The sequence below is a fragment of the Flavobacterium sp. UW10123 genome, from assembly GCF_040538975.1.
Lineage (GTDB): Bacteria > Bacteroidota > Bacteroidia > Flavobacteriales > Flavobacteriaceae > Flavobacterium.
In genome coordinates this window covers 173,014-230,684 of the sequence record NZ_JBEWQE010000008.1, presented here as the reverse complement: position 1 = coordinate 230,684, position 57,671 = coordinate 173,014, and the positions used below count along the sequence as shown (strand labels likewise).

Annotated in this window: 45 protein-coding genes and 2 riboswitches (2 of these 47 only partly in view); of the genes, 35 read left to right on the top strand and 10 right to left on the bottom strand. The window is 33.9% G+C overall.

Going from position 1 to position 57,671, the window contains the following annotated elements; all coding sequences use genetic code 11:
* A protein-coding gene (locus ABXT06_RS11255) for a deoxynucleoside kinase (RefSeq protein ID WP_129746158.1) crosses the window boundary here: on the bottom strand, positions 1 to 612 show its 5' portion. The gene continues 3 nt to the left of window position 1, outside the view; only the first 612 of its 615 coding nucleotides appear in the window; the start codon lies at positions 610 to 612; its stop codon lies off the left edge, out of view.
* Positions 612 to 1,427 (bottom strand): hypothetical protein, encoded by an 816-nt coding sequence (locus tag ABXT06_RS11250; RefSeq protein ID WP_354590847.1) that lies wholly within the window; start codon positions 1,425 to 1,427, stop codon positions 612 to 614. Before ABXT06_RS11250 ends, ABXT06_RS11255 begins: the two co-directional genes overlap by 1 nt.
* 212 nt (positions 1,428 to 1,639) lie before the next feature.
* On the opposite strand from ABXT06_RS11250, the gene ABXT06_RS11245 reads away from it, so the two are divergent.
* The 3 genes from ABXT06_RS11245 (at position 1,640) to ABXT06_RS11235 (ending at position 7,621) form a co-directional block, all read left to right on the top strand.
* Positions 1,640 to 2,527 carry a GLPGLI family protein gene (locus ABXT06_RS11245; protein WP_354590846.1) on the top strand — a complete coding sequence of 296 codons (888 nt, stop codon included), beginning with the start codon at positions 1,640 to 1,642 and terminating at the stop codon, positions 2,525 to 2,527.
* Positions 2,528 to 2,576: 49 nt separating this feature from the next.
* On the top strand, positions 2,577 to 5,264 hold the full coding sequence (locus ABXT06_RS11240; protein ID WP_354590845.1) for a carboxypeptidase-like regulatory domain-containing protein: 2,688 nt from the start codon (positions 2,577 to 2,579) through the stop codon (positions 5,262 to 5,264).
* A gap of 92 nt (positions 5,265 to 5,356) precedes the next feature.
* On the top strand, positions 5,357 to 7,621 hold the full coding sequence (locus tag ABXT06_RS11235) for a hypothetical protein (RefSeq protein ID WP_354590844.1): 2,265 nt from the start codon (positions 5,357 to 5,359) through the stop codon (positions 7,619 to 7,621).
* A gap of 116 nt (positions 7,622 to 7,737) precedes the next feature.
* Here ABXT06_RS11235 and metK read toward each other — a convergent pair whose 3' ends face one another.
* Positions 7,738 to 8,988, bottom strand: coding sequence for a methionine adenosyltransferase (gene metK, locus ABXT06_RS11230; protein ID WP_111367782.1), 1,251 nt, complete (start codon positions 8,986 to 8,988; stop codon positions 7,738 to 7,740).
* Between the two features lie 548 nt (positions 8,989 to 9,536).
* Between metK and ABXT06_RS11225 the strand changes: the two genes are divergently transcribed.
* The 13 genes from ABXT06_RS11225 (at position 9,537) to ABXT06_RS11165 (ending at position 24,318) form a co-directional block, all read left to right on the top strand.
* Positions 9,537 to 12,383, top strand: a complete 2,847-nt coding sequence (locus tag ABXT06_RS11225; RefSeq protein ID WP_354590843.1) for a TonB-dependent receptor plug domain-containing protein — start codon at positions 9,537 to 9,539, stop codon at positions 12,381 to 12,383.
* 333 nt (positions 12,384 to 12,716) lie between these two features.
* Complete coding sequence (locus ABXT06_RS11220; RefSeq protein ID WP_354590842.1) at positions 12,717 to 12,893, top strand: hypothetical protein; 177 nt, start codon at positions 12,717 to 12,719, stop codon at positions 12,891 to 12,893.
* An 81-nt stretch (positions 12,894 to 12,974) separates the two neighbouring features.
* Positions 12,975 to 14,279 carry an O-acetylhomoserine aminocarboxypropyltransferase/cysteine synthase family protein gene (locus tag ABXT06_RS11215; protein WP_354590841.1) on the top strand — a complete coding sequence of 435 codons (1,305 nt, stop codon included), beginning with the start codon at positions 12,975 to 12,977 and terminating at the stop codon, positions 14,277 to 14,279.
* Positions 14,280 to 14,471: 192 nt separating this feature from the next.
* Positions 14,472 to 15,560, top strand: coding sequence for a homoserine dehydrogenase family protein (locus tag ABXT06_RS11210; protein ID WP_354590840.1), 1,089 nt, complete (start codon positions 14,472 to 14,474; stop codon positions 15,558 to 15,560).
* Between the two features lie 639 nt (positions 15,561 to 16,199).
* Positions 16,200 to 16,418, top strand: coding sequence for a hypothetical protein (locus ABXT06_RS11205; RefSeq protein ID WP_281634717.1), 219 nt, complete (start codon positions 16,200 to 16,202; stop codon positions 16,416 to 16,418).
* A 190-nt stretch (positions 16,419 to 16,608) separates the two neighbouring features.
* Positions 16,609 to 16,716: riboswitch (SAM riboswitch) on the top strand.
* A gap of 77 nt (positions 16,717 to 16,793) precedes the next feature.
* Entirely contained in the window at positions 16,794 to 17,777 is a 984-nt protein-coding gene (locus ABXT06_RS11200; RefSeq protein ID WP_354590839.1) for an alpha/beta fold hydrolase, read from the top strand.
* 1 nt (position 17,778) lies between these two features.
* Positions 17,779 to 20,193 carry a bifunctional aspartate kinase/homoserine dehydrogenase I gene (gene thrA, locus ABXT06_RS11195; protein WP_354590838.1) on the top strand — a complete coding sequence of 805 codons (2,415 nt, stop codon included), beginning with the start codon at positions 17,779 to 17,781 and terminating at the stop codon, positions 20,191 to 20,193.
* Positions 20,194 to 20,221: 28 nt separating this feature from the next.
* Entirely contained in the window at positions 20,222 to 20,869 is a 648-nt protein-coding gene (locus tag ABXT06_RS11190) for a DUF3592 domain-containing protein (protein WP_354590837.1), read from the top strand.
* 23 nt (positions 20,870 to 20,892) lie between these two features.
* Positions 20,893 to 21,318, top strand: coding sequence for an OsmC family protein (locus tag ABXT06_RS11185; protein ID WP_354590836.1), 426 nt, complete (start codon positions 20,893 to 20,895; stop codon positions 21,316 to 21,318).
* A gap of 119 nt (positions 21,319 to 21,437) precedes the next feature.
* Positions 21,438 to 22,610: a trans-sulfuration enzyme family protein gene (locus ABXT06_RS11180; RefSeq protein WP_354590835.1), complete on the top strand. Its 1,173-nt coding sequence runs from the start codon at positions 21,438 to 21,440 to the stop codon at positions 22,608 to 22,610.
* Positions 22,611 to 22,704: 94 nt separating this feature from the next.
* A complete protein-coding gene (locus tag ABXT06_RS11175) occupies positions 22,705 to 23,217 on the top strand; it encodes an alpha/beta hydrolase (RefSeq protein WP_354590834.1) in 513 nt (170 codons plus the stop codon).
* Between the two features lie 60 nt (positions 23,218 to 23,277).
* Positions 23,278 to 23,784 (top strand): RDD family protein, encoded by a 507-nt coding sequence (locus ABXT06_RS11170; RefSeq protein ID WP_354590833.1) that lies wholly within the window; start codon positions 23,278 to 23,280, stop codon positions 23,782 to 23,784.
* A gap of 123 nt (positions 23,785 to 23,907) precedes the next feature.
* A complete protein-coding gene (locus ABXT06_RS11165; RefSeq protein ID WP_008466594.1) occupies positions 23,908 to 24,318 on the top strand; it encodes an RrF2 family transcriptional regulator in 411 nt (136 codons plus the stop codon).
* Positions 24,319 to 24,394: 76 nt separating this feature from the next.
* Here ABXT06_RS11165 and ABXT06_RS11160 read toward each other — a convergent pair whose 3' ends face one another.
* Positions 24,395 to 25,177, bottom strand: coding sequence for a sulfite exporter TauE/SafE family protein (locus ABXT06_RS11160; protein ID WP_354590832.1), 783 nt, complete (start codon positions 25,175 to 25,177; stop codon positions 24,395 to 24,397).
* 312 nt (positions 25,178 to 25,489) lie between these two features.
* Between ABXT06_RS11160 and ABXT06_RS11155 the strand changes: the two genes are divergently transcribed.
* The 15 genes from ABXT06_RS11155 (at position 25,490) to ABXT06_RS11085 (ending at position 45,287) form a co-directional block, all read left to right on the top strand.
* Positions 25,490 to 26,392, top strand: coding sequence for a TSUP family transporter (locus ABXT06_RS11155; protein WP_109191654.1), 903 nt, complete (start codon positions 25,490 to 25,492; stop codon positions 26,390 to 26,392).
* Between the two features lie 26 nt (positions 26,393 to 26,418).
* Complete coding sequence (locus ABXT06_RS11150; RefSeq protein ID WP_354590831.1) at positions 26,419 to 27,129, top strand: phosphoadenylyl-sulfate reductase; 711 nt, start codon at positions 26,419 to 26,421, stop codon at positions 27,127 to 27,129.
* A 134-nt stretch (positions 27,130 to 27,263) separates the two neighbouring features.
* Positions 27,264 to 28,181 carry a sulfate adenylyltransferase subunit CysD gene (cysD, locus tag ABXT06_RS11145; RefSeq protein ID WP_262489180.1) on the top strand — a complete coding sequence of 306 codons (918 nt, stop codon included), beginning with the start codon at positions 27,264 to 27,266 and terminating at the stop codon, positions 28,179 to 28,181.
* A 147-nt stretch (positions 28,182 to 28,328) separates the two neighbouring features.
* Positions 28,329 to 29,573 (top strand): sulfate adenylyltransferase subunit 1, encoded by a 1,245-nt coding sequence (locus ABXT06_RS11140; protein WP_354590830.1) that lies wholly within the window; start codon positions 28,329 to 28,331, stop codon positions 29,571 to 29,573.
* An 82-nt stretch (positions 29,574 to 29,655) separates the two neighbouring features.
* On the top strand, positions 29,656 to 31,746 hold the full coding sequence (locus ABXT06_RS11135; protein ID WP_354590829.1) for a ferredoxin-like domain-containing protein: 2,091 nt from the start codon (positions 29,656 to 29,658) through the stop codon (positions 31,744 to 31,746).
* Entirely contained in the window at positions 31,739 to 32,512 is a 774-nt protein-coding gene (gene cobA / locus ABXT06_RS11130) for a uroporphyrinogen-III C-methyltransferase (protein ID WP_354590828.1), read from the top strand. The genes ABXT06_RS11135 and cobA overlap by 8 nt, the downstream gene beginning before the upstream one ends.
* 163 nt (positions 32,513 to 32,675) lie before the next feature.
* On the top strand, positions 32,676 to 33,257 hold the full coding sequence (locus ABXT06_RS11125) for a precorrin-2 dehydrogenase/sirohydrochlorin ferrochelatase family protein (RefSeq protein WP_354590827.1): 582 nt from the start codon (positions 32,676 to 32,678) through the stop codon (positions 33,255 to 33,257).
* A 97-nt stretch (positions 33,258 to 33,354) separates the two neighbouring features.
* The gene (locus ABXT06_RS11120) at positions 33,355 to 34,407 is read left to right on the top strand and encodes an NAD(P)/FAD-dependent oxidoreductase (protein WP_201998789.1); all 1,053 of its coding nucleotides are present in this window, start codon (positions 33,355 to 33,357) and stop codon (positions 34,405 to 34,407) included.
* Between the two features lie 327 nt (positions 34,408 to 34,734).
* Positions 34,735 to 34,850, top strand: a riboswitch (SAM riboswitch).
* Between the two features lie 330 nt (positions 34,851 to 35,180).
* Positions 35,181 to 36,185 carry a homocysteine S-methyltransferase family protein gene (locus ABXT06_RS11115; protein ID WP_354590826.1) on the top strand — a complete coding sequence of 335 codons (1,005 nt, stop codon included), beginning with the start codon at positions 35,181 to 35,183 and terminating at the stop codon, positions 36,183 to 36,185.
* A gap of 105 nt (positions 36,186 to 36,290) precedes the next feature.
* A complete protein-coding gene (locus tag ABXT06_RS11110) occupies positions 36,291 to 37,451 on the top strand; it encodes a leucine-rich repeat domain-containing protein (protein WP_354590825.1) in 1,161 nt (386 codons plus the stop codon).
* Between the two features lie 331 nt (positions 37,452 to 37,782).
* On the top strand, positions 37,783 to 40,458 hold the full coding sequence (gene metH, locus ABXT06_RS11105) for a methionine synthase (protein WP_354590824.1): 2,676 nt from the start codon (positions 37,783 to 37,785) through the stop codon (positions 40,456 to 40,458).
* Between the two features lie 159 nt (positions 40,459 to 40,617).
* On the top strand, positions 40,618 to 41,574 hold the full coding sequence (gene metF, locus ABXT06_RS11100; RefSeq protein ID WP_129746183.1) for a methylenetetrahydrofolate reductase [NAD(P)H]: 957 nt from the start codon (positions 40,618 to 40,620) through the stop codon (positions 41,572 to 41,574).
* Between the two features lie 208 nt (positions 41,575 to 41,782).
* Positions 41,783 to 42,436, top strand: coding sequence for a class I SAM-dependent methyltransferase (locus tag ABXT06_RS11095; RefSeq protein WP_354590823.1), 654 nt, complete (start codon positions 41,783 to 41,785; stop codon positions 42,434 to 42,436).
* Between the two features lie 146 nt (positions 42,437 to 42,582).
* Positions 42,583 to 43,806 (top strand): dicarboxylate/amino acid:cation symporter, encoded by a 1,224-nt coding sequence (locus ABXT06_RS11090; protein ID WP_354590822.1) that lies wholly within the window; start codon positions 42,583 to 42,585, stop codon positions 43,804 to 43,806.
* 80 nt (positions 43,807 to 43,886) lie between these two features.
* Complete coding sequence (locus ABXT06_RS11085; protein ID WP_354590821.1) at positions 43,887 to 45,287, top strand: pyridoxal phosphate-dependent decarboxylase family protein; 1,401 nt, start codon at positions 43,887 to 43,889, stop codon at positions 45,285 to 45,287.
* Between the two features lie 93 nt (positions 45,288 to 45,380).
* On the opposite strand, the gene ABXT06_RS11080 is transcribed toward ABXT06_RS11085, so the two are convergent.
* Together ABXT06_RS11080 and gldA are read right to left on the bottom strand one after the other, a co-directional pair.
* Positions 45,381 to 47,501 carry a TonB-dependent receptor domain-containing protein gene (locus tag ABXT06_RS11080; protein ID WP_354590820.1) on the bottom strand — a complete coding sequence of 707 codons (2,121 nt, stop codon included), beginning with the start codon at positions 47,499 to 47,501 and terminating at the stop codon, positions 45,381 to 45,383.
* 369 nt (positions 47,502 to 47,870) lie between these two features.
* The gene (gldA, locus tag ABXT06_RS11075; RefSeq protein WP_354590819.1) at positions 47,871 to 48,767 is read right to left on the bottom strand and encodes a gliding motility-associated ABC transporter ATP-binding subunit GldA; all 897 of its coding nucleotides are present in this window, start codon (positions 48,765 to 48,767) and stop codon (positions 47,871 to 47,873) included.
* A gap of 148 nt (positions 48,768 to 48,915) precedes the next feature.
* On the opposite strand from gldA, the gene ABXT06_RS11070 reads away from it, so the two are divergent.
* Positions 48,916 to 49,494 (top strand): outer membrane beta-barrel protein, encoded by a 579-nt coding sequence (locus tag ABXT06_RS11070; protein WP_354590818.1) that lies wholly within the window; start codon positions 48,916 to 48,918, stop codon positions 49,492 to 49,494.
* A gap of 192 nt (positions 49,495 to 49,686) precedes the next feature.
* A complete protein-coding gene (locus ABXT06_RS11065; RefSeq protein ID WP_354590817.1) occupies positions 49,687 to 50,268 on the top strand; it encodes an outer membrane beta-barrel protein in 582 nt (193 codons plus the stop codon).
* A gap of 89 nt (positions 50,269 to 50,357) precedes the next feature.
* Here ABXT06_RS11065 and ABXT06_RS11060 read toward each other — a convergent pair whose 3' ends face one another.
* Together ABXT06_RS11060 and metE are read right to left on the bottom strand one after the other, a co-directional pair.
* Entirely contained in the window at positions 50,358 to 51,332 is a 975-nt protein-coding gene (locus ABXT06_RS11060) for a polyprenyl synthetase family protein (protein WP_354590816.1), read from the bottom strand.
* Between the two features lie 223 nt (positions 51,333 to 51,555).
* Positions 51,556 to 53,877, bottom strand: coding sequence for a 5-methyltetrahydropteroyltriglutamate--homocysteine S-methyltransferase (gene metE / locus ABXT06_RS11055; protein WP_354590815.1), 2,322 nt, complete (start codon positions 53,875 to 53,877; stop codon positions 51,556 to 51,558).
* 157 nt (positions 53,878 to 54,034) lie between these two features.
* On the opposite strand from metE, the gene ABXT06_RS11050 reads away from it, so the two are divergent.
* A complete protein-coding gene (locus ABXT06_RS11050; RefSeq protein ID WP_201998764.1) occupies positions 54,035 to 54,496 on the top strand; it encodes an Lrp/AsnC family transcriptional regulator in 462 nt (153 codons plus the stop codon).
* A gap of 98 nt (positions 54,497 to 54,594) precedes the next feature.
* Positions 54,595 to 55,941 (top strand): deoxyguanosinetriphosphate triphosphohydrolase, encoded by a 1,347-nt coding sequence (locus ABXT06_RS11045; protein WP_354590870.1) that lies wholly within the window; start codon positions 54,595 to 54,597, stop codon positions 55,939 to 55,941.
* Positions 55,942 to 56,013: 72 nt separating this feature from the next.
* Here the strand turns inward: ABXT06_RS11045 and ABXT06_RS11040 are convergent, their stop codons facing one another.
* Positions 56,014 to 57,015 (bottom strand): DUF3078 domain-containing protein, encoded by a 1,002-nt coding sequence (locus ABXT06_RS11040; protein WP_354590814.1) that lies wholly within the window; start codon positions 57,013 to 57,015, stop codon positions 56,014 to 56,016.
* Between the two features lie 30 nt (positions 57,016 to 57,045).
* Positions 57,046 to 57,671, bottom strand: partial view of a 1-deoxy-D-xylulose-5-phosphate synthase gene (locus ABXT06_RS11035; protein WP_354590813.1) — the final stretch only. The gene runs 1,162 nt beyond the window's last position; 626 of the gene's 1,788 nt are visible here — the last part of the coding sequence; its start codon lies off the right edge, out of view; it ends in the stop codon at positions 57,046 to 57,048.

The following is a 57,671-nucleotide window of genomic DNA, read 5'->3' as shown; positions in this document are numbered from 1 at the left end:
GAATAATCCGTTTAATTCAGCATCAATTCTATTAATGATATCTCCCAAGTCTTCTGGATTGTCAACAAAATTGATATTGTCAACATCAATAATTAAAAGCTTTCCTTTAGTATAAGTCTGAATCCAAGCTTCATATCTTTCGTTCAAACGGCTTAAATAATCGATCGAAATAGAGTTTTCATATTCGCGTCCGCGTTTATGAATCTGTCCTACTAAGTTTGGAATCGAACTTCTTAAATAAATCAATAAATCTGGAGCTTTAACCAATGATTCCATCAATTCGAACAAAGACGTGTAATTTTCAAAATCACGACTTGTCATTAGTCCCATTGCATATAAATTGGGAGCGAAAATATGCGCATCTTCGTAAATCGTTCTGTCTTGAATGATTTTTTTTCCGCTTTCGCGAATTTGCTGCACTTGACGGAAACGGCTGTTAAGGAAATAAATCTGAAGATTAAACGACCAACGTTCCATTTGATGGTAAAAATCATCCAAATACGGATTATCAACTACATCTTCATAATGAGGCTCCCATTTGAAATGTTTCGCCAATAATTTGGTCAATGTAGTTTTTCCTGCGCCTATATTTCCTGCTATTGCTATGTGCATTACGGTGTTACGATTTTATAATTTGATATATCTGTAGTTGTAAAAATAGATAAAATTTGGTCTTTGTAATAAAAATTGTCAAAGGTTTTTTCTAAAACTTTAATTTCGGAAATTACCTCAGGATTTGATTTATCAAACCCTTTAAAATACAATAAATTATCCTTAGCGAAAAGATATTGAGAAGAGTTAACGATAGAAATTTTATCAAAATCAGCAATTTTTCCTAACGAAGTTATCTTTCCAAAAATGTCGCAAGAGTACCAATTATTTTTCTCGTCAATCCAATAGAAAGTATTAAAATCGGTTTGATAATATTGGATAGATTCTGTCAGCGGAATTGAAACGGTTTTGTACTCATTTTTTAAATAATCAAAAAGACCAATTTGTTGGTTTAGAGTATTGTAAATCCATAACTGATTTTGTGTGGACATTCCAATGGCGCTCACCACAATTGGAGTAGCGTTTTGAGAAAAGTTAATTTCGGTCATTTTATTTAATTGATTATCTAATAAAACAACACTATTGAAATCTTCATAAAACAAAACAATCTTTAGCGGATTCTGGAGGTCAACTTTCGTGATTTTTCCCAAAGAAACATTCTTGTATTCAAAGATTTCTTTTCCTTTAATTTTACTGAAAACATTATTGGTTATCTGATACGAATATCCAAAAGCATCATATCCTAAAAACGTATCAGAAGTATTTTTATATTGCGAAATCAAAGTTGGATTGATACTCAAATCCTGAGCTGAAAGCGCATGAAAAGTGCAGAAAAGAAATACGGAGAATAAAATTTTTTGCACAATTTTACGCATTAGAAATTATTTTACAAGAGTACCAAATTACAAAAAACTCTCCTTAAAATTTCAATTTTGAGTCTTAAACCTTTTTTAAATCTAATAGTCTAAAAAATAAGCGGTTCTGTCTATACCTTGTTGCCGTTAATATATTTAGTTTTTTGAATTTTAAAATTAATAATACATTTGAATGTAAGTTTTGTCGGATTTACTCACTTAAAGGAAATAAAATGAAAAAGATATTTTTTTATATGACTATACTGCTTGTTTCTCTACAGATTCAAGCGCAAAAAGATTTTCAAGGAATGGCCGTTTACGAATCAAAAACACAAGCGCCAAAATTTGAGGGAATGCGCGGAAATAGAGATATTACGCCAGAAATGCAGAAAAACATGGAAGAGCGCATGAAAAAAATGCTCGAAAAAACATTCATTTTAAATTTCGATAAAGCTGCATCAATTTATAAAGAAGAGGAAAAGCTAGAAGCGCCTGGTCAACAGCAAGGAGGTTTTAGAGTTATGTTTGGCTCACTTACTGGCGGTGGCGGTACTTTTTATAAAGATGTAAAGGCAAAAACGTATACGGTCGATAAAGAATTTATGGGCAAGGAATTTCTTGTTGTAGATTCTCTTCCAAAATTAGAATGGAAATTAGAACAGGAAACCAAACAAATAGGTGGTTACAATTGCTTCAAAGCGACAGCAGTAAAACAGGCTAGCAAAACTGATTTCAGAAACTTTAGACCTAAAAACAATGACGACAAAAAAGACGAAGTTAAAAAGACCTCAGGCGAGACAAAAACCAATTTCGCAGACAATTTTGAAATTCCAAAAGAGATAGTTGTAACAGTTTGGTATACACCAGAAATTCCGATTAATCAAGGACCAGAAAATTACTGGGGACTTCCAGGATTAATTTTAGAAATTAACGATGGAACAACTACAATCTTGTGTTCGAAAATTGTTTTGAATGCCAAAGATAAAGTGGAAATAAAACCTTCTAAGAAAGGAAAAGTAATTTCTCAGAAAGAATACGATGAAACGGTAATTAAAAAAATGGAAGAATTCAGGGAGATGAATCGCGGCCGTGCAGGCGGGCCTCCTCCAATGGGAAGATAATGTCTTTAAAATTCCAATTTTCAAAATCCAAAATTTCAATATTCTTATAATGAATAAGATACTTTTTTTATTTGCCATACTTTTTACTTCTATTTCCTTTTCGCAAAGTGTCCGTTTTGACGGTTTGATTCAGGACGAACAGAAAAATCCGTTAGAAATGGCCAATATTATGGCTATTAATAATGGCACAAAAGCAATGGATTCTTATGGAATTACGAATGACAAAGGAAAATTTCAGCTGACTTTAAAACCTAATACTGCTTATACTATTAAAGTGAGTTATTTGGGAATGAAGTCTAAAGAAATTGCAGTGTCAACAAAGTCTGAAAATATGACTCAGAATATTGTTTTGGATGGTGCAGGAATCGAATTGGAAGGTGTTGAAATTGTTCGCGAAATGCCTGTTTCTATAAAAGGCGACACGATTGTTTACAATGCGGATTCTTTTAAATCGGGAACCGAAAAAAAGCTTGAAGATGTCTTGAAGAAACTTCCTGGAGTTGAGGTAAATGCCGATGGAGAAATTGAAGTTGAAGGAAAAAAAGTCAGTAAATTGATGGTTGAAGGAAAAGATTTTTTTGATGGAGATACCAAATTAGGCGTCAAAAATATTCCAGCCGATGCAATTGATAAAGTTCAAGTTTTAAGAAATTATAACGAAATAAGCCAATTAAAAGGTTTAGAAAACGATCAGGAAAATGTGGCAATGAATATTAAACTGAAAGAAGGCAAAAAGAACTTTTGGTTTGGAGATGTAACAGCAGGAATTGGTGTTGCAGAATTGGACAGCCGATATATCATTAATCCGAAACTGTTCTATTACAGTCCGAAATACAGTATTAATTTAATTACCAATTTTAATAATATTGGCGAATTGCCTCTTACAGCTCAGGATTATTTTAAGTTCACAGGAGGATTTAAAAACGTGATGAAAAAAGGCGGAAGTAGTTTTAATGTTTCTTCTAATGATTTAGGAATTTCATTGCTTCGAAACAATCGAGCTAAAGAAATTGAAACCAAATTTGGAGCAACAAACTTTGCTTATTCAGTTAATAAAGCTTGGAATTTAAGTGGTTTTGGGATTCTCTCGACTTCAAAAACGCAATTAGAAACAAAATCTCAGACAACAATTTTAGATTCTGGAGATCAGCAGAGACGTGATGAAAATACAAGTCAAAAGAATAATTTGGGTCTTTTTAAATTAAGTTCAACATACAAGCCAAGCGACAAATTTCAGTTTGATTATGACATCTTAACAAAGCTGACAAAACAAGAAGAATATTCAGATTTGTTTAGAGAGCAGATTGTTCAGAATGTCGCGACTTCAGAAGATATTTTTACAACCAAAAAGCAAGATCCTACTTCTGTTAACCAAAATTTGAGTTTGTATTATACACAAAGTGCTAAAAATATTTTTGCTTTTGAAATGCAACATTTATATCAGGACGAAAATCCATTTTATAATGCCAATTTACAAACGCTTCCTTTTGCTTTGTCAGGATATGATGCTACACAATCTAGAAACGATTACAATCAGAATCGTTTTGTAAAAACTAATAAGCTAGATGCCAAACTGGATTACTACTATATGGTAACGCCAAAAAGTAACATCAATATTACATTGGGAAATACCTATTCTTATCAGAACTTCAATTCACATATTTTTCAAATGTTAGATAATGGAGACAGAAATGATTTAAATAATTCAGAGAATAATAACGATGTAGATTACAGATTTAATGATGCTTTTGTAGGCTTTCATTATAAAATCTTGACCGGAAAATTTACTTTGACGCCTGGAGTAAGTCTGCATACATACCAAATGAGAAATGGACAATTGGGAACCGATTATTCTCAGAATTTTGTGAAAGTGCTTCCAGATTTCTTTGCTTTATATCAAATCAAAAAGTCTGAAACACTTACTTATAATTTCTCTCTAACAAACGATTTTACAGATATAAATCAGTTGGCTTCGGGCTATGTTTTGTCTAATTATAGCAGTTTGTTTCGCGGAAATCGTTTCTTAGAAAATGCTACTTCACAAGTACATTCACTTCGTTATTTCAAGTATAACATGTTCAATTTTGAAAATATTTTTGCGAATGCGACTTATACCAGAAAAGTAGATGCTATTAAAACAAAAGCCAATTTTGACGGAATTAACCAATCATCAGTTCCTTATAATTCCAATTTAGCCGATGAAACTTTTACGGGAATGGGAAATTATGGGCGTTCGTTTTTAAAGAATTATAAAGCTTCTGCAAATGCAACTTTCAATTGGTCAAAATTCAACAACATTCAGAACAATCAATTGTCAACAACAGAGAGTTTCAGTCAGAGTTATACTTTACGAGCTTCAACAAATTATAAAAATCTTCCAAATATCGAATTTGGATATAACCTTTTGGTTAATAAATACAGCGGTTCAACTTTTTACACTGATAAACCATTTGCAAGGTTAGATTATTATTTCTTGGATAGTTTTTCTTTTGTTTCAGAATACGAATTCTACCATTATTATAATGGAGATAAAACCGTTGATAACGAATATGATTTTTTAAGCGCCAGTTTAATTTATCAAAAAAAGAATAGCAAATGGGAATATAAAATCTCGGCAACCAATCTGCTGAACACCACTTATCTTAATGATGACAGCTTTTCGCAGTTCTCAACACGAGTTTCTCAATATACGGTTCAACCACGTTACATCATATTTTCGATGAAATATAATTTGTAGTATTTTTGTTGCTAATATTGCGGTTTTTGTGATTTGTTTAATGAAGAATCAAATATCTTTGCGCTATATTATTAACGACTAAAAACGTAATCATGCGCAATTTTACATGGAGTTTTTTACTCTTGTTTGCCGGAATGTTTGTTTCTTTCTCTCAGACAAATGGCATTGAAAAAGGAACCTATTTATCTACAAACAAAGGTGGAAAGATTAAGTTAAATTTATTAGAGAATAATAAATACGAATTGGTTTTTTATTCGGGAGGTTATGAGATTAAAGGCGATTCGCTAGTTTTCTTAAAAAGCACTAATAATAAAGTAAACATATTTGATCTTTCTTTTGTTAAAGATAAAAAGGCAAAAAAAGTTAAGATTAAATTCTTGAATCCGTCTTATTACTCATTTTATATAGGAACTCAAAAAGGTTCAGAATCTGTTCAATACCAGAAACTTTCAGACATAAAATCGAAAGTTGATCCTGAATGGACAAATACCGATTTAGAGTTTGAAATAGATAAAACCGATTTTCTTTATTTGGTTTATGAAGATTATGACGGTAAAAGCGATGTGAATAAATATGCATTGCCAAAAGATGTTTCAGAAGTAACAATCAATTATGATTTGGCAGTTTTAAATGATTTAAATCTTATTGGATCTTTTGATCAAAAAACAAAAGAATTGAAAATTTCTGATCAGCACGGAAAAGATCCTTTGGTATTTATCAACGAAAAAGAGGAAAAACCAATTAAAGTTGCTACAATAGTTCCAGTAGAAACACAAATTATCCCAAAGTGGACTTATCCAGGAAAAGAAAATACTTTAATCAATGATGATTTTGGTTCTGAAGTTGTAATAGATAGTGCTGCTGCAGTAGTGGAAGCTGCGCCACTTGATGCTACAATTGCACCACCAGCGTATACGACTTATGATTTTAAATTGAAAATCGAAAACAGTTTAAAAAAAGCAATAGAATCTACTAAAACTGCGAGTAATAAGTTTCTGGTTGTTGTAGTTGACAGCAAGAATAAAACGGCAAAAGAAACTTTTGATGCTTTTATAAAAGAACAAGAAACGCAGACAGGCTATAATATGTATGATTCGTATAATGCACTATACGATACCTACAATTATTATTTGGCTGGAGCCGATGATAAAAAATGGCTGAAAAACAATAAAATAACCAATGATCCAAGCGTATTGGTTTTAAACGGAAACGGTGATGTACTTGCTATTGCAAAATCAGATTTAACAACACAGCAATATCAGTTTAGTTATTATGGTGATTTTTATAAGAGGCTTCAAAAAGCGAACGCTTTCCTTTCTATAGATAAAGTTTTAAAGAACAAAAAAGCTTCAGATTCAGATTTAATAAGTGCTTTTAATAAAGCGGCTTTATTAGAAGCATCTTATGATTATGATTCAGATTATTCAGTAAGCGATCCTAATTCTACTGATTTTGTAATTACAAAAACGACTTTAGACCAAAAAGAAGTAGCTCAAACTTGGAAAAAATTGATTGAGGCACATCAAAAAGATAAAGCCGTAAACATGTATTTGGCTGAAACAATTATTAAAGAAATCAAAAATCAAGGATTTACAAAACAGCTTTTCAGTACAGACAGAATTCTAAATGATACAGATTTCTTAGCTATCGATTATTTGCTAAATCACTCAGAAGATATTGAAAATAATCGTGCTGATTTTAATAGTAAACAAGGAGAACTTCATACCGTTGGAAATGTAGTTTCTGAAATTTCAGATGCATTGCAGCAAAATCTGTATCTTTCTCAAGATGGAGTTTCTGGAGAAATGAATAAAGAAAAAATCAATTCAATTTATAAGAAAATCATTGCTTCTGGAAAAGGGAATTTTGATGTTTATAGAAATTACTTCTACTATTTAAGCCAGATTCAAGAAAAAGATGATTCTAACATAACTTACTTAAAAGAGTTCAGTACGTATTTTGATAATACATTAGCTGGACCAAGTCCAATAGAAAAACTAGATGCAATTTTTGGAGGTTTAGATTCTAGCTCAAGTTATTCTTATGATGGATGGAATTCATTTAAACTTTACCATTCAGATGTTTGTAACAATGCGGCTTGGACAGTGGTACTAAAACCACAGAATTCAAACTTTTTAAAAGAGGCAATTAAATGGTCTGAATATAGCTTGGTGATATCTAAAAACAATCCGTACTACTTAGACACTTTAGCGCAATTGTATTATAAAGATGGACAGACACAAAAAGCTATCGAAACACAGGTTTTAGCAGTAAAATATATTACTAGTGATGTTGATGAAGAAACTGCAAATCAAATGAAAGAAGTTTTAACTAAAATGAGTAACGGAACATATTAAGCGTATCACGAAACCCGACAGGTTTTTGAAACTTGTCGGTTTGATTATAGTTGAAAACAAAAACGGCTGTCTAAATTTTAGACAGCCGTTTTTTCATATTTAAAATTTAGATTGAATTACAATCCAAATGCAGCTTTTACTTGGTCAACAAAATCAAGTTTTTCCCATGTAAACAACTCAACAGTAACTGTTTTTTCGTTTCCGCCTGGAGCAGAGAAAGTTTTAGTTACAGTTTCTGGTTTACGTCCCATGTGTCCGTAAGCAGCAGTTTCGCTGTAAATTGGGTTTCTTAATTTTAATCTTTGCTCAATAAAGTAAGGACGCATATCAAAGATAGCTTCTACTTTTTTAGCGATTTCACCGTTAGTTAAGTTTACTTTAGAAGTTCCGTAAGTTTCAATGAAAATACCCATTGGCTCAGCAACTCCGATTGCGTAAGAAACCTGAACTAAGATTTCGTCAGCAACACCAGCAGCAACTAAGTTTTTAGCGATATGACGAGTTGCATAAGCAGCACTTCTATCTACTTTACTTGGATCTTTTCCAGAGAATGCACCACCACCGTGAGCACCTTTTCCACCGTAAGTATCAACAATGATTTTTCTTCCTGTTAAACCAGTATCTCCGTGAGGTCCTCCAATAACGAATTTTCCTGTTGGGTTAATGTGGTAGTTGATTTTATCGTTGAATAAATGAGCGTGCTCTGGGTTTTTAGCGATAATTCTAGGAATCAAGATTTCGATAATGTCTTTTTTGATTTTAGCCAACATTGCAGCCTCTTCATCAAAATCATCGTGTTGAGTTGAGATAACAATTGCATCAATACGAGTTGGTTTGTTATCGTCGCTATATTCTAAAGTTACTTGAGATTTAGCATCTGGACGTAAATACGTGATTTCTTTGTTTTCACGTCTTAAAATTGCTAACTCTTGTAATAATTTATGAGATAAATCTAATGCCAAAGGCATGTAGTTTTCAGTTTCGTTTGTAGCGTAACCAAACATCATTCCTTGGTCACCAGCACCTTGTTCTTCTGGCTTAGCTCTGTCAACACCTTGGTTAATATCTGCAGACTGCTCGTGAATAGCTGAAAGAATTCCACAAGAATTCGCTTCAAACATATATTCACTTTTAGTATATCCAATTTTACGGATTACCTCACGTGCAATTTGCTGAACATCAAGATAAGTATTTGATTTTACTTCACCTGCTAAAATAACCTGACCAGTTGTAACTAATGTTTCACAAGCAACTTTTGAGTCAGCATCAAATGCCAAAAAGTTGTCAATTAAAGCGTCCGAAATTTGATCTGCAACTTTGTCTGGATGCCCTTCACTAACAGATTCTGACGTAAATAAATAAGCCATAATAATGTAATAAAAATGTATTAATTTTAAATTTAAGCGAGGAAATGATTGCTAAAAAGGGCTAAAGGAGAGTATCTGCTTTAGCATTTTTTACTGCTGAAATTAATTTCTCAGCATTCATAACGAAATCATTTCATTATGAAGAGGTTGCAATCAGTTCAAATTTTTCCTCTATTTCGGGTGCAAAGGTATGAAACCATTTTGATTTGCAAATTAAAGTTCAACTTTTTTTATTTTTTATGACAGAAATTTAACAGTAGCATACTATTTTGATAGGGTAATGGAAAATATTTTGCTTTTTGTTTGGCTGATTAAAAAATAGTTCGCAACTTTGCCCCGTTAAAACAAAAGAAACAAATGAAATTTACAGTTTGCAATATGATGTCTTGTAAGATGCCGGAGCTATCCGCAGAGACGCTATTGTAGTTATTTTTCAATAAAATATAAATAGAACCTCTGCCGAACCGCAGAGGTTTTTTTTATTGCAAAAATGAAACCTGTAAGATTTTTTTTAAGCCAAAAAAAACTAATTAATCAGTAAAGAAGAAATGAAGAAAAATGTACTAATCGTTTTGGGTCTTGTGACATTTTCAGGACTTTATGCTCAAGACAATAAAAAAGAGCAGGATAGTTTAAAAAACAACGAACTGTCTGAAGTTACTATTATTGGATCAAGAAGTAAAAACAGAGTTAAAACAGATGTGCCAGTTCCGGTAGATGTTTTTAACGTATCAGAAATAACAAAAGGAGCACCGCAAACCAGCGTAACTCAAATTTTAAATTATGTTGCTCCGTCATTTACGAGTAACCCAACATCTACAGCAGATGCAACAGACCACGTAGATCCTGCACAATTAAGAGGATTAGGGCCAGATCAGGTTTTAATTCTCGTAAATGGAAAAAGAAGACATACAAGTGCTTTAGTAAACATAAACGGATCGCCAGGAAGAGGATCTGTGGGAACAGACTTAAATGCGATTCCGTCTTTTGCTATAGAAAGAATTGAAGTTTTAAGAGATGGAGCTGCCGCACAATATGGTTCTGATGCGATTGCTGGAGTTATCAATATTGTTTTAAAGAAAAACGCCAATTATCTGACAGGAGGAATTCAATATGGAGCGAATCTATCTTCGGGATCAAACAATTTTGAAGGAGGGGCAGACGGACAAACTGCTCAAATCGATTTAAACTACGGAACTTCATTAGGCAAACCAGGAAGTTTCTTAAATATTACAGGAACTGCCGTAACGAGACAGGCAACGAGTAGAGCAGGAATTAGAAGCAATGCTATTTTTAATGCCTACAATGCAGTCGAAAATAGAGCTGCGCAAGATGGAGTAGAAATCAACTCTTTATTTAGCAATATTAATACGACTACAAATTCAGCTCAGATTTTGTCTTCTTTAAAACAATATGCACCACAAGTAAGTTATTTTACAACGGCACAGCAAAACGCTATTGCATCAGCATCGACAATTGCACAAATGCAAACTGCTTTAAATTTTGATGTGACTAATAATGAGTTAGCTTACAGAAATCAGCAGAGAAGTGATTACAATATGAGTGTTGGACAGTCTGAATTGGCTGCAGGACAATTGTATTTTAATGCAAAATACCCTTTGAGCGAAACGACTTCGTTGTATTCTTTTGGAGGTGTTTCTTATAGAGGCGGTAAATCGTATGCGTTTAACAGACTGCCAAACGGTTCTGGAACTTTCACGCAAGTGTACCAAAACGGATTCTTGCCAGAAATTGAATCAAAAATTTTAGATGCTTCTGGAGCAGTTGGAATAAACACACAATTATTTGGTTTTGATACTGATTTAAGCACGAACTTAGGAACAAACTCATTTAATTATGATGTGAACAATACCATCAATGCAACTTTAGGGACAAACTCTCCATTTAGTTTTGATGCCGGAAAAGTTTCGTTTTTACAAAGTACAACCAACTTAGATTTTAGTAGAAAACTAGATGTTCTTTCTGGACTGAATGTTGCTTTTGGAGGTGAATTCAGATATGAAAACTACCAAATTAAAGCAGGAGAAGAAGCTTCTTACGGATTGTATGATGTAAACGGAAATTTAGTTTCTGGAATTCTACCAAGCAATTCTCCATTAATTGTGACTGACTTCTTTGGAAACAAACGTGGAGCAGGAGCGCAAGGATTTTCGGGATTCCAGCCTTCTGATGCTAAAGAAAAAGACAGACAGAGTGGAGCTGCGTATGTTGATTTAGAATTGAATGCCACTGAAAAATGGCTTATAAATGGAGCGGCACGTTATGAAAACTATTCAGATTTTGGAAATACAGTAACTTTCAAATTGGCTTCTCTTTTAAAATTAAATGATAATATCAATTGGAGAATTTCTGGACAAACTGGTTTTAGAGCGCCTTCTTTACAGCAAAGATATTTTGAGTCAAGTTCAACACAGTTTATAAACGGTGCTCCATATCAAGTAGGCTATTTTACGAATGATTCGCAAGCGGCAAAAAGTATTGGAATTGAAAGTTTAAAACCAGAAAAATCAAAAAGCATCAGTACAGGATTTACATTCAAAATTCCTGAAGCTAACATAACCATTGCAACTGATGCTTATTTTACAAGAATCAACGACAGAATTGTATTGTCTGGACAATATTCTAGACCAACAGACGCACAGATTGCAGCGGCAACTTCGCCAGAACAGGCTGAGGCGTTGACTTTATTTCAGCAAGCATTTGATTTGAAAGGTGTAGAAAGAGCTTCGTTCTGGACAAACGGAATCGATTCTGAAACAAAAGGAATTGATTTGGTAATTTCTCAGAAATACGATGTAATTCAGGATTTCACAATTAGAAACGATTTTGCATTAAGTTTTAATGAAACCAAAAGAGTAGGAGATTTACATATTCCGCAATCAATCGTTAATGCTGGAGGAGAACCTTATATTTATTCATTCTTCCCAGAATCAAGCCGAGTATATTTAGAAGAAGCGATTCCGAAATTGAAAGCCAATTTGATGACAACCTTCAATATTAAGAAACTAGATATTTATTTAAGAAACAGCTATTTCGGAAAAGTTACAGATCCAGGAGCAACAGATGTTAACCTAGACGGATTTTCTTCTGTGTACGAACATCCAGAATACAGCGCAAAATTGGTTACAGATTTATCTTTAGGATATCAAATCAACGAGCATTTGAGAGCTACAATTGGAGTTAATAATATAGGAGATGTTTATCCAGACAGAAATAATCCTGCAACTCCAGCTTTTACAAATACAACTCCAACTTTGTCGCCAGCGCCAAGTACAGATTTGACAAATGCGAATCAGTTTGCCTATTCAAGAGCAGTTTCTCAATTTGGATTAAACGGAAGATTTGGTTTTGCTCGTTTAAGCTTTAAATTTTAATTCAAATAATTTCTTTCAAGCCTTTTAAATAAGGGTTTGAAAGAAATTTCAAAAAAAAGAAAACACAAAAATTTAATTTTAATTTGGTGGTTTAAAAATATTTACTACTTTTACTCTATAGAAATAGTCGAATTTAAAAAATAAGATTAATTAATATAAAAATGAAAGCAATAGCAAGAAGAAATATGATGTGTTGTAAGATGATGCAAATGTGCATCCCACATTGCTGTTGCCAAAAGTGAAAGAGTAGAATCTTTGTTATAGTTAAACTATAGCCCTTTTGGTCGCCATCTGAAAGGGCTTTTTTATTTCCAACATTTTAAATTTTAAATCATGAATACACTAGATATAAATACAATCGCATTTCAATACCTATTAAGAAATAATAATTCGGAAGATTTATCGACTGAAACTCCAAAATATGATCCTGCACAGCAGAGAAAAACAGAGAAATCATTACTGTTTCATCTATATGATCTTGAAGAAGAAGCCGAAGATCTTTTAGCTTAAATCAATTTCAATTTCAAAACTCAATTACAATATCAATTACAATATATAAACGTATTAACAATACTTAAAAACTAAGAAATCATGAGTACACAAAAATTTGCAACAAACGCATTACATGCAGGACACGACGTAACTAAAAACGCAGGAACTAGAGCCGTGCCAATTTATCAGACATCTTCATACGTATTTAATAATGCAGATCATGCGGCCAATCTGTTCGGTCTTGCCGAAGCTGGATTTATCTACACGAGACTTAACAATCCAACAAACGATATTTTGGAACAGCGACTTGCGGCACTTGAAGGCGGAATTGGAGCAGTAGTAACTGCTTCTGGAGCATCAGCAATTTCAACAACTTTATTGACATTGCTAAAAGCGGGAGATCATATTGTTGCATCAAATAGTTTATATGGAGGAACTTATAATCTATTAAAAGTTACCTTGCCAAGATTAGGAATTACAACCACATTTGTAGATCCTTCAAAACCTGAAAACTTTACCAAAGCGGCAAAAGAAAACACAAGAGCGTTCTTTGTTGAGTCTCTTGGAAACCCAAAATTAGACGTACTAGACTTAAAAGCAATTTCGGCAGAAGCCAAAGCATTCAAAGTACCATTTATAGTAGACAATACAGTTGCGACACCTTATTTATTGAACCCAATTAAATATGGTGCCGATATTGTAATTCACTCCTTAACAAAATATATCGCAGGAAACGGAACTTCATTAGGAGGCGTTATCATTGATGCTGGAAACTTTGATTGGGCAAACGGAAAATTCCCAGAATTTACCGAACCATCTGCAGGATACCACGGATTAGTATATCATGAAGCTTTAGGAAATGAGGCTTTTATAGCAAAAGCTCGAATTGAAGGTCTGCGTGATTTTGGTGCCGCTTTGAGTCCATTTAATGCTTTTCAGATTATTCAGGGATTAGAAACGCTTCCAATTCGAATCAGGAAACACAGTGAAAATGCTTTGGCTCTAGCTGAATGGTTAGAAAAACAAGATGAGGTAGTTTGGGTAAATTATCCAGGTTTAAAATCGAATAAATATAATGCTTTGGCTAAAGAATATCTTCCAGAAGGCCAAAGCGGAATTATCACTTTTGGATTAAAAGGAGGTTTTGATGCGGCTAAAAAAGTGGTAGATGACACAAAATTATTCTCTTTACTTGCAAATATTGGTGACACAAAATCATTAATTATTCACCCTGCAAGTACAACACATCAGCAATTAACAGAAGCGGAACAAATAGAAACAGGAGTTTCTAAAGATTTGATTCGTCTTTCTGTTGGAATTGAAGATATCGAAGATTTAATTGCAGATCTGCAAACTGTTTTTGAGAGCGTTTCGCTTTCTCAATTCAGCATCAATAAAAATTAGGTTTTTTTGTTTTTTGTTTGAAAAATTGCCTTTAGCGAGTGGTTTCGCTAAAGGTGATTTTTTATGAAAAGCATCTTTATAAAATTTAAACCATATGTAGAGACGCACTGCAGTGCGTCTAACTGATAAACGTTGGAATATTAAATGAACTTACATCACTTATATGGTTACAAAAATTAAAAAATAGAAATTATGTCAAAGCTTAAAATAAACATTATCCTTTTCGGGATTGGAAATATCGGAAGCACTTTGATTAATCAGATTATTGAAAGTCAGGATTTTTTTCTCGAAAGCAAAAATGTCGATTTTCATTTTCCTATTATAACCAATTCGACGGTTGCTTTTTTTGAGAAAGAAGGCGTAGGCTATTCTTGGGAAACAAATTTCAGACAATTGGCAGTTCCTTTTAAAGTAGAAGATATTGTCGAATTTGCACAAGAAAATGAATTTGAAAACTTGATTGCCGTAGATGCAACAGCTAGTGAAGAACTGGTAAAGCATTACAATACATTAATCAAAAACGGATTTAATATTGTAGCAGTAAACAAAAAAGCCAACACGCTTCCGATAGACTTATATAAAGAACTACGAGCAGATCTTAAAAAGTATGACAAGGAGTTTTTGTATGAAACATCGGTTGAAACTGGAATTCCTGTTTTGCAGACCTTAAGAGATTTGTATTATTCGGGAGAAAAAATCGCAAAGATTCGAGGAGTTTTTTCAGATAATCTGAGTTACGTCTTTAATAGATTTTCATCCGAAGACGTTTCGTTTTCATCTGTTTTAAAAGATGCCAGTCTTTTAGGTTTAATGAAATCAAATTTTAAAGAAGATTTATCAGGAAACGATACAGCAAGAAAGCTTCTGATATTAGCCAGAGAAATCGGAAAAGATTTTGAGTTTTCAGACATTAAAATCAAATCCTTTATAACTGAAGAGCATCTGGAAAAAAATGGAGTACTGAATAAAGACGCAGTTGATAAATCTTTTAAGATTGCCAAAATTACTCAGGCCGAAAATCATGTGCTTCGATATGTGGGAGAGTTTGATGTGGAAAAAGGCACCTTAGAAGCTAAATTGATTTCGGAGCCAGTCGATTCTCCAATTGGACAATTAAAAGGTTCTGATGCCATTTTTGAAATTTATACCAAATCTTACGCCGATATTCCGATTGTAATTCAGAGTGCTCCGCCATGCAAACAGGCAATTTCGAGAGGAATTATAACCGATATCCTAAAAATTGTGGAGCGAATTAGGACTAAAGAAGCGGTCTGGCTGTAATTTTTTAGAAAAAAAAGAAAGAAGGTTCTTTGATAAACTGATTTGTCAGATGGAATTATTAAGAAAAAGAGTCTATTTTGTAGGGTTTTTACCTTTAATATTTCGTTTTCGTTTTTGTAAGATGTTTTTTGTCGTTAAAAAACACATTTTCAACGAATTTTGTAATTAAATTCTTGATTTTAATTTGTGTAATAAAAAAAATATTTGCATATTTGTTATACCCAAAAACTACTAGAAATCAAATGAACTTAAAAGTCAACAAAATGTTTTGTGCCATTTCGGTTAAGACCGAAGGTGGGGTGTCTATTGCTTAAAAAAATTGTAAGAATACAATAATAATATAGTAAGAGCCTCCCAAGAAATTTTGGGAGGCTTTTTAATTTAATACAAATGCAGAATTTAAATAAAATACAATATAAATCACAGATGAATAAATCCTTACAGATGAACAAGATGTTTACTGTCGCGCTTATTTGCGCATACGTCTGTTGATACTAAAAGTATACGTGAGTGTAAAAACTTAAACCCTTTTGGTATCTGAAAAATCCAAAAGGGTTTTTTTATTCCAGAAAACGATTTAACAAAAAGATAAGCGAGAAATAAAGATTATAAAACACAACTTAACTAAAACTTAATATCATGAGCACATTGAACTACTTAGCAGAAAAAATTTCAGATTTGAAAAACAGAAGGACTAGAAAAAACAATCCGCCGCCACCAATAAACGAATTGGCTCACCCAAGATTCGGAATAACTGAGGCTGAAATCACAGAAGGAGGTAAAGCAGCTGAGAAAAAAGCACCTAACTCTTTATTGTTTTTGATGTATTCAAAAGAAAATGAAACGCTTTTTATCTAAACGGAAAAAGCATCATAAACTAGGGTAAAACCTGCTTAATTTTACTGGGCATTTTTGTTCGGTAAATTTTTGCGTATAATAGTTTTTGCTAAAATAAGTCTCAGAAATTTAACAAACACTTTTAGATAAAATTTGTTTGTTAGAGAAATTAGTAGTTAATTTGCACCGTTAAGTTCAAACACGTATTGAAATGTTATAAAGAAAGGACGAGGGATTAGACCCGATGAAGCCTTAGCAACCCTTCGGTAAAACGAAGAAGGTGCTACATTCTACCACGCCAAACGTGGAAAGATAACAACAAGATTTTTTCTAGTTAAACCTAGTTTTTCTTTTTAATATTTCCATATACAAATCAATAATACAACAGATTTGAAATTGGAAAATATACCAAATCCCATTATAATTCAAGATTTCATCACAGAAAGTGGTGCAACTTATCATTCTATACCATTAAGTTTTACGCTGGCAGGACAACCTTTGCATAGCGCGCCTATTGTTTTGGTTAACCATGCTTTAACTGGAAATTCGCAAGTTACTGGCGAAAACGGCTGGTGGAATGACTTGATTGGCGAAGGCAAAACCATTGATACTGCTGTTTATACCATTTTGGCTTTCGATATTCCAGGAAACGGAAGCAATTCTTTCTTAATTGACAACTATTTAGATTTTACAGCTAGAGACATTGCAAGAATCTTTATTGAAGGGCTAAAAACTTTAAATATCGAAAACCTTTTTGCGGTTATTGGAGGTTCTGTTGGAGGTGGAATTGCTTGGGAAATACTAGCTTTAGAACCAAACATTGCAGAAAATCTTATTCCGATTGCAAGTGACTGGAAATCGACAGATTGGCTTATTGCAAATTGCTTTTTACAAGAGCAAATTCTAAACAATTCTTCAAAACCAATTGAAGACGCCAGAATACATGCAATGCTTTGTTACCGTTCGCCAGAATCTTTCAAAGAGAAATTCCAAAGAACAATCAATCAAGATCTTTTGATTTTTAATATCGAAAGCTGGTTGGCGCATCACGGAAAAAAATTGCAGAAAAGATTTCAGTTGTCTTCTTATAAATTAATGAATCAGTTGCTTAAAACAATTGATATTACTAGAAATAGTGAAAGTTTTGAAAACTTATTGTCTCAAACAAAAGCTTCAATCCATATCGTAGGAATCAATTCCGACTTATTTTTTACGGCCAAAGAAAATGTCGAAACCTACGAAGAATTAAAGAAATTTAAAGACAATGTTTTCTATAGCGAAATTGATTCGGTTCACGGACATGACGCTTTTTTAATCGAGTACAAACAATTAGATCATTTACTTGCCGACATTTTTAAGGCAGAAACAATAAAGAAATAAAATGAAAGTATTAAAATTTGGAGGTAAATCATTAGCAAACGGAGAAGGACTTAACAAAGTTGTTTCAATCATTTTTGATAAAGTAAATCAAGGTGAAAAAATTGCCGTTGTAGTATCTGCACGCGGAAATGCGACAGACGAGCTTGAATTTATCTTAAGCATTGCTGCTAAAAATGGTAGTTATAAAGAATTATTAGAGAATTTTAAAAAATATCAAATATCAGATTACCCGCAAGTTGATTTGTCTGAAGAGTTTAATGTCTTAGACAAACTTTTTGAAGGCGTAAGCTTAATTGGCGATTACAGCAAAAAAATCAAAGATCAGATTTTGTCAAAAGGTGAATTGCTTTCGGCTAAATTATTGACGGCTATTTTAGTAGAAAAAGGAATTCCAGCTAATTTTGTGGATACAAGAGATTTGCTGAAAACAGATTCTAAATTTGGTGATGCACAGCCTTTAGAACAGCTTTCAAAGAAAAACGTAGTAAATTATTTTAAAGAACATAACGGAGAAACGGTTAATATAGTTACAGGTTTCATTGGATCTAATAACAACAACGACACAACTACTTTAGGTAGAAATGGCAGTAACTATACCGCTTCGTTAATTGCAAATTATTTAAATGCTGAAGAATTACAAAACTTCACGCACGTAGACGGAATCTATACAGCAAACCCTGATTTGGTTGCCGATGCTAAGAAAATTGAATATTTATCTTTCAACGAAGCAAACGAGCTGGCAAATTTTGGAGCAACAATTTTGCATGCCAAAACGATTATTCCATTATTAGAAAAAAATATTCCGCTTCGTATTTTAAATACATTCAACCATGAAAATCGTGGAACATTAATCACTTCAGATTCTTCTAAAGAAGGAATTAAAACACTTTCTGTTTTAGAAAATGTATCTCTTGTAAATCTTGAAGGACGTGGGTTACTAGGAAAAGCAGGAGTCGATGCCCGAATTTTTAAAGTAATGGGAGATCACAATATCAGTGTGAGTATTATTTCTCAAGGTTCTTCAGAAAGGGGAATCGGTCTTGTTGTGGCAACTGATAAAGCAACAACAGCGGTAGTAGAATTAGAAAAAGAATTCGAAAATGATTTTTATTCTAAAGATGTAAATCAGATTACAGTTACAGATAACGTATCGGTAATTTCAATTATCGGACAGGATTTGAGTACTTTCCATAAACCATATACAGCTTTAATCAAAAATAAAATTGTTCCGATTTTGTTCAACAACACGGTAACGGGTAAAAACGTGAGTTTAGTTGTTAAGAAAGAGGAATTAAATAAAGCTTTAAACGTAATTCACGGAGAAATTTTTGGAGTTTCTAAAAAGATCAACATTGCGATTTTCGGTCACGGATTAGTAGGTGGAACTTTAATTAACCAGATTTTAGAATCAGCTTCAGCAATTGAAAAACGTAAAGACATTAAGTTGAATGTTTTCGCTATAGCGAATTCTAAAAAACTGCTTTTAAACAAATATGGCGTTAATGGAAATTGGAAAAGCGAAATTGAAACCAAAGGTGAAGCTTATACCATAAAAGATATTATTGCTTACGCGAATGAACATCATTTAGAAAACTTAATTGCGATTGATAATACAGCAAGTGCGACTTTCGTTGAAAATTATATTCCGCTAGTAGAAAGCAGTTTCGATTTGATTTCTTCTAATAAAGTGGCTAATACATTGAGCTATGGTTTCTACAAAGAATTGAGAAAAGCTTTGGCAGAAAATCAAAAGAATTATTTGTATGAAACCAATGTTGGTGCAGGTTTACCGTTAATTGATACCATTAAATTATTACACCTTTCAGGAGAAAATATTACAAAAATAAAAGGAGTTTTCTCAGGAACATTAAGTTACTTATTCAATAATTTCTCTGCAAAAGATGCGCCTTTCAGCGAAATCTTGCAAGAAGCAATTGATAACGGGTATACAGAACCAGATCCGCGTGAAGATTTATGCGGAAATGACGTTGGTAGAAAATTATTAATTTTAGCTAGAGAATTAGACTTGCAAAATGAATTTGAAGAAATATCAATTCAGAATTTAATTCCAGAGCATTTACGTGAAGGAAGCGCTGCCGATTTCTTGACGAAATTGAAAGAATTCGATCCAATTTATGCTAAAATAAAAGCAGAGCAACAGCCAAATCACGTATTAAGATACATTGGTGAATTGTCTGGAGATTTGCAAAACGACAAAGGAAATTTGGAAGTAAAATTAGTTTCGGTACCAAAAGATACTGCATTAGGAGGATTAAAAGGTTCTGATTCTTTCTTCGAAATTTACACAGAATCTTACGGAGATCGTCCAATCGTTATTCAGGGAGCTGGTGCAGGTTCTGCGGTAACGGCAAGAGGAGTTTTCGGAGATATTTTGAGATTATCTGACAAAGGATAATTGATTTTAAACTAGAAAAAGGGAACTGTTGAAAATTGAAAGATTCTTAAAAAGAGGAGGTTGTATCAGCTTATTTATGCTTCCATTTTTAATAGTTGGTTTGGGAGTTTTTGCATATACATTATATTGTTTTGCTAAGAATGAGCAGGCAAAAAAATGGGCTAAAATTTCTGCACATATTGAACAAGCAGATTTTGATATTCACTCACGCAAAGGAACAGATGTCTATGAAATTCTCATTAGATATTCTTATGAAATTGAGGGAAGGAAATATTTAAGCAATAGGATCTATTTTGGATATGGAGGTAGTAATCTTGAAGGTCAGGAAGAATTGTTTTTTAAGTTAAAAAGTAGCAGAATAATTAATATTTATGTAAATCCTGACAAAAAGAATGAAGCTATTATTATTCCTGGATGGAATGATTCAATTACTTTTATGTTGATTTTTTCTTTAATGTGGAATTCATTCTTTGGAGTCTTTTGTTTTGCTCCTTTTTTTAAAGATTTAGACGAAAATTCTAATTCAAAATTTTCATATAAGAAGATGGCTTTAGGAGTAGCAATTATATGGATTTTAGGGTTTGTCATTTTATTAAGTGACTGCTTGCATACTAATATAGAAAGCAGAATTGATGTTATTGAGAGAGCAAAAAGCATCGATTCAAATACAGAATAAAAAACAAAAAAAATAACAACACAATGAAAGTAAGTTTAAACAGAGTAAATGACGCATTTCATTTTAAAGTAAAAAATGAACGCGGACACGTAGTTGACGTTGATAGCAGAGCCGAATTTGGCGGAAGTGATTTAGGCGCAAGCCCAATGGAATTAGTATTAATGGGAGTTGCGGGATGCAGCGCTATTGATATGATTTCGATCTTAAAAAAACAACGTCAGGAAATAACTTCTTTTAATGCTGAGGTTGAAGGAACACGCGTTCAGATTGAAGAAGCAAAACCTTTTAAGGAAATTGATGTGGTTTTTTACTTAGAAGGAGAAATCAATCCAGAAAAAGCAAAAAAAGCAGCACAACTTTCTTTTGAGAAATACTGTTCGGTTGCCAAAACAGTTGAACCAACAGCAACAATTAGCTACAAAGTTGTCTTGAATAACGAAGCTTTGTAAAATTAGAAAATGAGTTAATTAGAGAATTAGATAATTCCTCTAAATGGTTTGAATTTTAAGTTCAATAACAACTTGAAACATTAAACCTGAAACTTCAAATAAAAAACAAAAACAACACAATGAATACAGAAGAATTTGGTTTTGAAACACAAGCCATCAGAACACAATTAGAAAGATCGCAATATTTAGAACATTCGGTGCCTTTGTACCTTTCATCAAGCTTCGTTTTTGAAGATGCTGAAGATATGAGAGCTTCTTTTACAGAAGAAAAAGAGAGAAATATTTACAGCCGTTTCAGCAATCCAAACACAACCGAATTTGTGGAGAAAATCTGCAAAATGGAAGGAGCCGATTCTGGTTATGCTTTTGCAACAGGAATGGCAGCGGTATATTCTACTTTCGCAGCGTTATTAAACTCTGGAGATCATATTGTTTCTGCAAGCAGTGTTTTTGGTTCTACTCACGCCTTGTTTATGACTTATTTTCCAAAATGGAATATCGAAACTTCGTATTTCGAAATTAATAAGCCAGAAACAATCGAGAGTTTCATCAAACCAAACACCAAAATATTATACGCCGAATCACCAACAAATCCTGGAGTTGATGTAATCGATTTAGAGTTGTTAGGAAATATTGCTAAAAAACACAACTTGATTTTAATAATCGACAACTGTTTTGCAACGCCATATTTACAGCAGCCAATTAAATTTGGAGCACATTTGGTTATCCATTCTGCGACAAAATTAATTGACGGACAAGGACGTGTTTTAGGAGGAGTAACAGTTGGAGATGCAGAATTAATCAGACAGATTTATTTATTTTCAAGAAATACAGGGCCAGCTTTATCACCGTTTAATGCGTGGGTTCTTTCAAAAAGTTTAGAAACATTGGCAGTTCGTGTGGACAGACATTGCGAAAATGCTTTAAAAGTGGCTGAATTTTTAGAAAGCCATCCAAACGTAAACAGCGTAAAATATCCGTTTTTGAAATCGCATCCGCAATACGAAATTGCTAAAAAGCAAATGAAAGCGGGTGGAAACATCATCGCATTTGAAATTAAAGGAGGAATTGAAGCAGGAAGAAAATTCTTGAACTCAATTCAACTTTGCTCTTTATCTGCAAATATTGGAGATACAAGAACTATTGTTACGCATCCAGCTTCTACAACACACAGCAAATTATCTGAAGAAGATCAATTGGCAGTTGGAATCACACAAGGTTTGGTTCGTGTTTCTGTTGGTTTAGAAACTGTAGAAGATGTAATTGCAGATTTAAAACAAGCGTTGGCTTAAACCTAAAATATAATACTTTTGAAGGGCTATTTTTTCTAAAATAGCCCTTTCTTTGTTATTGAAAGAACCATTTTCTTAATTAGTTTTACAACATATGAAAAAACCAAGATTGCTTTTGCTGTCAGATTTGTTTGGTGGCAATCCTGAATGGATTCAGAATTATATCGAAATTTTAGAGCCTAAATTTGATGTTCAATATTATGATGTTTTAAAATTAGCTCAGATTGATTCTTCAAGTGATGAAAAGGAAATCCATAATCAATTTTTGAATGGTGGAATTGAAAAAGCAGTAAGCAATTTACTAGATTTTGAAAAAGAAAAAATAGCTATTTTAGGTTTTAGCATTGGCGGAACTATTGCGTGGAAAGCGTCTCTGAGAGGCTTAAAAACAACACAATTTGTGGCTGTCTCTTCTACAAGATTACGATTTGAAACTAAAATGCCTAATTGTAAAGTCAAACTTTATTATGGTGATAAAGATTTGAAAAAGCCTAATTTGCAGTGGTTTTTGGACTTGAAAATTTCAAATCAGATTATTGAAAATCAGGATCATCTTCTGTATCGGGAAAAAGAGAATGCTTTTCTTATTTGTAGTAATTTTTTGTAATTAATGCTGCAAAAGATATATTTTTGTGAATCTGGAATATTAAAATAATTAAAGCGAAAAATGGCTAATTCTACATATTTGCTGGAAAAGAAATTGTTAACGTCTGATCGTGATCGTTTTTTTAACGGCATTATTGATTTTGTGTTTATTTCAGTTTTCATATTTGTTTTTTCATTTTTTGTTGTAATTATTGGAAATGTTTTCCAGTGGAATACTTATGGTGCCTGGGTAGAAATTATGATAAGCCTTGGAGTAGTAGGAACTTACCTTTCTTTCGCAATAATTTATTATTTGTTTTTTGAAGGCCTTTTTGGAAGAACAATTGGAAAAATTGTTACAGGAAGTGTTGTAGTAGATGAAAATGGACTAAAACCAAGTTTTAAGATTATTTTCATTAGAAATTTATGTCGTTTAATTCCTTTTGAGGCATTATCTTTTTTAAGTAAATCGGCAAGATTTTGGCATGATTCTTTTTCTAAAACCTACGTGGTCGAGAAAAAAGATTTAGAACAAGATATGGAAAATTTTTATTCTTTAGATTTAATTGGAAAAAAGGAAGTAATCTGATAGATTTAGTAGAATTTAACTTTATTCTTTATGATAGTTCAAACAAAAAGCATACTTTTGTTATTCAATAATTTGCAAGAGTTTGATTTGAAAATTAAATTCTGCAATCAAAATTTTACATTAGTGCTTTCAAAGAAAACAAAATACGGAATTAAAGCTTTAACTTATTTAGCCAGACGTGAGAATAATGAGCCGGTACAAATAGCTGAAATTGCGAAAAGCGAACATATTTCGATAAAATTTTTAGAAAGTATTTTACTACTCTTAAGAAATTCAGGTTTTCTTGGTGCTAAAAAAGGAAAAGGTGGCGGTTATTATTTAATCAAAGATCCAAAAGATATTAGTATGGCCAAAGTCTACCGAATTCTAGAAGGTCCAATCGCATTGTTGCCTTGTGCCAGTCATAATTTCTACGAAAGATGCGATGATTGCGATGATGAATCAACCTGTGCTGCAAGACGTTTAATGACAGAAGTTCGTGATAATACGTTAAAAATATTAGAAAGTAATTCTTTGGCAGATATTGCTTTTTAGAAATGCTTTAAACCAAATAAAAAAGACCAATTCATTATTTTTGAATTGGTCTTTTTGTTTATATATGTTTTGAATGCTAAAATATCAATTTATATCCAGCCATAAAAAGCATTACTGCAATAGCATTTCTAAGAAATTGATCGGGCACTTTTCCGCTTAGCATACTTCCCATATAGATTCCAGGAAGTGATCCCATTAATAATTGACCTAATAATCCTAAATCTAAATTTCCCATAGAAGCATGACCGATTCCAGCAACTAAAGTTAAAGGAACAGCATGTGCGATTTCAGTTCCAACCAAACGTGGTGTTGGCAAAAGTGGATAAAGGAAAAATAAAGTTACAGTTCCTAAAGCTCCGGCTCCAATAGAAGTTAAAGTTACGGTTGCACCAAGTAATATTCCAATTCCAATGGTTAAAGCATTTTGAGTGGTGCTTTCGCTATGAAATTTATCACCAGCGTGTTTTTGTGAAAACTTCATTAATTTCTGTTTGAAGATAATAGCGACAGAAGTAAATAATAAAGCCCAGCCTAAGCTTTGTTTGATAACACGATTTATAGTTTCGATATCTGTTTTAATGCTGTGAAGTATCCATAAAGTTATCAAAGCGGCAGGAACACTTCCTAAAGTAAGCCAACCTGTAATTTTCCAGTTGATATTGCCTTTTTTGTTATGTACAAAAATTCCTCCGGCTTTAGTAAATGCGGCATAAAGTAAGTCGGTTCCAACAGCTGTTGTAGGCGGAATATTAAAGTATAATAAAATAGGCGTCATCAAAGAACCGCCTCCTACACCAGTTAACCCAACAATAAATCCAACTACTAAACCCGCAATGACAAGACCAATCTGAAAATCCATAAAAAAAATTTGGCGCTAAAATAATAACATTTTTACAATTATCCTATGGATTTGGTAGAGATTAAATGTGTATTTTTACAAATCACAAAATTAGGGCGTGCTGTTAAGATTTTAAGAGGCAGTGCATAATTTGTTAAATTAATTTACTAATCGTTCTTTAAATATCTTCTATATTGGTTTAGAGTGAAATAGCTGTTGTAAAAAAGTAAATATATTGTTTTGATATTTCGAAATATGTAGTACATTTGCAAAGTAATCTACTAAGCCGATAGGGTAATGGATTTTTAAGAACAAAAAACAAATTCTTAAAACATGGAAAATGAACTTAAGTTAAACAACACAGCGGTAAAGTCTAATGCTTTATCAAAGGAAAATTTATGGGTTGTGATACCTGTTGTTTTGTTGTTAGGTTTGGTAGCTACACTAATCTATAATCATCATGCAGAGTTTTCTTGGGATGGTTTAGTACAAGGTTTTGATGAAAATCTTTTAGCATTCTTTTTAATTGGTGTTTTTGCTCAATTAGTAGATGGTGCTTTAGGAATGGGGTACGGAGCCACTTCAACTTCTTTTTTATTAGCGTATGGAGTTCCGCCAGTTGTAAGTAGTACAGCGGTTCACGTTTCAGAAATGTTTACAACGGGAGCATCGGCATTGTCTCATCATCGTTTTGGGAACATTAATAAAAAATTGGTAAAGCATTTATTGATTCCAGGCGTTTTAGGTTCTATAACAGGAGCTTATTTATTGTCTGATGTAATTGACGGTGATGTTATTAAGCCTTTTATTGCAGTTTACATGATTGTTTTGGCCGCGATTATCATCAAAAAAGCGTTGAAGAAAAATGTTGAAAAAAAGAAAACTAAAAAATTGGGTGTTTTAGCTGTATTTGGAGGTTTTATGGATTCAGTTGGTGGCGGAGGCTGGGGCCCAATCGTAACTTCAACATTATTAGGAAGAGGAAGAAACCCTAAATATACAATTGGTTCTGTTAATGCTGCTGAGTTTGCAATTTCATTTGCAAGCGGAATCACATTCATGCTTTTTGGAGGTATTCACGGGTGGCAGGTTATTATAGGATTAATTGCTGGAGGGGTTATTGCAGCGCCAATTGCGGCATTTTTAGTAACTAGAATTAAAAGAAAACCAATGATGATTGCCGTTGGTATTCTAATTATAATATTGAGTTTAAAAACATTATCTAAATTATTGTAAAAGATAATTTTAGAAAGGAGAGATTTATGAGTGCGAGTATTGTACAAGAATTATTAGAGAAAACTGCAGCTCTTTCGCTTGACGAAATCTTAGTTTTTTTAGCAAAAGAATTTCCGGAAAAAGTAATTTTTTCAACTTCTTTTGGTCAAGAAGATCAGGTAATTACCGATTTTATTGCAAAAAGTAACACAGATATTAAAGTGTTTACTTTGGATACAGGAAGATTATTTCAGGAAACGTATGATGTTTTTCATAAAACATTAAAAAAATACAAAAGACCAATCGAGGTTTATTTTCCAGAAGCGGCATCAGTTGAAAAACTATTGCAGGAAAAAGGACCAAACAGCTTTTATGATTCGGTTGAAAACAGAAAAGAATGTTGTTTTATTCGAAAAGTGGTTCCGTTGAGAAAAGCTTTGGCAGGAAACTCAGTTTGGATTACGGGATTAAGAGCCGAACAATCAGAAAACAGACATGATTTAAGTTTGTTTGAATACGACGGAAACTTCGAAATCATCAAATTCAATCCGTTGCTAAAATGGACTTTAGAAGAAGTTGAAACGTATTTGTCGGATAATAATGTTCCGCAAAACGCTTTACACAAACAAGGTTTCGTAAGTATTGGATGCGCGCCTTGTACGAGAGCAATTTTCCCAGGAGAAGATATCAGAGCCGGAAGATGGTGGTGGGAGTCAAGTCATAAAGAATGTGGTTTGCATAGCGCTAAGAAAGAGTAGTTAGAGGCAAGAAGCAAGAGGCAAGACTTGGTTCTAGAGAATAGAGTAGAGAATATAGAATAAAGAGTGGAGCTTTTAGATCAGGTGAGAAACTTGAAACTTTAAACCTGAAACTAAAGTTTTCCACAACAAAAATATCAAACAAAAAAACAATGAGTTCAGTATTAAAAACAAACGCTTTAGAGAGTGAAGCGATATACATTTTCAGAGAAGTAATTTCACAGTTTGACAAACCGGTTTTACTTTTCTCAGGAGGAAAAGATTCTATTACATTAGTGCGTTTGGCACAAAAAGCATTTTTCCCTGCTAAGATTCCGTTTCCTCTATTGCATGTTGATACGGGACATAATTTCCCTGAGACCATTGCTTTCAGAGATAAATTGGTAGAAGAATTAGGTTTAGAGTTGATCGTTCGTAATGTTCAGGATGCTATTGATGAAGGAAAAGTAGTTGAAGAAACTGGAAAATATTCAAGCCGTAACAGCTTGCAAACAACAACACTTTTGGATGCAATTGAAGAATTTAAGTTTGATGCTTGTATTGGTGGTGCGCGTCGTGATGAAGAAAAAGCAAGAGCGAAGGAACGTATTTTCTCTGTTCGTGATGATTTCGGACAATGGGACGAAAAAAATCAGAGACCTGAGTTGTTTGATATTTTGAATGGAAAAATTGAAAATGGACAAAACGTTCGTGTTTTCCCAATTTCAAACTGGACAGAATTAGATGTTTGGAGTTATATCGAAAAAGAAAAAATCGAGATTCCGTCAATCTATTTCTCACATAAAAGAAAAGTTTTTTTGAGAGACGGTTTAATCTGGTCGCATTCTCCTTTTGTGTACCAAGAAGAAGACGAACAAATCGAAGAAAGAATTGTTCGCTTCAGAACCGTTGGAGATATGAGCTGTACAGCAGCTGTTGAATCTTACGCAGCAACAATCGAAGAAGTAGTTGGAGAAATCAGATCCTCAACCATTTCTGAAAGAGGAGCCAGAATTGATGACAAACGTTCTGAAGCTGCAATGGAAAAGAGAAAACAACAAGGATACTTTTAATAATTGTTAATTATGAATTGTTAATTGTAAATGCAATTCGGAACGAAATTTTAAAAGTAAAAATCAAAAAAAACAAAAACATACAGATTTATAAGTTTCGAGAGAACATGAAACCTGAAACTTTAAACCTGAAACAAAAATATTAGAATGGACGTTTTAAAAATAGCAACAGCAGGAAGTGTAGATGACGGAAAAAGTACTTTAATCGGGAGATTATTGTACGATACAAAATCGTTGACAACTGATAAAATAGAAGCAATCGAAAAAAGCAGCAAACAAAAAGGATACGATTACCTTGATTTTTCTTTGGCAACAGACGGATTGGTAGCAGAAAGAGAGCAAGGAATCACGATTGACGTTGCACACATTTATTTTTCGACTGCAAAGAAAAGTTACATTATTGCCGATACTCCAGGTCACGTAGAATATACTAGAAACATGGTTACGGGAGCTTCGACTTCTCAGGTTTCTATCATTTTGATCGATGCCAGAAAAGGAGTTATTGAGCAGACTTACCGTCACTTTTTTATCAATAATTTATTGAGAGTAAAAGAGGTAATCGTAGCGATAAACAAAATGGATTTAGTTGATTACTCAGAAGAAGTTTTCAATAAAATCAGAGCTGATTTTGAGGCTTTAAATGCAAAAAGTACTTTCAAAGAACAAAACGTAAGTTACATTCCGTTAAGTGCAATCAATGGTGGAAACGTTGTGGACAAATCAGAAAATATGCCTTGGTACAACGGACAAACAGTTTTGGAACATTTAGAAGGATTACATTCTCATGATGTTTACGAAGCAGGAAAAGCACGTTTCCCAGTTCAAACAGTTATTCGTCCAAAAACAGAAGAATACCACGATTTTAGAGGATACGCAGGAAAATTATACGGAAATTCAATTAAAGTTGGAGATGCTGTAACAGTTCTTCCTTCTTTAACAGAATCAACTGTAACTAAAATTCACTTTTTTGATAAAACATTTGACGAAGCAACTGCAGGTTCTTCAATTACAATCGAATTAGAAAATGATATCAATGTAACAAGAGGCGATATGATTGTAAAATCAAGCGAGCTTCCAAAAATTGAAAAAGATATTACTACAACAGTGTGCTGGATGGACAGTAAAAAACTGGTTGCGGGAACTAAATATTTGGTACAACACAATACCAACAGAGTTTTAGCAAAAGTAGAAAGCATTAAAAATACAATTGCAACAGATTACTCAGGAACGACAGAAGCTTCACAATTAGCAATCAACGAAATTGGAGAAGTAACGATCAAATTAAGCAAACCGTTATATTTTGATTCATACAATGAAAACAAATCAAACGGAGCTTTCATCTTAATTGATACAGCAACAAACACAACAGCAGGAGTAGGATTCATTCGCTAGTTGATAGTTGATGGTTTTTGGTTGATAGTTATTCTGCCAGCAAACCAACAACCAACGACTAACAACCAACAACTAAAGAGAAATGGAAAGTTTTAGAACAGAAATAGAAAATCCGGTAGTTCAGAAGGAGATTATCGAATTAGAAAAAAAGATTCACTTATTCCGCGGAGGAAAAATTGATGACGAGCGTTTTCGTAGTCTTCGTCTAGCGCGTGGAATCTACGGTCAGCGTCAGGAAGGCGTTCAGATGATTCGTATCAAATTGCCTTACGGAAAAGTGACAAGTGAGCAATTAGTACGTATCACACAAGTTTCAGATAAATATTCTACAGGACGTTTGCACATTACAACACGTCAGGATATTCAGATTCACTACGTAAGTTTAGACAGAACTCCTGAGCTTTGGGCAGATTTGGCTAAAGACGATATTACACTTCGTGAAGCTTGTGGAAATACCGTGAGAAACATTACAGGAAGCGAATTGGCTGGAGTTGACGTAAACGAACCATTTGATGTTTCGCCTTATGCACACGGACTTTTTCAATATTTGTTAAGAAACCCAATTTGTCAGGAAATGGGACGTAAATTCAAAATTTCGTTCTCCTCTTCAGATGAAGATACTGCTTTGAGTTATTTACACGATTTAGGATTTATTCCGAAAATTAAAGACGGACAAAAAGGTTTCAAAATTATGTTCGGAGGAGGTTTAGGATCTCAGCCAGCACATGCTGAATTACTTTCAGAGTTTGTTCCCGTAAACGAAATTATTCCAACAGCAGAAGGAATCATTCGTATTTTTGATAGATACGGAGAACGTGCAAAGAGAATGAAAGCGCGTATGAAATTCTTAATCAAAGAGATGGGGAAAGATGTTTTCCTTGATTTGGTTGAAAAAGAGAAAAAAGCCATCGCTTTTGAAACATACGAAATAGATACAACCGCTTTTGACGGACCAATTACAGAACCATTATTAGAAGTTCCGCAAGTTACAATCGAAGATACAGAAGCGTATGAAGCGTGGAAAAAATCGAATGTAATCAAACAGAAACAAGACGGTTATTATGCTATTGGAATCAAAGTTTTATTAGGAGACTTTTACACTGACAAAGCGAGATTATTAGCCGATTTAATCAAGAATTACGGAGCAAATGAATTGCGTTTTTCATTGCGTCAAAATATTGTAATACGTCACATAAAAGAAGAGAATCTTCCTTTCTTTTATCAAGAATTAGCGAAGTTGGATTTTGTTCAGCTAGGATATAATTCAGTTGGAGATATTACGGCATGTCCGGGTACTGATACTTGCAACTTGGGGATTGCAAGTAGTACCGGTATTGCAGAAGAATTAGAAAGAGTTTTAAGTGCTGAATATCCTCAGTATTTAAACAACCGCGAAATCGAAATTAAGATTTCTGGCTGTATGAATGCCTGCGGACAACATAACATGTCTGCAATTGGATTCCAAGGAATGTCTATCAACTCAGGAAAACTAGTAGCTCCGGCTTTACAAGTTTTATTGGGAGGAGGAAGATTAGGAAACGGAGCAGGGCGTTTTGCTGATAAAGTAATCAAAATTCCAAGCCGTAGAGGACCAGATGCATTACGAACTATCTTAAATGATTTTGATGCGAATGCAAACGGAGAGAAATTCCTAAACTATTACGATCTAAAAGGTGAAAAGTATTTCTACGAAATCTTAAAACCGTATGCAGATGTGACCAATTTAACAGAAGCTGATTTTGTGGATTGGGGTAACGCAGACAATTACGTAAAAGCAGTTGGAGTTGGAGAATGTGCCGGAGTGGTGATCGATTTAGTGGCGACATTATTGTTTGAAGCTAAAGAGAAATTGATTTTGTCTCAGGAATCTTTCGACGAGAAAAAATGGTCAGATGCTATTTACCATGCTTATGCAGGATTTGTAAACGGAGCAAAAGCTTTGTTATTGGCAGAAAACCAAAAAACAAATCACCACGCAGGAATCGTGGATTTGTTTGATACTGTTTTCATCGAAACTAATAAAATTGAATTAAACTCAACTTTTAAAGATTTGGTTTACCAGATTAATAAAAATGAACCATCTGAAGCTTTCGCTAAAGATTACATTGCACAAGCAACTGTTTTCTTTGATAAAATCGAAACTTTCAGAGCACAGGAATTAGCAAATGCATAATATAAAACCCAAAATAACTTTAGTCGGTGCAGGTCCGGGCGATCCCGATTTACTGACGCTGAAAGCTGTAAAAGCATTGGCTGAAGCTAATGTGGTTTTATACGACGCTTTGGCCAACGAAGAAATTCTGGATTATGCACCAAAAAGTGCCATTAGAATTTTTGTTGGAAAAAGAATCGGAAATCATGCTTACACGCAGGATCAAATCAATCAGCTGATTGTGGATAATGCACTGACATACGGAAACGTAGTGAGATTAAAAGGCGGAGATCCATTTATTTTCGGAAGAGGTGGAGAAGAGATTGATTTTGCAGAAAGCTTCGGAATCGAAACCATCGTAGTTCCGGGAATTTCATCAGTAGTTGCAGTTCCGGCAAGTCAGGGAATTTCGATCACAAAAAGAGGAGTTTCAGAAAGCTTTTGGGCAATTACGGGAACAACTTCAGATAGAAAATTATCTTCAGATGTAGCTTTAGCAGCACAATCATCTGCAACAGTCGTGATTTTGATGGGAATGCACAAATTGCCTCAAATAATCGATTTGTTTCAAAAAGAAGATAGAGGAAATTTGCCTGTTGCAATCATTCAAAACGGAACAACAGCAGAAGAAAAAGTGGGAGTTGGAACTGTAGATTCGATTTTAGAAGTTGTAAAACAAAAAGAATTAGATTCTCCGGCAATTATTGTTTTAGGCGAAGTTGTCCGGGAAAGCAACAAACTAAAAGGATTTTACGAAGAATTTCTATCAAAAGAAGAAATTCGATAGAATTATGTTCCGTTAGGAACATCTCATCGGTAGAAAAAAATAAATGTTTTCACAGTAATAATGTTCCGTTAGGAACATCTGATTGCCACCGATTTTGTAGCGTCAGGTTTTAACCCGAAGTTTGCATTATTAATTGTTCCGTTAGGAACAACATATTGGTAACATGGAACAAAACGAATTATATCCAATATTTCTAAAGCTTCACAATCTAAAGGTACTAATTGTAGGCGGAGGAAATGTAGGTCTGGAAAAGCTTTCTTTCTTGCTTAAGTCAAGTCCGAATGCAAATGTTGAGGTTGTAGCGCCTGATTTTCATTTGGAAATTAAGGTTTTAGCACAAAAACATTCTTCAGTTAAATTAACGGAAGCGAAGTTTAAAAAGAAAATGCTTAAAAAGCGTCATATGGTGATTGCTTGTACAGACAAGTTGGAAGTTAATAAAAGAGTGTACGATTTGGCCAGAAAGCGTTATCTGATTTGCAATATCGCTGATACACCAGATTTATGCGATTATTATTTGGGCGGAATCGTAACAAAAGGAAATGTAAAAATTGCCATTTCTACAAACGGAAAATCGCCAACAACAGCAAAGAGATTGCGTGAATTTTTTGAAGAAGTAATTCCGGAAGATATCAATCAAATGGTTGAAAATCTGAATGAATACCGAAAAACCTTAAAAGGCAATTTTGAAGAAAAGGTAAAAAGAATGAATGAGATAACCTCTTCATTAAAAAATAGAGAGTAAAAAAGTTTCGGAAAGAAATTAATGATAAAAATCATTGAAAGTACAAGGATTTATTCGTTTCTTTGCGTTATTAAGAATGATTATAAACAACAACATAATGATTAAAACAGATATACTTATAATTGGAGCAGGCCCAACAGGATTATTTGCCGTTTTTGAGGCAGGATTGCTAAAATTAAAATGCCACATTTTAGATGCGCTTCCACAACCAGGAGGACAACTATCAGAGTTATATCCAAAAAAGCCAATTTATGATATTCCTGGATTCCCAGAAGTATTAGCTGGAGATTTAGTTGACGGATTAATGGAGCAAATTAAACAATTTGAACCAGGATTTACTTTAGGAGAACGTGCTGAAACAGTTGAAAAACAAGAAGACGGAACATTCATTGTAACCTCAAATAAAGGAACTAAATTCCACGCGCCGGTTATTGCAATCGCTGGAGGATTAGGAAGTTTCGAGCCTCGTAAACCACTTATCGAAGATATCGAGTTTTATGAAGATAAAGGAGTAAAATACTTCATCAAAAATCCTGAGAAATTCAGAGATAAAAGAGTTGTTATTGCAGGAGGAGGAGATTCAGCATTAGACTGGTCGATTTTCTTAGCAAACGTAGCTTCAGAAGTAACTTTAATTCACAGAAGAAACGAATTTAGAGGAGCTTTAGATTCGGTAGAGAAAGTACAGGAATTAAAATCAGCAGGAAAAATCAAATTGATCACTCCGGCAGAAGTTGTTGGAATCAACGGTGCTGAGCATGTTGAGTCATTAGACATCGAAGAAAACGGCGCACACCGTAAAATCGAATGCGATTATTTCATTCCCCTTTTCGGATTAACACCAAAATTAGGTCCAATTGGAGACTGGGGATTAGAAATCGAGAAAAATGCCATTAAAGTAAACAATGCATTAGATTACCAAACTAATATTCCGGGAATCTTCGCTATTGGAGACGTAAACACATACCCAGGAAAATTAAAGTTGATCCTTTGCGGATTCCATGAAGCTACTTTAATGTGCCAAGCTGCTTATTCAATCATCAACCCAGGTAAAAAATACGTATTAAAATATACAACAGTATCTGGAGTAGACGGTTTCGACGGAACTCGTAAAGAGGCTCCAAAAGCGGTTGTAAAAGCGATAGTCTAAGTTGCTGAGATTCTAAGTTTCTAAGATACTAAGGTTTTTATATAGAAAGCTCAAACTTTAAAAGTTTGAGCTTTTGTTTTTTAATCAAATAGTAATCTCAATTTTATTTAAAATATAGCCAGTGGTTTTAACCACGGGAACATAATGAATAGACGCAACGCGTAATCACAATACGTTTCCCGTGGTTGAAATCACGGGCAATATTTGAAAAACAGAAGCTAAAAAACCTTAGAAGCTTAGAAACTTAGAACCTCAGAACCTTAGAAAAAAAACATTTGCAAATCGAATTGCCATTTCATACCTTTGCACTGTTCTTAAAATTATTGTCAGTTATCACGAAAGGCGGAGGGATAGACCCAATGAAACCTTAGCAACCCTTTACCATAAAGAAGGTGCTAAATTCTACTTTTTACTAATTTTCAAGTATTAAAGATAGATAACACAAATACATTACAAGTATTTCTCAAAACTTTTCCAGACAACATACAATATTTACCGAAGCAATTCAGTAGAAGGAGCGAATCATTGGCGCATTTTTGCAGTCAATAGTTCCCGCTTTTCGTTGCAATCTTTTGTTTTTTAAAGAAAAAAACAAAAGGATTTCCACTTCAATCGGGGCTAATGAGCCAGCAATAGTGAGTTTTTGGAATTAAAGTAAAAAAATATCAAAGGCTAAACTCAACAGATTTCCAAAACCTGTCAGGTTTAAATAGAGCCTTCAAAATTATAATTAAAAAAAGCTTTGTGCCTTAGTGCCTTAGCGGCAAAAGAATATGGCAATTACGATAAAAGAAGCAATAAAAAAAAATATCCTAATCCTTGACGGAGCAATGGGAACAATGTTGCAACGCTATAATTTCTCAGAAGAAGATTTCAGAGGAGAGCGTTTCAAAGATTTTCCGCATCCGTTAAAAGGAAACAACGATTTACTATCCCTAACACAACCACAAGCAATCCGCGATGTACATGCCGCTTATTTTGAAGCAGGCGCTGACATCGTAGAAACCAATACCTTCTCTGGAACGACAATCGGTATGGCCGATTATCACATGGAAGATTTGGTTTACGAGTTAAACTATGAATCGGCAAAAATCGCAAGACAAGTAGCCGATGAGTTTACTGCAAAAAATCCAGACAAACCTCGTTTTGTAGCCGGTTCAATCGGCCCGACAAACCGTACAGCAAGTATGTCACCAGATGTAAACGATCCAGGTTACAGAGCCGTAACGTTTGACGATTTAAGAATAGCCTACAAAGAACAAGTGGAAGCGTTAATGGACGGTGGATGTGATTTACTTTTAGTAGAAACGATTTTCGATACATTAAATGCAAAAGCAGCACTTTTTGCCATCGAAGAAGTAAAAGAAGAACGCAATCTGGATATTCCAATTATGGTTTCAGGAACCATTACAGATGCTTCAGGAAGAACACTTTCTGGACAAACTGTTGAAGCGTTTTTGATTTCAGTTTCACATATTCCGTTATTGAGTGTAGGATTCAATTGCGCTCTTGGAGCCGATTTGCTGAAACCCTATTTAAAAACATTAGCGCACAATACAAGCTTTAATGTTTCGGCGCATCCAAACGCAGGATTACCAAATGCTTTCGGACAATACGACGAAACTCCAGAACAAACTCAAGCATTCATTAAAGAATATTTAGAAGATAATTTAATCAATATCATTGGCGGTTGTTGCGGAACAACTCCAGATCATATTCGATTAATGGCTGAGGTTGCGAAAGATTATAAGCCGAGAGTTCCTTCCGCGGTAATGTAATTATAAATGAGAAAAGATTGTTGTAAATTTTTGTTGGTGTTTAGGAGAATTTGAATTTATTTCACTCACAATTACAATGAAAAATAAAATACTAGCTATTACACTATGAATATTAAAAGTTACTTTGTTGGATGGTTAACTTGTTTAAGTTTGATTTTTTTGAGTTGTTCCAATTCTGATGATGATTCTAAGAACATCATTTCTGATAAAAATTGCACTCAAATAGTAAATATTCCAGATGCAAATTTTAAAGCGAAATTATTATCTGCTACTGCAGACTTAAATAATGTTGTGGCTTCCAATTTAGAAGGTTTTGTAACTAAAATTGATGCAAATAATGATGGGATTATTCAAGTTTGTGAAGCTGAAAACATTAGTGAACTGACTGTTGATAATTCAAATATTAGTTCATTGGAAGGCTTGCTTGCTTTTCGAAATCTTAAATACTTATCTATTAGAAGTAATAAGGTTAAAGTGTTAGATGTTTCAAGTCTAAAAAAACTCCATACAGTATATTGTGAATATAATAATATCAGTAATATAAATGTACAAGGTTTGACTAACTTAAAATTTCTTTGGTGTAGTCAAAATGAATTAACTGCTTTAAATTTAAGTTCATTGCCGTTACTTGAATCTGTGTATTTTGAATCAAATAAAATTAGCAGTTTCAACATTGAAAACTCAAATAAAATTAGTGATCTAAGAGGTTCATATAATTTATTGACTACTTTAACAATTGGACATTTAAAAAATTTAAGTTACTTATATATATCTTATAATTTATTGACTTCTTTGGATGCTAATAATTTAAAAAATCTAAGTTCGTTGCAGTGTTCTAATAATAAGATAACCTTTTTGAATGTTTCAAATTGTATTAGTTTAATGGATATTTATTGTGATAACAATGTTTTATCAGATTTAAAATTAAGTAATTGTAGTAAGTTGAATTTTATAAGAGGCTACAATAATAAGCTAACCACAATCGATTTAAATGGTTTGACAGCATTAAAAAATTTAGATATATCCAATAATCTTTTATCCAGTTTTGATGCACGTTATTGTCCTCAACTTGATTATTTAGATATTTATAATATGGCAAATTTACAATCGATGGTGTTAAAAAACGGAAGTAATTTGAACAATTACTATTTTGGAAATAATCCTAAACTTACCTCTATTTGTTGTGATGTTTCTGAATTGGCAGAAGTTCAAAATCAAGTTAATTTTTGGGGATATAACTGTACTGTTAGTACTAATTGTTTTTAAAATTATAAAAGCTAATTAATATAAATACTTGGTTAGTGTTTGCAAAAGAGTATTGCTTAAAACAAAATGAGATATATAATATTGTTTTGTTTTTCGCAATGCCAAATTGTAACACAAAACTGCGTGAGGGATAGAAGTGAAAAGCCCACAGCCTGACGAAGGAAGTGCGAGGACTTGCAACGGATAGCCCGGCCCGGAGGGACACGTCCAAAATATTAAACATAAATACCTAAAAGGTTTTAAAAACCTCGCAGGAAAGAAATAGAATAAAAAAACTTAGAATCTAAGCATCTTAGCCCCGATAGCTATCGGGGTAGAAACTTAAAAAGAAATGACAGAAAAAAGAAGAGACCTTGTATTATCAGGATTAGAACCGTTGATTATTACGCCGGAAAGTGTTTTCGTGAATGTTGGCGAGCGTACAAACGTAACAGGTTCAAGAAAATTTTTGAGATTAATCAAGGAAGAGAAGTATGACGAGGCACTTGATATTGCAAGACAGCAGGTAGAAGGAGGAGCACAAATCATCGATATTAATATGGATGAAGGTATGCTTGATGGAGTTACGGCAATGACTAAATTTTTGAATTTAATTGCTGCAGAACCAGACATTTCGAGAGTGCCGATTATGATCGACAGCTCGAAGTGGGAAATCATTGAAGCTGGTCTAAAAGTAGTTCAAGGAAAAAGCGTTGTAAACTCGATTTCGTTAAAAGAAGGAGAAGAAGCTTTTATTCACCACGCTAAATTAATCAAACGTTACGGCGCGGCGGCGATTGTAATGGCTTTCGACGAAGTAGGTCAGGCCGATAATTACGATCGTAGAGTAGAAATTTGTGCGCGTTCGTATGATATTTTGGTGAACAAAGTAGGGTTTCCTCCGCAGGATATTATTTTCGATTTGAATATTTTCCCAGTTGCGACTGGAATGGAAGAGCATAGATTAAACGCTTTGGATTTCTTTAGAGGAACAAAATGGGTTCGTGAAAATCTTCCGCACGCACATATTAGCGGTGGTGTAAGTAACGTTTCGTTCTCTTTTAGAGGAAACGATACGGTTCGTGAAGCGATGCACTCGGTATTCTTATACCACGCGATTAAAGAAGGAATGACGATGGGAATTGTAAACCCAGAGATGCTTACGATTTACGATGATATTCCGAAAGATTTGTTAGAATATGTTGAAGATGTAATTCTGGACAGACGAGACGATGCAACCGAAAGACTTTTAGATTTTGCTGACAGCGTAAAAGGAGAAGCAAAAAGCGATGAAAAAACGGTTCAGGAATGGCGTTTTGGAACTGTTCAGGAACGTATTACACATTCATTGGTAAAAGGAATTGACGCTTTTATTGAAGAAGATGTTGAAGAAGCACGTTTGGCAGCAACAAAGCCCATCGAAGTTATTGAGATCAACTTAATGGCTGGAATGAATGTGGTTGGAGATTTATTCGGAAGCGGAAAAATGTTCTTGCCTCAGGTTGTAAAATCGGCTCGTGTAATGAAAAAAGCCGTTGCTTATTTATTGCCATTTATCGAAGCGAGTAAACAAGCAGGAGACAAACAAGGAAACGGGAAAATCCTGATGGCAACTGTAAAAGGTGATGTTCACGATATTGGTAAAAACATCGTTTCGGTGGTTTTGGCTTGTAATAATTATGAGATTGTAGATCTTGGTGTTATGGTTCCTCCGGAGAAAATTATTTCGGCTGCGATCGAACATGAAGTCGATATCATCGGATTAAGCGGCTTGATCACACCTTCGCTTGACGAAATGGTGTATTTAGCCAAAGAATTAGACAAACAAGATATTAAAATCCCGATTATGATTGGTGGTGCAACGACTTCGCGCGCGCATACAGCCGTGAAAATTGCGCCTCAGTACAGAGAAACAGTAATTCACGTAAATGATGCTTCGAGAGCGGTTACGGTTGCTGGAAACTTGTTAGATCATAATAGAAAAATATATGCTGCCGATATTCGTGCAGAATACGATTCATTTAGAGAAACATTCTTAAACCGTTCGAGAGATAAAAATTTCCTAACAATTGAAGATGCGCGTAAAAACAAATTACCATTGGATTGGAGTGAATATACTCCAGTTAAACCAAAAGTAATCGGCGCACAAACCATCGAAGTTGAATTGGATGTTTTGGTTCCATATATCGACTGGACGCCGTTTTTCCAGACTTGGGAATTGTACGGAAAATATCCGGCAATTTTAACTGATGAGGTTGTGGGGAAAGAAGCAACTTCTGTTTTTAACGATGCTCAGGCAATGTTGAAAGTGATTTTAGAAGAGAAAAAACTAAAAGCAAAAGGTATTTACGGAATTTTCCCTGCGAATCAGGTTGATGATGACGATATCGAATTGCGTGATGAAAACGGAAAAGTTTTAGAGAAATTCTTAACGCTTCGTCAGCAATCGCAAAAAACAAAAGGCGCTCCGAATATCGCATTAGCTGATTTTATTCTGCCAAAAGACAGTGGCGTAACCGATTATATGGGAGCTTTCTGTGTAACAACAGGTTTTGGTGTTGACGAATGGGCAGCGGAATATGAGAAAAACCTAGACGATTATAATTCGATTATGGTTAAAGCCCTTGCGGATCGTTTTGCTGAGGCTTTCGCCGAATATCTTCACGAGCGAGTACGTAAAGATTTCTGGGGTTATGATAGCGAAGAATCTTTAACCAACGAAGAATTGATTAAAGAAAATTATAACGGAATTCGTCCGGCTCCAGGTTATCCAGCTTGTCCAGATCACTTGGAAAAACCAACAATCTGGAAGCTTTTAGATGTTGAAAAACAAATAGGAGTGAAACTAACAGAAAGTATGGCGATGTGGCCGGCTTCATCGGTTTCAGGATATTATTTCGGAAATCCGAAAAGCCGCTATTTCGGACTTGGAAAAATAAAAGAAGATCAGGTTACAGATTACGCCAAACGCCGAAATGTACCGCTTGATTACGCAATGAAATGGTTAAACCCTAATATAGCAGATTAAAGGTTTTGTTTCAAGTTTCAGGTTTAAGTTCTCTACAGCAACTTGAAACTTGGAACATGAAACTTGAAACAAATAAAAATATTGATTTACGTTTTTTGATTCAGATTTTTTACACTTAGCTAAACTCAAAATTCATAACTCATAACTCATAACTTAGAAATGAAAGTAACAGAACATATAGAAAACGCCAAAGGAAAAACATTATTCTCGTTTGAAATTATTCCGCCTCAAAAAGGGAAAAGCATTCAGGAATTATACGATAATATTGATCCGTTAATGGAGTTTAATCCGCCGTTTATTGATGTAACGACTTCTCGCGAGGAGTACATTTACATTGATAGAGGTAACGGACTTTTGGACAAAAAACTGACTCGTATGCGTCCAGGAACACTTGGAATTTGCGCTTCTATAAAACACAAATACAATGTAGATACGGTTCCGCATTTGCTTTGCGGTGGTTTCACCAAAGAGGAAACCGAGTATATGCTTGTTGACTGTCATTATTTAGGAATTAACAATGTAATGGCACTTCGCGGAGACGCTATGAAAGACGAACAGTCTTTTGTGCCAAAAGCAGGAGGTAATCATTATGCAATTGATTTGGTGAAACAAATTAATGATTTGAACTGCGGAAAATATCTTCATGAAGTAATGGATGCAGATAACAAAGCTGACTTCTGTATTGGAGTTGCGGGTTATCCAGAAAAACATTTAGAATCTCCTTCTTTACAATCAGATTTAAAAAGATTAAAAGAGAAAGTTGACGCTGGAGCTGATTATGTAGTAACACAAATGTTTTTTGACAATGCTAAATATTTTGCTTTCGTAGAAAAAGCAAGAGAAATGGGAATCACAATTCCGATTATTCCTGGAATTAAACCAATTGCTGTTCAAAGACATTTGCAAGTTTTACCTCAGATTTTCAGAATCGATTTACCAGAAGATTTAATCGATGCTGTAGATAAATGCAAAAATAATGCTGAAATCAAACAAGTCGGAATCGAATGGGCGATTCAGCAGTCATTAGAATTAAAAGCCGCTGGAGTTCCATTTTTACACTATTATTCAATGGGTAAATCTGAGAACATCCGCCAGATTGCAAGTCAGGTTTTTTAATGTCATTGCGAGGAACTTTGTCAAAGTTTTAAACTTTGACAAAGTTATTCAAATATAGTTTGTCATTCCGAGGAACGAGGAATCTCACTCGGGTGTCGACAAAGATTGGCGATCTACTTTGCGGAGTTTCTAGTGTGATTCCTCGTTCCTCGGAATGACAAAAAAGTTGGAATTTGGATTTTTTTAATTGGAATTTAATTTAAGAATTATGAAACAAGAAGAACTACAAGCCATAGCCTCTCAATTAAAACATCCATCGGGAGAAAAAGGAATTGAAATGGCCAATATGATGAACGAGACGAACATCAATATGACCAAACATTCGATTCAGAATCTAAATATTTCAGACCAAAACAGAATTCTGGAATTAGGTCACGGTAACGCTGGACATGTTGAATTTCTGTTTGAACAAGCTGAAAAACTTAAATACTACGGACTGGAAATGTCGGAACTGATGTTTCAGGAAGCGCGCCAGATTAATCGAAATTTTGTTTCTCAAAAACAAGCTTTTTTTTCACTTTATGACGGAAATACAATTCCGTTTGAAGATGGATTATTCGATAAAATATTTACTGTAAACACAATTTATTTTTGGCAGAAGCCTGAAGAATTACTTTCAGAAATCTGCAGAGTTTTAAAGCCAAACGGTACTTTCTGTTTGACATTTGCCGAAGAAGATTTCATGAAAACTCTGCCTTTTACTCAATTCGAATTTGAATTGTACAGCACTCAAAAAGCGCAGGAGTTAATCAAAAAATCAGATTTTAAAATCGTTTATACAGAAACACAGACCGAAAAAGTAAAAAGCAAAACAGGAGAATTAGTCGATAGAGCTTTTACAACTATTGTTTTGGAGAAATAGTTTTTTAGCCACAGATTAAAAAGATTAGAAAGGATTTTTAATCTGTGTTAACCCTTTAATCTGTGGCTGAAAAAAATAATCTTAACAGTTTTTTGAATACTTTCATTCTTTATTATTAACTATCTGAATTATAATTCTCTTCAATTATGGAAGTTAAGAAAATCAATTTTTTGCAGAGTTACAGCAGTATTTTATGGCTTCTTGGCGGTATTATAATCGGGAGTATTTTCGGATTGGTGTTTGGAGAAGATGTTTTGATTATAAAACCACTCGGTGATATATTCCTGAATTTACTTTTTACAGCCATTATTCCGCTTATATTTTTCACAATCGGCTCTTCGGTTGCGAATTTGGAACGGACAGAAAAACTAGGAAAACTGTTTGTTATAATGGTATTGGTTTTTCTCGCTACAATTCTGATTTCAGCAATTGTGATGATTTGCGCTGTTTATCTTTTTCCAATTCATGAGGATATTGCGATTGCTAAAGTTCCGTTTGAAGAAGTGGTATCTGGATCAGCGGGAGATCAGATTGCGAAACTACTTACAGCCAATGATTTCTTCGAATTATTGTCTCGAAAAAGTATGCTGGCATTGATTATATTTTCTTTTTTAGTCGGTTTTGCCACATTACAATCAGGAGAAAAAGGAAATGCTTTCAAGAGTTTTCTAGATTCAGGAAACGAGGTGATGAAACAGCTTTTAAACATCATCATGAAATTTGCCCCAATTGGTTTAGGAGCTTATTTTGCTTATCAAGTTGGAGTTTTTGGACCGCAATTGCTTGGAGTTTATGCAAAACCAATGGCAGTTTATTATGCTGCTTGCGTGTTTTATTTCTTTGTGTTCTTTAGTTTATATGCGCTTGTTGCTGGCGGAAAAAGCGCTTTTAAGGTTTTTTGGAGCAATAATATAATGCCTTCTTTAACAGCGGTTGGAACCTGCAGTAGTATTGCGACTATTCCAGCCAATTTAGCAGCAGCAGAAAAAATGGGAATTCCGGCTCATGTGCGTAATTTGGTAATTCCGCTTGGAGCGCCTTTGCATAAGGATGGATCGAGTATGTCATCCATCTTAAAAATAACTTTTTTGTTTGCCATGTTTGGTAAAGATTTTTCAGATCCGATGACGATTCTTTTGGCACTCGGAATTACAGTTGTCGTTTCGATTGTCGAAGGCGGAATCCCGAACGGAGGCTATATTGGAGAAATCTTAGCTATAACAGTTTATGGTTTTCCTATGGAACAAGCTTTGCCAGTCGCCATGATCTTAGGCACATTGGTAGATCCAATTGCGACTTTGTTAAATGCCAACGGAGATGTAATCTGTTCGATGATGGTTTCGAGATTCTCTGAAAAGACGAAGTGGTAGCTCTTCTTTAAAAAAATACAATTTTTTATTAATCTTTCTCATCCGCGCAATCTGCGCGACATAACCAATACAACAAACTTATGAATTCAATACTACAGCACGATCTCAATAATTTTGAGAATATCTTAGAAAAAACAAAACAGCAAGGCGTTGATTTTTTGAATAATATTGATAACGTTCCAACGTCCAATACCTATTCAATTGATCCTAAAACCGTTTTAAACGAATTAGGTTTAGGATCTATCGAAGCTTTAAAGGAATTTAATGAGAGACTGGCTCCTTTGATGGTTTCTTCTCCGGGACCAAGATACTGGGGATTTGTTACAGGAGGCTCAACACCAGCATCTATTGTGGGCGATTGGCTGGCTTCTGTGTATGATCAAAATACTCAGGCTGTAAAAGCACAAGGTGGAGTATCGGCATTAATAGAATTTGAAACCATTAATTTGTTATTGCAACTGTTAGAACTCCCAGATTCATTTTTAGGCGGATTTGTTACAGGTGCTACGATGTCAAACTTTACTGCGCTTGGTGTTGCCAGACAATGGTTTGGTAAACAGTTTGGAAAAGATTTTGCTAAAAACGGAATTTCAGAACCAATTAATATCTTAACAGCAACACCGCATTCTTCTTCTGTAAAATGTTTGTCACTTTTAGGAATTGGAAGTCAGAATTACACGGTTGTAAAAACAATTGAAGGAAATCGTGAAGCTTTGGATATTGCCGATTTAGAAGAAAAAATCAAAACATTAAATGGAAAACCTTTTATTCTGATTTCAAGTGCGGGAACGGTAAATACCGCCGATTTTGATGATTTTGAAGCGATTGAGGCATTAAAAGAAAAATACAATTTCTGGTGGCACATTGATGCCGCATTTGGCGGATTTGCTGCGGTTTCAGAGAAATACAAACATTTTGTAAAAGGCTGGGAAGATGCAGACAGTATTACCATTGACTGTCATAAATGGCTGAATGTACCTTATGAGAGCGCTTTTGTTTTAATTAAAAAAGAGTATATAAATCTGCAGATTGAGACATTTCAGAATTCTAATGCTCCTTATTTAGGCAATCCTCTAGAAAATTTTAATTATTTGAATGTACTTCCTGAAAATTCTCGTCGTTTGCGTGCTCTGCCTGCTTGGTTTTCGCTTAAAGCATATGGAAAAGAAGGTTTTAGAGATATTATCGAAAATAGCACTGCACTGGCTTTGCATTTTGGAAATGCATTAATAGAAAATGATTTTGAGTTGTTGGCACCAATTCGTTTAAATAATGTTTGTTTTACGCTGAAAGGCGAGCAAAATCAGGAAAAGGTGAACGAGTTTTTATCTGCTTTGAATGATACTGGAAAAGTATTTATGACACCAACGGTTTATCAAGGTAAAAAAGGAATTAGAGCTTCTTTTGTGAATTGGAGAACTAGAGAAGATGATATCAAACTTGTAATTGAGGAAATGCGAGAAGTGCTTTCAGAATTATAAACTTAATAAAAGTAGAAGAGCCTGTTTGAAGGAACAGGCTCTTGACTAACACAAAAAAAAAACAAAAAACAAGGTATTTAAAGAACGAAACTTTTATATACGGTATGTAAATGCAATGGTCGCAATGCGGTTGTCTAGCTCATATCTTTTATCAATGCTAGTTTGTGCGACTGCAGATTTAATAGTAAAATTGTTGGTATTGAAAACATCTGTAAAATTGAGTTTAATGTTTCCTTTTTTAGCTAAAATTTGTTTTGAAATTCCGATACTGAAATCAAAGAAACCATCTCTCTGATAAATTCCAAGATTTGATTTTGACTGATATTGTGCATTCCCTTCTGCTTTCAATGTTTCAGTTATTGCAAATGAATTTTGCACACTTACATTCAAAGTCATAATTGGATCGATCGTATTGCTGTTTAAAATGTCTGCCATAAATTTATTTTCAAAAACATTAAATAAAGTATTGACAGACCACCATTTGTTTAGCTCAGCGGTATTGGTAATATTGATTCCGTAATTGTATGATTTGTCAACGTTTATTTGCGTTGTCACGGTTGTATTAGTATCAGGATTATAATTGTACACTTCCGTGAAAACATCTTTAGTGCTATTGAAATAAACCGAAGCCATAAAATTACTTTTCCAAGCATAGCCAATTTCCATAGCGTGCGTAATCTCTGGAATCAAATTCGGATTTCCCTGCGAATAATTAAATGAATCATCATAGAAACGGAACGGATTCAAATCAAACTGACTTGGCCTGTTGATTCTTTTGCTGTAAGAAGCGTGAGCCGAATGATTATTAGTAAATTCATACTTTAAAGAAAGGCTCGGAAACCATTTTAAATAATCGTCTTTATGCTCTTCATTTAAAGTTTTCTGATCAATATTTATCGCAGTATATTCAGTTCTTAAACCAGCCTGAATGTTTAATTTTTCTAGCTGATATTTATAATTCGCGTAAGCAGCATAAATCTGTTCGTTGTATTCAAAATGATTGGTCGAATTAAAATCAATCTGCCATTCATTATTTTCGTAATATTCATATACCGATGGATTGTCATTATTTTTAATGCTGGTTTTAAAACCCCATTCAATAGATTGCTTTTCCTTTAACGGATTTACAAAATCGACTTTTCCTGTAAAAACTTTTAACTGCGACGGAATATATCCGCGACGGTCATTTACAACAGTTGCATTTGCAGTATTATCAGCACTCTGAAATTGATTTGATCTAAATTTTGAAGTTTCGTATTCAAAATCAAAAGACATGTTTTTGCCTTCCGTATTAAATTTATGAACTCCAGAAAATGCATACGTATAATCAAACCATTTTTCTTTACTGTCGTTATAAGTCAAAGCATCAAAAATAGGTTGATTTGAAGTATTAAATACTGTATTTGTACCATCAGCCATGTTTTCGTAACGTCCGATTTTGGCATCTACATAAAATTCTAAATTTGTTTTAGAAGAAGCTTCATATTGCGTTCCAATTTTAAAATTATTAGAAGTTAAAGGCTCATCTGTAATAGAGGTTTGGTGATTTGTAGATAAAATTTGCTGATGCGTTAGATCAGAATATTGAATTTGATCGAATCGTTTATGTTCTTCTTCACCTCGGAACGTATAGCTATAATTCCCGAAAACACCCCATTTGTCTTTATTGTAATTTAAGTTGAAACCAGAGTTGGTTCTGTTTTTTCTGCCTCTTCCATAACTGGCAAAAGCATTACCTTTTAAGCCCGAAGCATTTGGTTTTTTTAAAATGATATTGATAATTCCGGCTTTTCCTGCCGCATCATATTTAGAAGAAGGATTTGTAATTACTTCGATTTGTTTGATGTTGGATGAAGTTGTAGCTTTTAAATAATTGGCTAATTCTTTTTGAGAAAGTTGCGTCAATTTACCGTTTATCATTACCGCAACCCCCTGCTGTCCGCGAATAGACAAATCGCCATCTTGAGACACAACAACGCCTGGCGCACGTGATAATACGTCAAGCGCGGTCCCGCCTTCAGATACGATGCTGTTTTCTACATTAAAAACAAGACGATCAGATTTTTGAGTATATAGTACTTTTTTTCTAGCAATCACGATTTCATCTAAAGCATTTATAGTGGTTTCAATAATACTATCGGTTTCTTTTTCTGTTTGAGAATATCCATCATATACCGAAAAAGCAAGCATAAGAGAGGTTATAATTTTTTTCATGTTGTTTCAATTTGGCAAATTCTAAATCGAGATTTAGAACATAATCTTTTTAATTTTTAAAATCAGAATTTATTGCAGTGCAATTTGTTCTAATTGGTCTAAAAACTTTTTTTGATAATGCATTGCTTTATTCGAAACAGCAGAAATAAATTTTTTGAGGGTAAGGAGTATACGTAACATACCGTGGCATTTAAAATTTGATTTGCCAAATATAATACTATTTATAACAAGTCTAAATAAAAATAGTAATTATTTTTTACAGAAATCCCTTAATTTGTTGATTTGTAGAGAAAAGAATAAAATGGGAAATAAAAAAAGCGGTCTGTTTTATAGAAAACAGACCGCTTTTTTTATTGAAAAACTGAAAACTTATTTCGTGATTTCTCTAAAAACAGCTTCAAGGTTTTTATTTTTTTGATTTAGCTGTAAAGTTTTTAATCCATTTTCGTTGGCAAAGTCAAAGATGGCAGGGCGCATATCTTTATCAGTAACAAAAGTCAGCTCCCAAGTCATGTCATGAGTATTTACGTACGAAGAAATATTTTCAAGTTTAGCCAAAAGCTGTTCTTCAACTTTGTAATCAAACTCAACTTCAATAACTTGCTCTTTATTGGCAGTAACCAAATGGTCTAATTTATTATCTGCAACAATTTGTCCTTTGTCAATAATCATGACACGATCGCAGATGGCTTCAACTTCTTGCATAATGTGTGTAGATAAAAAAACAGTTTTATTTTTTCCTGCATTTTTAATCACGTTACGAATTTCCATTAACTGATTCGGGTCCAGACCTGTAGTTGGTTCATCCAAAATTAAAACTTCTGGATCATGAAGCAAAGCATTTGCCAATCCAACGCGTTGGCGGTATCCTTTAGAAAGCTGTCCAATCTTTTTATGGCTTTCTGGTGTCAGTCCTGTCAGTTGAATTACTTCTTCAATTCTTGATTTTGGCACGTTGTAAACATCAGCATTAAATGCCAAATATTCACGAACATACAAATCCAAATACAGCGGATTGTGCTCTGGCAAATAGCCAATCGAGCGTTGCACTTCTTTTGCGTTTGTCATGACATCGTGACCATTTACAAGGGCTGAGCCACTATCGGCAAGTAAATAAGTCGTCAAAATTTTCATCAAAGTAGATTTTCCTGCTCCGTTTGGACCAAGAAATCCTACGATTTCTCCTTTCTCAATTTTAAAAGAAATTTCATTTAAAGCTTTTTGCTCTCCGTAACTTTTTGATATACTGTTTACTTCTATCGACATGACTTTTTATTTGCTACAAAAATAAACAGAAATAGTCTCGATTGCTAAAAATTTATCTTTTAAAGTAATTATAAAAAAATGGAAGAGACCAGTATTCACGGCATCGTTATTGTTAAGGGAATGCTAAAATTAAAATAAAACCCAAATCATGAAAAAAATTCTAGTGATGGCTGCTTTAGCTATCTGCAGTTTTGCAAACGCACAAAAAGGTACAGTATTAGTAGGTGGTAACATCTCTTATTCTTCTGAAACGAGAGATTTCGGTAATGCTGAAAGAAAATCAAACGAATTTGCTTTTTCTCCAAAAGTAGGTTACCAATTTCACGAAAACTGGACAGTTGGAGGTGAGTTTACTGTTGCTTCTTCAAAAGATGATCAAGGTGTAAATGAATACAAAACAAACAGTTCTAAATTTGGAGCATTTGTACGTTACACAATGCCATTAAGCCAAACTTTCTCAGTATTCGCAGATTTAGGAGCTGGTTTCCAAAATCAAACTGAAAAAGATTACGTTGGATCAAACTACACAAAATACAAAGCAGATGGAATGTATATTGGTGTAACTCCAGCTCTTTTCATTAACATGCAAAAAGGTTTTGGTCTTAACTTCAGCATTGGAGGTTTAGGATACGAAACATTAAATTATGATAACAACGGTCCAGATGTTAGCAGATTTAATTTCAACTTTGGTAAAACAGCAAGCATTGGAATTTCTAAAAACTTCTAATCTTAAGTTTTTATATTCAATTTCAGAAAGCGCTCCAATTGGAGCGCTTTTTTTATAACCATTTCTTATTGTTATTTTAATTTTTAACGCGTTTAAAATGATTGTTTTTAATTAATCGTTAAGAAAATAACTGCGATTCGATATTGGTATTTTAATTGTTTGTTGTATGTGAAATCTTAATAAATATCACATATGAAAAAAATGCTACTTATTCTTGCATTGGCTATGGTTAGCTTTGCAAATGCCCAAAAGGGAACAATTTTAGTTGGAGGAAATATTGGTTATACTTCTGAAAAAATCGACAGAGACATTGCTTCAGCAAAAAACAACGTTTTTGAGTTTTCTCCAAAGGTTGGATATCAATTTCATAATAACTGGACGGCAGGAGTCGAATTTTCGGTAGAATCTTCCAAAACCAATCTTGGAGAAGGTGAAGGTAAAAGCAATACTTTTAAAACAGGAGCTTTTGTCCGTTATACAATGCCATTGAATGAAACTTTTTCGGTTTTTGCTGATTTGGGAGCTGGGTTTCAAAATCAAAAAAACAAAAATTACGAAAATGGATCACTTGTGTCAGATAATAAAGCTGATGGTTTTTATACAGGTATTACTCCAGCTCTTTTTATTAATATGAAGAAAGGTTTTGGTCTAAATTTTAGTATTGGTGGCTTAGGATATGAAACATTAAGCTATGATAATGATGATGTTGATTATAGTAAATTTTTCGTCAATTTTGGAAAAACAGTAAACATCGGAATTTCTAAAAACTTCTAGTGTTAGATTTTATACAAATAGGAAAGCGCTCTAATTGGAGCGCTTTATTGTGTTAAATTCTTTTGTTGTAAAAGAGATTTAAGAGTAAACTAAACTCTTCTTCCAATTAAACTCTCGGCAAACTCTCTTAATAATTTTTTCTTAGCTTCTTCTATATTGATTTTGTCTAAAATTTTAGAAGCTTTAAATGTGTACTTTTTGATTGATTCTTGTGTTGCTTTTGGCACTCCAGATTTCAGAAACAAATCGGTTATGGTTTTAATTTTATTTGTATTGTCTTCAAGGCGAACAGCGTATAAACGTTCTAATACTTCTTTTTCGCTTTCAGTTGCAATTTCAAGAGCCTTAAAATATAAGTAGGTTTTTTTATTCGAAATAATATCGCCGCCTAAACGTCTGCCAAATGTGGGAGTATCACCAAAAAGATCCAGATAATCATCTTGCAACTGAAAAGCTAGTCCGATATTAATTCCAAAATCATAAATTAAATCGCAGTTGTCTTGTGATGTTTGGGCAATTATAGCGCCCATTTTCATTGATGCTGCTATAAGTGCACCAGTTTTGTACTTAATCATTTTTAGATATTCAGAAACAGTAACATCTTGACGGGTTTCAAAATCTACATCCAAGGTTTGCCCTTCGCATACTTTTATTCCCATTTTGTTAACCGCTTTGATCAAATCTTTTGCAAGATTTGGGTCGTACTTAAGCAGATATTCGTAGGTTAAGATAATCATTGCATCTCCAGAAAGAATAGCAATGTTAGTATTCCACTTTTTGTGTACTGTGGCTTTTCCTCTTCTAATGGGATCTTCGTCTATAATATCATCATGGATTAAGGACGAGTTATGGAAAATTTCAATTGCCAAAGCAGCGGGTAATGCTAACTCATAGTCTGTTCCAAAAAATTCTGTGGTGAGTAGCGTAAGTGTAGGGCGTAATCGTTTTCCTCCCAATGACATTATATATGCTATCGGATCGTATAGATTTTTGGGTTCTTTATCTATAATTTGATTCTCTAAATAACTAATAAAAAAATTTGTGTATTGAGCTACTGAATACATAGAATTAAGTTTAATAGTTTGTAAATAGCTAAAATACAGATTTTTATGATTTGTGTTTTTTGAATAGAAGAAAAATTTTGCAAATTAATTTAAAACCGTAAATGTTGTAAAGTGTTGCATTTTGCAATAAAAAGAAATAATGCCAGTCAAAGTGAAATCGAAACGAATCATAACTAAATTCGATCTCACTTGCTGGCATAAAAAACAAAAACTATTTAAGGTATTAAGTCACAGGGTTTTCTACAGTTGCTCGCATTTCTTGGGCTGCGGCCACCATTTCGATTAGCGCTTTTTTGGTTTCATCCCAATGACGGGTTTTTAAGCCACAATCTGGATTTACCCATAATTGATCAATTGGAATAACTGCTGAAGCTTTTTCCAACAAACGAACCATTTCTTTGCTTGACGGAACGCGTGGAGAGTGAATATCGTAAACTCCAGGACCAATTTCGTTTGGATATTTAAAGTCTGCAAAAGCATCTAAAAGTTCCATTTGCGAACGAGAACATTCAATAGTAATAACATCGGCGTCCATATCGGCAATGTTCTGGATGATGTCGTTGAATTCGCTATAACACATGTGTGTATGAATTTGCGTATCATCGTTTACGCCGCTCGCAGAAATTCTAAAAGCACGAACTGCCCAATTTAAGTATTTTGCCCATTCTTCTTTTCTTAAAGGAAGACCTTCACGAATTGCCGGTTCATCAATCTGAATGATTTTGATTCCAGCTTTTTCTAAATCCACCACTTCATCGCGAATAGCCAAAGCAATTTGTGTACAAGTTTCAGAACGAGGCTGATCGTTTCTCACAAAAGACCATTGCAGAATCGTTACAGGCCCAGTAAGCATTCCTTTTACCCATTTCGGAGTTAAAGATTGTGCGTATTGCGACCATTTTACAGTCATTGGATTCGGACGAGAAACATCTCCGTAAATGACTGGTGGTTTTACACAACGGCTTCCGTAACTCTGAACCCAGCCGTTTTTGGTAAAAGTAAATCCTGACAATTGTTCTCCAAAATATTCCACCATATCGTTGCGTTCAAACTCGCCATGAACTAAAACATCGATTCCAGTTTCTTCCTGAAAACGAATGGTTGCCTCGGTTTCTTTTTCGATTAAATCATTGTATTCTTGAGCTGTTAATTCTCCTTTTTTAAATTTCGCTCTCCAGCTTCTCACTTCTGCTGTTTGAGGGAAAGAACCAATTGTTGTAGTTGGAAATAATGGCAGTTTTAAAGCTTCAATTTGGCTTTTTCTTCTTACTGCGAAAACACTTTTACGTTTATCATCAGAAGCTGTGATTCCGGCAACACGCGCTTTAACTTCGTTATTGTGAATTAATTTTGAAGTTTTGCGATTCTCGTTTGCCAAAACATTTTCTTTATAATCAGTAGAATTTTCAGTGTTTAGTTCATTAGAAGCAAATTGTTTTAAAAGAACAATTTCGCTGATTTTCTGTTTAGCAAAAGCCAGCCATTGTTTAATTTCTGGTGTTAAAGTCTGATCGTTTGTCTCTAAATCCAAATCGCATGGACTGTGGATTAATGAACAAGAAGGCGCAATTAAAATTCTATTTTCACCTAAGGCATCAGTAGCTTTTTTGATTAATTCTAAAGATGTTTTAAAATCGTTTTTCCAGATGTTTCTTCCGTCAACAACTCCAAGTGAAAGATTTACATTTGAAGCCAATCTTCCTGATTCTAAAATGTCATTTAATTGAAGTGGACAACGAACTAAATCTAAATGGAAAGTGTCAACAGGAAGCGCTAAAGCAGTTTCTAGATTTTCTCCAAAGCAGTCAAAATAGTTTGCTAAAACAATTTTTAGTTTAGGGAAACGAGTGTTGACTTCATTGTACACTTTCGTGAAAGTGCCTCGTTCTTTATCAGTTAAATTTAAAGCTAAAAACGGTTCGTCGAACTGAATATATTCGGCATTTTCGGCTTGTAGTTTTTCCAGAATTTCAAAGTATACTGGAAGTAAATTATCTAGAAGATCAATTCTGTTAAAACCATCTTCTTTTTCTTTTCCTAATAATAAATAAGAAACGGGGCCGATTAAAACAGGTTTTGTTTTGATTCCAAGCGAATTTGCTTCTTTGAATTCATTGATTATTTTTTCAGAAAACAATTCAAACTTTTGGTTCTTTGTGAATTCAGGAACAATATAATGATAGTTGGTGTCGAACCATTTTGTCATTTCCATTGCCACAACATCCTGTCCTTCTTTTTGAGATCCTCTTGCCATTGCAAAATATAAATCTAAAGATGAATTGCTTTTTGCTAATTCGTGATAACGTGCTGGAATTGCTCCAAGAGTAAGAGTTAAATCTAAAACTTGATCATAAAAAGAAAAATCATTAGACGGAATTAAATCAACTCCTGCTTCGGCTTGTAATTTCCAGTTTTTAAGACGGATTTCTTTTCCTGCATCGATAAGTTCTTCTGCCGAAATTTTTCCCGCCCAATACAATTCGCTGGCTTTTTTCAGTTCTCTGTTGCTGCCAATTCTTGGGTAACCTAAGTTGTTTGTTTTCATTTTTGATTCAGTATTTTTTACTGAGCAAATTTACGTTCTTGGTTTTTATAACTTATATTTGGGATTTATTTCAGTAAAATGTGTTGTAAAAATATATTTTTGAAGATTTAATTACTTTAAAACTGTTTGAAATGAACTTCTAGCCGTAAAAAAAACTATGGAAAACTTAGATAAAACCGATTTGTTGATCCTGAAATACCTTCAGGAAGACTGCAATATCAATACAAAAGATCTGGCAAGTAAATTATTCTTGACGGTTACTCCCGTTTATGAAAGAATTAAAAGACTAGAAAGAGATGGTTATATTACTAAATATGTAGCGCTTTTAGACAAACAGAAAATGAACCGAGGCATGACTGTTTTTTGTAATGTCCGTTTAAAAGAACACGCCAAAAATGTCGGAAGCAATTTTGTAAAAGATATTGTGGCACTACCAGAAATTATAGAATGTTATAACATTGCCGGAGATTATGATTTTATGCTGAAGATTTTGGTGCAAGATATGGCTAGTTATCAGGATTTTGTAATGAACAAATTATCAACGATAGAAAACATCGGGAATACGAACAGTATTTTTGTAATGGGAGAAATCAAACACAGCACTGCTTTAGAGTTTTAAAGCAGAAGAAATTCCTAAAATAAAATGTATTTTTGAAATCTAAAATCATCAATTTAGATCAAAAATCTAAAATCGTTAATCTACAATCTAAAATTAAAATGAACTGGGAACAACTTTTATCATTAAAACGTCAGGGAGATACAAGCAAAAGGTTACGCGTAGAACAAGATGATACTCGTTTAGGATTTGAGGTAGATTATGACCGAATTATATTCTCTTCCGCTTTTAGAAGTTTACAAGATAAAACACAAGTTATTCCGCTTTCTAAAACAGATTTCGTGCATACGCGTTTAACGCATAGTTTGGAAGTTTCTGTTGTCGGACGTTCGCTTGGCCGTTTGGTTGGAAAGAAAATTATCGAGAAATATCCTTATCTGAAAGAAGTTCACGGTTATCATATGAACGATTTTGGAGCTATTGTAGCTGCAGCTTCATTGGCGCACGACATTGGAAACCCGCCTTTTGGACATTCTGGTGAAAAAGCAATTGGAGAATATTTTTCTATCGGAAACGGTCATAAATATAGAAACCAGCTTACCGATAAACAATGGCAAGATTTAATTGATTTTGAAGGAAATGCTAACGGATTTTCAGTGTTGACCGCAAGCCGTCCAGGAATTGAAGGCGGACTTCGTATTTCGTATGCAACCTTAGGAGCTTTTATGAAATATCCGAAAGAAAGCCTTCCGAAAAAGCCAACAAATAACATTGCAGATAAAAAATATGGATTCTTTCAATCAGATAAATTATTCTTTGAAGAAGTAGCCAAAGATATGGGAATGATTGCCAATAAATCGGGTGAAGATATTGGTTTTGAAAGACATCCATTGGCTTATTTAGTTGAAGCCGCAGATGATATCTGTTACACAATTATCGATTTTGAGGACGGAATTAATTTAGGCTTAGTTTCAGAAGATTTTGCCTTAGAATATTTGATTAATTTGGTAAAAGACAATATTGGAGTTTCTAAATACAAATCTTTGACTACAAAAGAAGATCGTATTAGCTATTTACGAGCTTTGGCAATAGGAACTTTAATTAATGATGCTGTAAATGTTTTTGTAGAAAATGAAGAAGCAATTTTGGCTGGAAACTTTCCTTACGCTTTAACAGACAAAAGCAAATACAAAGCGCAGATGAATGATATTATCAAACTAAGTGTTGATAAAATCTATCAAAGTCGCGAAGTCATAGAGAAAGAAATTGTAGGTTATCAAATCATTCAAACATTGCTGGATAAGTTCATTACAGCATTCAATAATAAATTTGAAGGAACGGCCTCAAACTACGATAAGTTGATTTTGAAAATGCTGCCAGAGAAACATCATTTAGAGAAAACCAATTTATATGAGCGCTTACTGCATATTTGTCATTATGTTTCGCTTCTTACAGATGGAAATGCTCTAGAATTATACGAAACAATTCAGGGGCAGAAAAAGCGTTAAACAGATTCGCGTGCAATAAAAAATGCCTCTTTCATTTATTTGAAAGAGGCATTTTTATTTTTATGTGTTTTTTTATTGGAAAGCATAAACCAAACCAACCCCAAGAACTTGTCTTAATTGCATTCTAGGTCCGTCATTTACCTGAGTTGTCGCTCCTGTAGTTGGGTCAACAACATCTTTTTTTGTTTTAATATCGTCGTCATAAATTAAATGGACACCTATGTTTGCTTTTACGTACGCATTTACAACAAGATCTAGGCGTGTATCATAATCAATATCAACATTTCCAAATTTGTTTAAGTAATCTGTATATAAGCTTAATCTGTTTTCATAAAAAACGTTTTTATAGATTTCATTTTTCATATAAGCTGTAAAAAGTATACCAAATTCGGCTTTTATTTTCTGACCTCCTTCAATTAATATCTGTTGTGTAGGATCTAGCGGATCTGGCGCGTAAACTGCTTTTTTAACCCCGAAAGACCCCTGGTCTGCAAGATATTGATCAAGCACTAAAGTAGTTTTTAACGTAATAGGAGAGAAGTAAAATACTCTGTTTTTTTCTTTATTTGAATTCTCTGCTCCAGCTCCCAGAAAGATATAAGCTGGTGCAAAAGGTTTAGAGATGGCAACATCTCGATTAGGATAATTATAACCGTCTGTAAATTGTGTGTTGAAGTTTAATTTAGAAGAGTAGTACCAGTTTGAAGCGGTATCTTTTCTAAAACCATAAGTAGAGTTGAACTGAAAGGCATCGTCTGTTTTGCGTAACTCTATTCCATCTTGCTTATTTAAGCCATATTTTACGATAAGTTCGTTTACCCATTTATGATTTTTCTTTACATAAGTTCTTGAAAATTCACCTTTAAAGAGGCCTGAAATTGAACTTGTTCCCCCTGCACTCCAGTTTACAAATGCAATTTCGGAAATATCAAAACCAACCTGATTTTTTCTGGTCCAGTTGGATGGCGGTTTAGGTGCTTGATTTGGACTTAACGTTGTTTGTATAATCTGGGCAAAGTTATGAGAAGTACTCAAAAGCAAAAGCAGCAAAAGGGTAGAACGCAATAATTTCATTTAGGTATTTTTTTTGGTGTCGCAAAATAATTATTTTGAACCGTTAGAAAAAAGATTTATTAAACTTTTAACGTCAATTTTACACAGTTGTTGTAGCTCATTTACGGTTCCATGCTCAATAAATTCGTCTGGAACACCCAAAATTTCAATGGAATTTTTAAAATTGTTTGATGCTGCAAACTCTAAAACTGCACTTCCAAAACCGCCATTTTTAGCTCCGTCTTCAATGGTAATAATCTTATCAAAATTCGAAAAAACGGTATTTAATGTATTGATGTCTAGTGGTTTAATAAAGCTGAAATTATAGTGTGCAATTTCCTCAGAATTGGTTGATTCTTTCAGTGCTTCTATAACATTATTTCCAATTGTTCCGGCCGATAGCACAGCAACTTTCGTACCATCTTTCAAGCATTTTGCCTCGTCCCAATTTATTTTTTCGTAATGTCCGAAATTTTCTACTTCCCAATTTGGTAGGACTCCACGACCTCTTGGATATCGAATTGCAATAGGATGATCAATTCCTAATTGAACCGTATAAAGAATGTTTTGCAGTTCAATTTCGTTTAACGGCGCATAAATAATCATATTCGGAATCGAGCGTAGATAGGCGATATCAAAAACGCCGTGATGCGTTGCACCATCTTCTCCAACTAATC

Bases quoted from the DNA above. Each gene is read 5' to 3' on its own strand.
- ABXT06_RS11250 (WP_354590847.1), bottom strand. From the start codon at position 1,427: ATGCGTAAAATTGTGCAAAAAATTTTATTCTCCGTATTTCTTTTCTGC.
- ABXT06_RS11065 (WP_354590817.1), top strand. From the start codon at position 49,687: ATGAAAAAAATGCTACTTATTCTTGCATTGGCTATGGTTAGCTTTGCA.
- ABXT06_RS11210 (WP_354590840.1), top strand. From the start codon at position 14,472: ATGTCAAAGCTTAAAATAAACATTATCCTTTTCGGGATTGGAAATATC.
- ABXT06_RS11215 (WP_354590841.1), top strand. From the start codon at position 12,975: ATGAGTACACAAAAATTTGCAACAAACGCATTACATGCAGGACACGAC.
- ABXT06_RS11225 (WP_354590843.1), top strand. From the start codon at position 9,537: ATGAAGAAAAATGTACTAATCGTTTTGGGTCTTGTGACATTTTCAGGA.
- ABXT06_RS11090 (WP_354590822.1), top strand. From the start codon at position 42,583: ATGGAAGTTAAGAAAATCAATTTTTTGCAGAGTTACAGCAGTATTTTA.
- ABXT06_RS11205 (WP_281634717.1), top strand. From the start codon at position 16,200: ATGAGCACATTGAACTACTTAGCAGAAAAAATTTCAGATTTGAAAAAC.
- ABXT06_RS11185 (WP_354590836.1), top strand. From the start codon at position 20,893: ATGAAAGTAAGTTTAAACAGAGTAAATGACGCATTTCATTTTAAAGTA.
- ABXT06_RS11175 (WP_354590834.1), top strand. From the start codon at position 22,705: ATGAAAAAACCAAGATTGCTTTTGCTGTCAGATTTGTTTGGTGGCAAT.
- metF (WP_129746183.1), top strand. From the start codon at position 40,618: ATGAAAGTAACAGAACATATAGAAAACGCCAAAGGAAAAACATTATTC.
- ABXT06_RS11245 (WP_354590846.1), top strand. From the start codon at position 1,640: ATGAAAAAGATATTTTTTTATATGACTATACTGCTTGTTTCTCTACAG.
- ABXT06_RS11140 (WP_354590830.1), top strand. From the start codon at position 28,329: ATGGACGTTTTAAAAATAGCAACAGCAGGAAGTGTAGATGACGGAAAA.
- ABXT06_RS11110 (WP_354590825.1), top strand. From the start codon at position 36,291: ATGAATATTAAAAGTTACTTTGTTGGATGGTTAACTTGTTTAAGTTTG.
- ABXT06_RS11155 (WP_109191654.1), top strand. From the start codon at position 25,490: ATGGAAAATGAACTTAAGTTAAACAACACAGCGGTAAAGTCTAATGCT.
- ABXT06_RS11085 (WP_354590821.1), top strand. From the start codon at position 43,887: ATGAATTCAATACTACAGCACGATCTCAATAATTTTGAGAATATCTTA.
- ABXT06_RS11150 (WP_354590831.1), top strand. From the start codon at position 26,419: ATGAGTGCGAGTATTGTACAAGAATTATTAGAGAAAACTGCAGCTCTT.
- cobA (WP_354590828.1), top strand. From the start codon at position 31,739: ATGCATAATATAAAACCCAAAATAACTTTAGTCGGTGCAGGTCCGGGC.
- ABXT06_RS11050 (WP_201998764.1), top strand. From the start codon at position 54,035: ATGGAAAACTTAGATAAAACCGATTTGTTGATCCTGAAATACCTTCAG.
- thrA (WP_354590838.1), top strand. From the start codon at position 17,779: ATGAAAGTATTAAAATTTGGAGGTAAATCATTAGCAAACGGAGAAGGA.
- metK (WP_111367782.1), bottom strand. From the start codon at position 8,988: ATGGCTTATTTATTTACGTCAGAATCTGTTAGTGAAGGGCATCCAGAC.
- ABXT06_RS11115 (WP_354590826.1), top strand. From the start codon at position 35,181: ATGGCAATTACGATAAAAGAAGCAATAAAAAAAAATATCCTAATCCTT.
- ABXT06_RS11220 (WP_354590842.1), top strand. From the start codon at position 12,717: ATGAATACACTAGATATAAATACAATCGCATTTCAATACCTATTAAGA.
- ABXT06_RS11170 (WP_354590833.1), top strand. From the start codon at position 23,278: ATGGCTAATTCTACATATTTGCTGGAAAAGAAATTGTTAACGTCTGAT.
- ABXT06_RS11125 (WP_354590827.1), top strand. From the start codon at position 32,676: ATGGAACAAAACGAATTATATCCAATATTTCTAAAGCTTCACAATCTA.
- ABXT06_RS11095 (WP_354590823.1), top strand. From the start codon at position 41,783: ATGAAACAAGAAGAACTACAAGCCATAGCCTCTCAATTAAAACATCCA.
- ABXT06_RS11135 (WP_354590829.1), top strand. From the start codon at position 29,656: ATGGAAAGTTTTAGAACAGAAATAGAAAATCCGGTAGTTCAGAAGGAG.
- ABXT06_RS11240 (WP_354590845.1), top strand. From the start codon at position 2,577: ATGAATAAGATACTTTTTTTATTTGCCATACTTTTTACTTCTATTTCC.
- ABXT06_RS11235 (WP_354590844.1), top strand. From the start codon at position 5,357: ATGCGCAATTTTACATGGAGTTTTTTACTCTTGTTTGCCGGAATGTTT.
- gldA (WP_354590819.1), bottom strand. From the start codon at position 48,767: ATGTCGATAGAAGTAAACAGTATATCAAAAAGTTACGGAGAGCAAAAA.
- metE (WP_354590815.1), bottom strand. From the start codon at position 53,877: ATGAAAACAAACAACTTAGGTTACCCAAGAATTGGCAGCAACAGAGAA.
- ABXT06_RS11070 (WP_354590818.1), top strand. From the start codon at position 48,916: ATGAAAAAAATTCTAGTGATGGCTGCTTTAGCTATCTGCAGTTTTGCA.
- ABXT06_RS11060 (WP_354590816.1), bottom strand. From the start codon at position 51,332: ATGTATTCAGTAGCTCAATACACAAATTTTTTTATTAGTTATTTAGAG.
- ABXT06_RS11080 (WP_354590820.1), bottom strand. From the start codon at position 47,501: ATGAAAAAAATTATAACCTCTCTTATGCTTGCTTTTTCGGTATATGAT.
- ABXT06_RS11120 (WP_201998789.1), top strand. From the start codon at position 33,355: ATGATTAAAACAGATATACTTATAATTGGAGCAGGCCCAACAGGATTA.
- ABXT06_RS11045 (WP_354590870.1), top strand. From the start codon at position 54,595: ATGAACTGGGAACAACTTTTATCATTAAAACGTCAGGGAGATACAAGC.
- ABXT06_RS11040 (WP_354590814.1), bottom strand. From the start codon at position 57,015: ATGAAATTATTGCGTTCTACCCTTTTGCTGCTTTTGCTTTTGAGTACT.
- metH (WP_354590824.1), top strand. From the start codon at position 37,783: ATGACAGAAAAAAGAAGAGACCTTGTATTATCAGGATTAGAACCGTTG.
- ABXT06_RS11180 (WP_354590835.1), top strand. From the start codon at position 21,438: ATGAATACAGAAGAATTTGGTTTTGAAACACAAGCCATCAGAACACAA.
- ABXT06_RS11160 (WP_354590832.1), bottom strand. From the start codon at position 25,177: ATGGATTTTCAGATTGGTCTTGTCATTGCGGGTTTAGTAGTTGGATTT.